This is a genomic window from Pseudomonas sp. 3MAES_34.3B (assembly GCF_058145875.1).
On record NZ_CM176960.1, the window covers coordinates 4,154,360 to 4,211,058 of the forward strand.

Annotated in this window: 52 protein-coding genes, 1 tRNA gene and 1 pseudogene (2 of these 54 running past the window's edge); 26 read left to right on the plus strand and 28 right to left on the minus strand. The window is 60.3% G+C overall.

The genetic code is table 11. The annotated features are described in order from the left end of the window. Positions 1-584: the 3' portion of an NACHT domain-containing antiphage protein EruA gene (gene eruA, locus AC3Z8Y_RS18440; protein WP_490087041.1), read on the plus strand. 3,430 nt of this gene lie to the left of the window's left edge; 584 of the gene's 4,014 nt are visible here — the last part of the coding sequence; its start codon lies off the left edge, out of view; it ends in the stop codon at positions 582-584. A gap of 313 nt (positions 585-897) precedes the next feature. Here eruA and AC3Z8Y_RS18445 read toward each other — a convergent pair whose 3' ends face one another. After that, on the minus strand, positions 898-1,143 hold the full coding sequence (locus AC3Z8Y_RS18445) for a helix-turn-helix domain-containing protein (protein WP_490087042.1): 246 nt from the start codon (positions 1,141-1,143) through the stop codon (positions 898-900). 136 nt (positions 1,144-1,279) lie between these two features. On the opposite strand from AC3Z8Y_RS18445, the gene AC3Z8Y_RS18450 reads away from it, so the two are divergent. From AC3Z8Y_RS18450 to AC3Z8Y_RS18465, 4 genes are all read left to right on the plus strand, one after another. Beyond that, positions 1,280-2,173 (plus strand): hypothetical protein, encoded by an 894-nt coding sequence (locus tag AC3Z8Y_RS18450; RefSeq protein WP_490087043.1) that lies wholly within the window; start codon positions 1,280-1,282, stop codon positions 2,171-2,173. 16 nt (positions 2,174-2,189) lie between these two features. Next, a complete protein-coding gene (locus AC3Z8Y_RS18455) occupies positions 2,190-2,642 on the plus strand; it encodes a hypothetical protein (RefSeq protein ID WP_490087044.1) in 453 nt (150 codons plus the stop codon). A 19-nt stretch (positions 2,643-2,661) separates the two neighbouring features. After that, on the plus strand, positions 2,662-3,276 hold the full coding sequence (locus AC3Z8Y_RS18460; RefSeq protein ID WP_490087045.1) for a hypothetical protein: 615 nt from the start codon (positions 2,662-2,664) through the stop codon (positions 3,274-3,276). Positions 3,277-3,783: 507 nt separating this feature from the next. Further along, positions 3,784-4,101 (plus strand): hypothetical protein, encoded by a 318-nt coding sequence (locus AC3Z8Y_RS18465; RefSeq protein WP_490087046.1) that lies wholly within the window; start codon positions 3,784-3,786, stop codon positions 4,099-4,101. 300 nt (positions 4,102-4,401) lie between these two features. On the opposite strand, the gene AC3Z8Y_RS18470 is transcribed toward AC3Z8Y_RS18465, so the two are convergent. Continuing rightward, complete coding sequence (locus AC3Z8Y_RS18470; RefSeq protein WP_490090037.1) at positions 4,402-4,641, minus strand: AbrB/MazE/SpoVT family DNA-binding domain-containing protein; 240 nt, start codon at positions 4,639-4,641, stop codon at positions 4,402-4,404. A gap of 3,105 nt (positions 4,642-7,746) precedes the next feature. Between AC3Z8Y_RS18470 and AC3Z8Y_RS18475 the strand changes: the two genes are divergently transcribed. The 3 genes and pseudogenes from AC3Z8Y_RS18475 to AC3Z8Y_RS18485 all read left to right on the plus strand — a co-directional run bounded on the left by AC3Z8Y_RS18475 (position 7,747) and on the right by AC3Z8Y_RS18485 (position 10,452). Continuing rightward, positions 7,747-8,676 carry a type IIL restriction-modification enzyme MmeI gene (locus AC3Z8Y_RS18475; protein WP_490087047.1) on the plus strand — a complete coding sequence of 310 codons (930 nt, stop codon included), beginning with the start codon at positions 7,747-7,749 and terminating at the stop codon, positions 8,674-8,676. After that, positions 8,669-9,420: pseudogene (locus AC3Z8Y_RS18480) on the plus strand (DNA methyltransferase); the annotation flags it as partial. The gene AC3Z8Y_RS18475 and the pseudogene AC3Z8Y_RS18480, both read left to right, overlap by 8 nt. A 177-nt stretch (positions 9,421-9,597) precedes the next feature. Then, positions 9,598-10,452, plus strand: coding sequence for a type IIL restriction-modification enzyme MmeI (locus AC3Z8Y_RS18485; RefSeq protein ID WP_490090038.1), 855 nt, complete (start codon positions 9,598-9,600; stop codon positions 10,450-10,452). Positions 10,453-11,321: 869 nt separating this feature from the next. Here the strand turns inward: AC3Z8Y_RS18485 and AC3Z8Y_RS18490 are convergent. From AC3Z8Y_RS18490 to dapA, 5 genes are all read right to left on the minus strand, one after another. Then, positions 11,322-11,411, minus strand: a tRNA-Ser gene (locus AC3Z8Y_RS18490). A 93-nt stretch (positions 11,412-11,504) separates the two neighbouring features. Then, positions 11,505-12,215: a phosphoribosylaminoimidazolesuccinocarboxamide synthase gene (gene purC, locus AC3Z8Y_RS18495; protein WP_181111464.1), complete on the minus strand. Its 711-nt coding sequence runs from the start codon at positions 12,213-12,215 to the stop codon at positions 11,505-11,507. 30 nt (positions 12,216-12,245) lie between these two features. Continuing rightward, positions 12,246-13,004, minus strand: a complete 759-nt coding sequence (locus AC3Z8Y_RS18500; protein ID WP_490087048.1) for an MBL fold metallo-hydrolase — start codon at positions 13,002-13,004, stop codon at positions 12,246-12,248. Position 13,005: 1 nt separating this feature from the next. Continuing rightward, a complete protein-coding gene (gene bamC / locus AC3Z8Y_RS18505; RefSeq protein WP_490087049.1) occupies positions 13,006-14,121 on the minus strand; it encodes an NlpB/DapX family lipoprotein in 1,116 nt (371 codons plus the stop codon). A gap of 17 nt (positions 14,122-14,138) precedes the next feature. Further along, positions 14,139-15,017: a 4-hydroxy-tetrahydrodipicolinate synthase gene (dapA, locus tag AC3Z8Y_RS18510; RefSeq protein WP_490087050.1), complete on the minus strand. Its 879-nt coding sequence runs from the start codon at positions 15,015-15,017 to the stop codon at positions 14,139-14,141. Positions 15,018-15,264: 247 nt separating this feature from the next. Between dapA and AC3Z8Y_RS18515 the strand changes: the two genes are divergently transcribed. Together AC3Z8Y_RS18515 and AC3Z8Y_RS18520 are read left to right on the plus strand one after the other, a co-directional pair. Beyond that, positions 15,265-15,825: a glycine cleavage system transcriptional repressor gene (locus tag AC3Z8Y_RS18515; RefSeq protein WP_490087051.1), complete on the plus strand. Its 561-nt coding sequence runs from the start codon at positions 15,265-15,267 to the stop codon at positions 15,823-15,825. A 10-nt stretch (positions 15,826-15,835) separates the two neighbouring features. Further along, on the plus strand, positions 15,836-16,300 hold the full coding sequence (locus AC3Z8Y_RS18520; RefSeq protein WP_490087052.1) for a peroxiredoxin: 465 nt from the start codon (positions 15,836-15,838) through the stop codon (positions 16,298-16,300). A gap of 36 nt (positions 16,301-16,336) precedes the next feature. Here the strand turns inward: AC3Z8Y_RS18520 and AC3Z8Y_RS18525 are convergent, their stop codons facing one another. Both AC3Z8Y_RS18525 and AC3Z8Y_RS18530 read right to left on the minus strand, forming a co-directional pair. Further along, positions 16,337-17,407, minus strand: coding sequence for an AI-2E family transporter (locus AC3Z8Y_RS18525; RefSeq protein WP_181111459.1), 1,071 nt, complete (start codon positions 17,405-17,407; stop codon positions 16,337-16,339). A gap of 21 nt (positions 17,408-17,428) precedes the next feature. Further along, positions 17,429-17,668 (minus strand): sulfurtransferase TusA family protein, encoded by a 240-nt coding sequence (locus AC3Z8Y_RS18530; RefSeq protein ID WP_490087053.1) that lies wholly within the window; start codon positions 17,666-17,668, stop codon positions 17,429-17,431. Between the two features lie 181 nt (positions 17,669-17,849). Here AC3Z8Y_RS18530 and AC3Z8Y_RS18535 point away from each other — a divergent pair, with 181 nt between their 5' ends. Both AC3Z8Y_RS18535 and AC3Z8Y_RS18540 read left to right on the plus strand, forming a co-directional pair. Continuing rightward, a complete protein-coding gene (locus AC3Z8Y_RS18535) occupies positions 17,850-19,283 on the plus strand; it encodes a M48 family metalloprotease (protein WP_490087054.1) in 1,434 nt (477 codons plus the stop codon). 84 nt (positions 19,284-19,367) lie between these two features. Further along, a complete protein-coding gene (locus tag AC3Z8Y_RS18540; protein ID WP_490087055.1) occupies positions 19,368-19,892 on the plus strand; it encodes a DUF4174 domain-containing protein in 525 nt (174 codons plus the stop codon). Here the strand turns inward: AC3Z8Y_RS18540 and AC3Z8Y_RS18545 are convergent. Then, positions 19,889-21,091 carry an aspartate aminotransferase family protein gene (locus AC3Z8Y_RS18545; protein WP_490087056.1) on the minus strand — a complete coding sequence of 401 codons (1,203 nt, stop codon included), beginning with the start codon at positions 21,089-21,091 and terminating at the stop codon, positions 19,889-19,891. The genes AC3Z8Y_RS18540 and AC3Z8Y_RS18545 overlap by 4 nt on opposite strands. Positions 21,092-21,188: 97 nt before the next feature. On the opposite strand from AC3Z8Y_RS18545, the gene AC3Z8Y_RS18550 reads away from it, so the two are divergent. The 6 genes from AC3Z8Y_RS18550 to AC3Z8Y_RS18575 all read left to right on the plus strand — a co-directional run bounded on the left by AC3Z8Y_RS18550 (position 21,189) and on the right by AC3Z8Y_RS18575 (position 28,523). Beyond that, positions 21,189-22,100, plus strand: coding sequence for a LysR family transcriptional regulator (locus AC3Z8Y_RS18550; RefSeq protein WP_490087057.1), 912 nt, complete (start codon positions 21,189-21,191; stop codon positions 22,098-22,100). 77 nt (positions 22,101-22,177) lie between these two features. Then, on the plus strand, positions 22,178-23,599 hold the full coding sequence (locus tag AC3Z8Y_RS18555) for a mechanosensitive ion channel domain-containing protein (protein WP_490087058.1): 1,422 nt from the start codon (positions 22,178-22,180) through the stop codon (positions 23,597-23,599). Between the two features lie 87 nt (positions 23,600-23,686). Next, positions 23,687-23,908, plus strand: coding sequence for a hypothetical protein (locus AC3Z8Y_RS18560; protein WP_490087059.1), 222 nt, complete (start codon positions 23,687-23,689; stop codon positions 23,906-23,908). Between the two features lie 118 nt (positions 23,909-24,026). Then, positions 24,027-27,152, plus strand: a complete 3,126-nt coding sequence (locus AC3Z8Y_RS18565) for a transglycosylase domain-containing protein (RefSeq protein WP_490087060.1) — start codon at positions 24,027-24,029, stop codon at positions 27,150-27,152. 54 nt (positions 27,153-27,206) lie between these two features. After that, entirely contained in the window at positions 27,207-27,743 is a 537-nt protein-coding gene (locus AC3Z8Y_RS18570; protein WP_490087061.1) for a PadR family transcriptional regulator, read from the plus strand. Between the two features lie 3 nt (positions 27,744-27,746). Beyond that, positions 27,747-28,523, plus strand: coding sequence for a siderophore-interacting protein (locus AC3Z8Y_RS18575; RefSeq protein WP_490087062.1), 777 nt, complete (start codon positions 27,747-27,749; stop codon positions 28,521-28,523). On the opposite strand, the gene AC3Z8Y_RS18580 is transcribed toward AC3Z8Y_RS18575, so the two are convergent. Continuing rightward, positions 28,477-29,142, minus strand: a complete 666-nt coding sequence (locus AC3Z8Y_RS18580; RefSeq protein WP_490087063.1) for a Pr6Pr family membrane protein — start codon at positions 29,140-29,142, stop codon at positions 28,477-28,479. The two genes, AC3Z8Y_RS18575 and AC3Z8Y_RS18580, sit on opposite strands and share 47 nt — an antisense overlap. A 148-nt stretch (positions 29,143-29,290) precedes the next feature. Here AC3Z8Y_RS18580 and AC3Z8Y_RS18585 point away from each other — a divergent pair, with 148 nt between their 5' ends. Both AC3Z8Y_RS18585 and AC3Z8Y_RS18590 read left to right on the plus strand, forming a co-directional pair. Then, the gene (locus AC3Z8Y_RS18585; RefSeq protein ID WP_490087064.1) at positions 29,291-30,655 is read left to right on the plus strand and encodes a carbohydrate porin; all 1,365 of its coding nucleotides are present in this window, start codon (positions 29,291-29,293) and stop codon (positions 30,653-30,655) included. Positions 30,656-30,747: 92 nt separating this feature from the next. Continuing rightward, the gene (locus AC3Z8Y_RS18590) at positions 30,748-33,144 is read left to right on the plus strand and encodes a glucose/quinate/shikimate family membrane-bound PQQ-dependent dehydrogenase (RefSeq protein WP_490087065.1); all 2,397 of its coding nucleotides are present in this window, start codon (positions 30,748-30,750) and stop codon (positions 33,142-33,144) included. Between the two features lie 97 nt (positions 33,145-33,241). Here the strand turns inward: AC3Z8Y_RS18590 and AC3Z8Y_RS18595 are convergent, their stop codons facing one another. From AC3Z8Y_RS18595 to AC3Z8Y_RS18610, 4 genes are read right to left on the minus strand one after another with little or no spacing between them, the layout of a single operon-like run. Further along, entirely contained in the window at positions 33,242-33,667 is a 426-nt protein-coding gene (locus tag AC3Z8Y_RS18595) for a group I truncated hemoglobin (RefSeq protein ID WP_490087066.1), read from the minus strand. Beyond that, positions 33,667-34,521, minus strand: coding sequence for a DUF3034 family protein (locus AC3Z8Y_RS18600; RefSeq protein WP_490090039.1), 855 nt, complete (start codon positions 34,519-34,521; stop codon positions 33,667-33,669). Before AC3Z8Y_RS18600 ends, AC3Z8Y_RS18595 begins: the two co-directional genes overlap by 1 nt. 14 nt (positions 34,522-34,535) lie before the next feature. After that, positions 34,536-36,893, minus strand: a complete 2,358-nt coding sequence (locus AC3Z8Y_RS18605) for a putative bifunctional diguanylate cyclase/phosphodiesterase (RefSeq protein ID WP_490087067.1) — start codon at positions 36,891-36,893, stop codon at positions 34,536-34,538. Next, positions 36,877-37,563 (minus strand): methylamine utilization protein, encoded by a 687-nt coding sequence (locus tag AC3Z8Y_RS18610; protein WP_490087068.1) that lies wholly within the window; start codon positions 37,561-37,563, stop codon positions 36,877-36,879. Before AC3Z8Y_RS18610 ends, AC3Z8Y_RS18605 begins: the two co-directional genes overlap by 17 nt. Positions 37,564-37,794: 231 nt before the next feature. Here AC3Z8Y_RS18610 and lon point away from each other — a divergent pair, with 231 nt between their 5' ends. The 4 genes from lon (at position 37,795) to cmoB (ending at position 42,566) form a co-directional block, all read left to right on the plus strand. Beyond that, the gene (gene lon, locus AC3Z8Y_RS18615) at positions 37,795-40,227 is read left to right on the plus strand and encodes an endopeptidase La (RefSeq protein WP_490087069.1); all 2,433 of its coding nucleotides are present in this window, start codon (positions 37,795-37,797) and stop codon (positions 40,225-40,227) included. A gap of 71 nt (positions 40,228-40,298) precedes the next feature. After that, positions 40,299-40,703, plus strand: a complete 405-nt coding sequence (locus tag AC3Z8Y_RS18620) for a protease inhibitor I42 family protein (protein WP_490087070.1) — start codon at positions 40,299-40,301, stop codon at positions 40,701-40,703. A 160-nt stretch (positions 40,704-40,863) separates the two neighbouring features. Beyond that, positions 40,864-41,607: a carboxy-S-adenosyl-L-methionine synthase CmoA gene (gene cmoA, locus AC3Z8Y_RS18625; RefSeq protein WP_490087071.1), complete on the plus strand. Its 744-nt coding sequence runs from the start codon at positions 40,864-40,866 to the stop codon at positions 41,605-41,607. Further along, positions 41,604-42,566, plus strand: coding sequence for a tRNA 5-methoxyuridine(34)/uridine 5-oxyacetic acid(34) synthase CmoB (cmoB, locus tag AC3Z8Y_RS18630; protein WP_490087072.1), 963 nt, complete (start codon positions 41,604-41,606; stop codon positions 42,564-42,566). Before cmoA ends, cmoB begins: the two co-directional genes overlap by 4 nt. Here the strand turns inward: cmoB and AC3Z8Y_RS18635 are convergent. Further along, positions 42,563-43,039, minus strand: coding sequence for a hypothetical protein (locus AC3Z8Y_RS18635; protein WP_490087073.1), 477 nt, complete (start codon positions 43,037-43,039; stop codon positions 42,563-42,565). The genes cmoB and AC3Z8Y_RS18635 overlap by 4 nt on opposite strands. 222 nt (positions 43,040-43,261) lie before the next feature. Between AC3Z8Y_RS18635 and nadE the strand changes: the two genes are divergently transcribed. Continuing rightward, positions 43,262-44,092, plus strand: a complete 831-nt coding sequence (gene nadE / locus AC3Z8Y_RS18640) for an NAD(+) synthase (protein ID WP_490087074.1) — start codon at positions 43,262-43,264, stop codon at positions 44,090-44,092. Between the two features lie 45 nt (positions 44,093-44,137). Here nadE and pdxJ read toward each other — a convergent pair whose 3' ends face one another. The 11 genes from pdxJ to rpoE all read right to left on the minus strand — a co-directional run bounded on the left by pdxJ (position 44,138) and on the right by rpoE (position 54,368). Beyond that, a complete protein-coding gene (gene pdxJ / locus AC3Z8Y_RS18645) occupies positions 44,138-44,890 on the minus strand; it encodes a pyridoxine 5'-phosphate synthase (RefSeq protein WP_490087075.1) in 753 nt (250 codons plus the stop codon). Between the two features lie 75 nt (positions 44,891-44,965). After that, the gene (recO, locus tag AC3Z8Y_RS18650) at positions 44,966-45,649 is read right to left on the minus strand and encodes a DNA repair protein RecO (protein WP_490087076.1); all 684 of its coding nucleotides are present in this window, start codon (positions 45,647-45,649) and stop codon (positions 44,966-44,968) included. Positions 45,650-45,664: 15 nt separating this feature from the next. Next, complete coding sequence (gene era / locus AC3Z8Y_RS18655) at positions 45,665-46,567, minus strand: GTPase Era (RefSeq protein ID WP_181111436.1); 903 nt, start codon at positions 46,565-46,567, stop codon at positions 45,665-45,667. Continuing rightward, a complete protein-coding gene (gene rnc / locus AC3Z8Y_RS18660) occupies positions 46,560-47,252 on the minus strand; it encodes a ribonuclease III (protein WP_490087077.1) in 693 nt (230 codons plus the stop codon). Before rnc ends, era begins: the two co-directional genes overlap by 8 nt. After that, entirely contained in the window at positions 47,249-47,626 is a 378-nt protein-coding gene (locus tag AC3Z8Y_RS18665; RefSeq protein ID WP_490087078.1) for a DUF4845 domain-containing protein, read from the minus strand. Before AC3Z8Y_RS18665 ends, rnc begins: the two co-directional genes overlap by 4 nt. Before the next feature lie 66 nt (positions 47,627-47,692). After that, positions 47,693-48,550, minus strand: coding sequence for a signal peptidase I (gene lepB, locus AC3Z8Y_RS18670; RefSeq protein ID WP_490087079.1), 858 nt, complete (start codon positions 48,548-48,550; stop codon positions 47,693-47,695). Between the two features lie 9 nt (positions 48,551-48,559). After that, on the minus strand, positions 48,560-50,356 hold the full coding sequence (lepA, locus tag AC3Z8Y_RS18675; protein ID WP_490087080.1) for a translation elongation factor 4: 1,797 nt from the start codon (positions 50,354-50,356) through the stop codon (positions 48,560-48,562). Positions 50,357-50,529: 173 nt separating this feature from the next. Continuing rightward, positions 50,530-51,960: a DegQ family serine endoprotease gene (locus AC3Z8Y_RS18680; protein WP_490090040.1), complete on the minus strand. Its 1,431-nt coding sequence runs from the start codon at positions 51,958-51,960 to the stop codon at positions 50,530-50,532. Between the two features lie 260 nt (positions 51,961-52,220). Beyond that, positions 52,221-53,168: a MucB/RseB C-terminal domain-containing protein gene (locus AC3Z8Y_RS18685; RefSeq protein ID WP_490087081.1), complete on the minus strand. Its 948-nt coding sequence runs from the start codon at positions 53,166-53,168 to the stop codon at positions 52,221-52,223. Positions 53,169-53,176: 8 nt separating this feature from the next. Beyond that, complete coding sequence (locus AC3Z8Y_RS18690; protein WP_490087082.1) at positions 53,177-53,755, minus strand: sigma-E factor negative regulatory protein; 579 nt, start codon at positions 53,753-53,755, stop codon at positions 53,177-53,179. A gap of 31 nt (positions 53,756-53,786) precedes the next feature. Then, on the minus strand, positions 53,787-54,368 hold the full coding sequence (gene rpoE / locus AC3Z8Y_RS18695; protein WP_003252049.1) for an RNA polymerase sigma factor RpoE/AlgU: 582 nt from the start codon (positions 54,366-54,368) through the stop codon (positions 53,787-53,789). Positions 54,369-54,881: 513 nt separating this feature from the next. On the opposite strand from rpoE, the gene nadB reads away from it, so the two are divergent. After that, the gene (gene nadB, locus AC3Z8Y_RS18700; RefSeq protein ID WP_490087083.1) at positions 54,882-56,498 is read left to right on the plus strand and encodes an L-aspartate oxidase; all 1,617 of its coding nucleotides are present in this window, start codon (positions 54,882-54,884) and stop codon (positions 56,496-56,498) included. Here nadB and AC3Z8Y_RS18705 read toward each other — a convergent pair. Beyond that, on the minus strand, positions 56,489-56,699 hold the 3' portion of the coding sequence (locus AC3Z8Y_RS18705) for a protein YgfX (protein ID WP_490087084.1). 257 nt of this gene lie beyond the right edge of the window; only the last 211 of its 468 coding nucleotides appear in the window; its start codon lies off the right edge, out of view; it ends in the stop codon at positions 56,489-56,491. The genes nadB and AC3Z8Y_RS18705 overlap by 10 nt on opposite strands.

Here is a 56,699-nt window from a genome sequence, read left to right on the forward strand (position 1 = left end):
AACCGCCAACGCCACAGGAAATCGTCGATCGACTGGATCGCGACATGGTGGTCAATGTTGAAGGTTTGCGTCAACTCGTCCTCCAAGAGCTTCAAGATTTTCAGAAAGCAATAAGTGGTGGTGAATTTAACTCCGCCGATCGTTTTTACGACAATGGTAAGCACTTGAACGAAGTACGAGCTACCGCGATCATTGCTGAACGTCTCAGTCTAACACTCAAGCCTCAGGGCATTGCGATTACGCCAGAACATCAGCTAAAAAGTGCTAACCGCAGCGATTTCACGGCGACAAAATTGATTGGCGGTACAAGACGGTTGCTTGTGACTGAGGTAAAAGGTCAGTGGCATAGAGAGTTATACACTGCCGCGGCGGCGCAACTATATGCGCGCTACTCCATCCACCCCGATGCTGAACACCAAGGCATTTATCTTGTGATCTGGTTTGGCCAGGATGTGAACGTCGCAGGAATTAAAAACCGAAATATCAACACCGCTCAGGAGCTGAAAAACAGCATCGAGAAAACGATGCCGCCAGAGCTAGCTGGGCTGATCGATGTATTTGTTCTAGACGTTTCTAAGGCCTAATGAAGGATCGCATCTAAGGTTGGACGCAGCAGGCCTAGAAGAGGCCAAATATTGCGCTCCGAATCCCCCTAGATTTGTAGCCAGGTGGAATGACCGCTTCTGGCCGATCTCTGCCTGTCGCCAACGTCCGCTTTGGGTCGATAGCGGTCGGTCATAGTGGACGCCACCGCTCAATGCCGGCCATTTGCTAGCAAAGGGTTCTATTACCTAGCCTTGCCGGCCGAAATGCCTTCCGTAGGGTGAATCTGCATATTGCTCAACATTCCCCGGTACGTGCATTCACCCAAGGATTCAGAGGCGAGCGTTGATGCATTCACAAGCCAACATCGAGCAGAAGGTCTGATGGCTTGCAGCCTAATGCGGCTGCGATCCTCACGACGTTTAGAAAGGTTACGTTGCGCTCCCCCCTTTCGATCTTTCCCATATGAGATCGGTCGACTGTCGCCAAGTCTGCCAAGGCCTCCTGAGAAAGGGCAAGCGCCTTCCGACGCGCACGCACCGCTGCTCCCAGCATTGGGAGGGCGCCGTACGTGTCGGATTCTGCCGAGATTCTTGCCATCCCGCGAATCTCGCCCGTATGATGGCTTTATGACCACGGTATTTACGACCCATTTTTACCTACAGCTCATTAGGCTTGCCCGTTAAGGAACGGGCCCTGATCCGTGGCCGGGCTGGGGCAACCGAAGGAATACAGTATGAAAGCGAATGGCAAAGCCAGAAATCTTGCCATCGGGATCGGACTCGCATGTGCGGTGCTTGCCGGATGCTCAGACAGCGACGACGCGCCCAAAAAGTCTGAAAAGGCGGCACCGCTCGTTCAGCCATCGGCAACCAAGGTGCCCCCTGCTCAAGCCGAAAAAAACGGCCCGCTGAGCCGAGAATTCCCACCAGTTGCCGCGGGTGATCTGTCCGCTTACCAGGACATCCTGACTCCAGTCGCACCAATGCGGTACTACACAGCCTTGAGGAATTGGGATGAGACACCCGAGGAGATTGTTGACTCTGTCACGGACAGAATCTCGCCCGACGTGACCTCGGAAAACCCAGAGCTATACAAAAGCGGCCACGGTTACCGAGAGGCTCAGGACGCCTTCAAAAAGCATGACCTGGCGGAGCAGGTGTTAAAGCTCGTCCAAGCTGAGGGAGCGAGCGTTCAGGGAAATCGGTTGGTCATACTGGCAACGCGAAGCCAACTGGATTCGTATGATTTCTCTACGAAAACATTCAAGGTTTCCAACTGTCTATTTTCAGATAAAGAAGATTATACAGATGACGAAATGCGCTCACCGCAAAGCATGCAACGCGCAGCCAAACCCCGATGCTATCTTCAATCTGCACTTCCTAATTACTACGTAGGAATCATAGGCGGGTCTAAAGCATCCTTTGCTGTAGATGACGAAAATCTAGCGCGGAAATTGGAAGCCGCACGTGAGTCCTCCCACTTGGTTGTTTACGGCCACGTCCAAAGCGTGCAACGAGAACGCCTTGGCGGCCGTCTTTTTCTCAAGCGGTATGTAATGATCTCACCACAAAAGGTCGATGTCGTTGACAACAAGACCGGTGCCGTTTTGCTTTCGAAGACGATTTGATATGAAGCGAACGAGAATGGAACGCAAGACAGTACTGGCAATTTCAATGCGCAGCATTGCTTTGTTTATGGTCATTTCAAGCCTGCTCACTGGCTGCGCTTTAACGTCCGGCCCAGAAAAGGACTGCGAGTCAAACTTCAAAACAGAAGGCAGCATATTTACTGGAAAGCGATTTTCCACTTCTTCATCGTTGTCCGGGGTAAGACCAAAGAGCGCATATCATAGCCTTTATAACATCCTTGTTGCGGACGGATATTACATCGAAAACGCAGATGAAAAGAATCAAACCATATCTGCATATCAAAATGTCAACTTCAGCAACAAGCACGCCCCCTTGAACGCGATCATTCAGCAGCAAAAAACAGGCAGCGATGTGCAGTTAATCTTTGTAGCCTCCGCTGGTATCTACACGCCTGAATTAGGCGCAAAACGAGAGTTTTGCCGAATCATAAGTAGGATTGGAAATTAATCAGAGTTAGGTGTTAACAATGAAATTATCTGTGAGCCTATTTGAAGTACTGACTGCCGACCACACGAGCACAGTACACAGCACTGGGAACGGCATAGATACTACGCACAAAAAAGAAGGATGGATTAAAAATATAAAAACCCAGCAGGTGAGGCAGGTCAAACTCGAAAATAGCGAAGTGCCTTTAATAGCCGGATCAAAAATAGGACTGGCCTTTCTGTTTGATGAGCAGATAATTGCATTCAAGCGTGGGCGTGAAATTCCGACTGAAATTGTTGGCAGGAATATTAAATGGAGCCCTATAGTCCTTGCCTTTCTCTTTAGTGTACCAATCATTGGGTATCTTGGAGCGATCCTGTGGGGTATTATTGGCTTGGCCCTCGGCTACAACGTCATGGGCCGGCGCTTCAATAAGCTCGCCATAAATAGGGTATGCGGCTTCGTTCTACTCTGCTACGGAGGCATAGCGTTCATGAGAGGAAGCGTCAGCAACATGGTTAACCTTCACATACTGTTTTCAGCAATATTGACCATGGCACTACTCTTCTTTAAATTCGTGATCGTACGCTCAGAAAACAGCCTTGCAGCCGAAGCCTCACGGAGGCTTGAGGAAGCTTGGGCCGAAGCAATCTAAAAATGGTCCTCGCCATCATTTGACTGAGTAGTCTAAGGCAATAGCTTGTTTACCCGCCCTCCCCTGGCCACTCTGTCTCGCATTGCGGATTGCCCTTCGGCATTTTAGATGGGATTACTTCCGCGAAGCAGCTCTCAAAGCGCGGTAACCCGCTACGCGGAAGCACGCCAGAGGGGAAAGTGTCTAAGGGGCGGCGACACGTGAATCCGGTTGGACCACCTATGGGGTAATTCCATGGGCGGCTTTCCCTCAGCCAGCCTGTGGGGGATAGTAACCGGCCAAGATAGCGTGAAGTGAGGGGCGTGGCCTACAGCCCTTATCGAAGATGAATTATACATAAGCTGAGAGGCTGGTGAATGATGCCATACCTACAAAAAGACGAAGCTATACTATTGAAACAGGAGGTATCTCGCGGATACCCGTTCTGGCCAAGGATGAGTTGTGCGCTGGCAATTCGCTTGAACGACTACATCAGGGGGGGAGTGGTGAATACTATGCCGATCTTGGATGAAAATCTTGCTACTAGAGGGGTCGCCGCTGGCCAAGCGTACTCCGACCAAGGCCGCTGAGCGATTCACCGGTCCTGTCCTGAGCCGGTTTTGGAAGAAACATTGGACTGCCCCGCAGTTCATTGGCTGCAATCTTGATAATCAATGGTGGGGCCCCTTCGCTCAAAAGCACGAATTGGTGCGAAAGGAAATCGAAAAGGCCCAGGCGCTAATAGATTGTGATGCTTCCCCGGAAAACCAGCGACGAGCAGAAGCCGCGCTGAGCCATGCAATTGTCTTGGGGGATATCAGAGAAAGAGGGACAGGCAAGAGGTGACCGGCGAATGGCTGATCTATTACGTTCACAACGGGCAGAATTACTATCTGGACTTGGGTTTCCACCACGAGACGGGAAGCAAGGATCATCCTGACCGTGCTGCCAAGGATGTCCAGCTGCTAAAACGTCTGAAGGATGCATGTGAATGGGAGTTTCCCTTTGCCTTCCTAGCCCGCTCTCGCCCCCCTGTTCCTGACTGCACCGCTTCGCCCCACGGGGCATAATGGTCCCGTGGGGGGCTAGAAAAATCTGAATCGTGACCGTAGCAAACAGCGCAGCGCGTTATATTCGGGCTGATCATTACGGAGCTACCCTCACAGTCGCGGTGGCAGCATTCATGGTTTCAATGCTCACCGGAGCGTCCGGCTTTCGAATAATCCCCTTTAGAGCTTTTACCGACTGCGTTGCGGCGATGATGACGTATTGTCCCCTCTCCATTTCGACAAACTCAACTCGATCACCTGGGCCTAGACCTAGCGCGACCCTCATTTGCCCGGGGATCATAAGGTGCCCTTCCGTTGTAGTCGTTGCTCCAGCCATTTCACTGTCTCTACTGTTCATGTCGTGCGAGTAATGTAGCCGCTCAACCGTTCGCCAAAGGTCAGCGTGGTCGAAGCTCTCTAATAGCATAGCCGTGTGTGTCCTGAGCACAGAAAAGGTATGACAGCCTGGGGGCCTGTAATCCCCAGAGGAACGCCAATATCACGGCATCGGCGTCGATCTGCGCTTCCATGAGCACAGTAAGTCCGAATGGACAGCATAGGAGGTAAAGGGCGTATGAAGTCTGTCGACGATGACGCTAGGCGTGTAGGTAAACCTCATCGTCTTACCCATGCGTCACGATACGTTGCAATCTGTTTTCGAACCGCTTAATGCCGTGGCGCAGGCCTACGCTGACCATTAATCCGCCTGATTGCCGGCATCCGTAGAAGACTCGGGCATAAAAAGGCTTAAGGGAAGGTTCTATGTCGCACGATAATCCTACGAATAAGGTGGTCGTTTCCACGTATTTTAGGTGGAAAATCGGCGCGCTTATGGCTGGGATCGGGGTTGGCCTTATCACTGGGATCTCCCGCGTAGCGGACTCCCCTCTGAGGAACCGCTATGCGCAAGTGACCAGTAGAAGACGGCTTAATAGCCGCTTCATCGACGGGCGGCTATCGATTGAAATGAAGCCAGAAATCCGGGGAGGCGCCTAGAAAACCGAGTGTGTAATAACATTACACCTTGCAGAAGCTGAACCGCCCTCAGCTCGGCATCCAAGTGCTTAGGCGCAGACAGAAGACCAGCAGGCGCCTGGAAAACCAAATGTGTAATCACATTACACCTTGCAGAAGCTGAACCGCCCTCAGCTCGGCATCCAAGTGCTTAGGCGCAGACAGAAGACCCGTAGGCGCCTGGAAAACCAAATGTGTAATCACATTACACCTTGCAGAAATTGAACCGCCCTCAGCTCGGCATCCAAGTGTTTAGGCGCAGACAGAAGACCCGCAGGCGCCTGGAAAACCAAATGTGTAATCACATTACACCTTGCAGAAATTGAACCGCCCTCAGCTCGGCATCCAAGTGTTTAGGCGCAGACAGAAGACCCGCAGGCGCCTGGAAAACCAAATGTGTAATCACATTACACCTTGCACAGGCTGAACCGCCATCAGCTCGGCATCCCAAGTGTTTAGACGGACACAGAAGACCCGCAGGCGCCTGGAAAATCAAATGTGTAATCACATTACACATTGCAGAGGCTGAATCGCCATCACGTCGGCATCCAAGTGTTTAATCTGATCACTGTCCTGCGCTGATCAGCAATCCTTTGTTTACTTTGAGGGCTGTGAACATAAATTCACTATGGGGCCAGCAACTTCCCTCGCCGCGAAGTATACTTCCATAAGGCTCCCGCAGCCTTGTAAGGCTCAGCATAGCTGGGTTGCTACTGGGTTGCTGCTGGAGTTCCGAAGGCCCAATAAACCCGGTTGGCAGCCGGTGCCACAGCTGCTGAGATAGCAGGAGGATCACGTGCAACTCGGGAAGTTTATGATCAGGGCCCCAACTTCAGTATGACCACGGAACCGCCTTCGCTCTCGGGAAATGAGCATTGCCGGTAGCGAAAACTGCGTCTAATAACTTAAGATGATGCTCATGCAGGTCATTTCCCAACACAAATTCCACCAATCGACTAGTCATACCATTCCGACGTCGGAATCGGCGTAACAATTAGCTAGCAAATATTCTGGATTTGGCATTCATCTATTTATCACTAAGATCATTACAACCACTCATGATATTATAATCATATGAACAGAGAACTTGAGATAGACCTATGCAATCACTACCGACACCTTCTTAACGTCGGACACAATGCAACGCTTTTTGGGTTTGAATGCGGTAACGGATGGTACATAATACTCGACGCCCTTTTCGAGAGAATGGCCAACCATACTTCTGTGACAGACTCCCCGCAGATTTTCGTCACCCAGGTGAAAGAAAAGTATGGCAGCTTGCGCGTGTATTATTCCGGAATCGATCCTATCATAGATGCGTACATTGATCTTGCAGAGTCACTTTCCGAACGGACATGCGAGGTATGCGGGTGTCCAGGCAAGCTGATCACCGACTCGAATAGATGGATAAAAACGAGATGTGAAAATCATGGCGGAGTAGTACCCACCGGACTGCTGCCCTAACTCAATAACGACCATATATCTATACATAATTTTATATTGATATAGATCCAATACTGTCATGCGGATCCTCTGACTATAACGCAGCCCCACTGGAACCTTTCAGCGAAGCTGCTCACATGGCCTCTGCACCCCAGTGCACATTATTGCACCAGGGCGCCGGACCGCAGGCATTCGAGAATAGTAAATTGTCGCTTGGCCGAACATCCCGCAATATGAAAAATGCAGCTAGCTTAATCGACCAGGACTGACAAATCCGCTATTTGGTAGAGATCAGAACCACTTCTTAAAAAACCCCTTAACCAGCGATGCAGCCGCCTCGAAGATCTTTGGTGCGGATTCTATCAGCTTATCTACCACCTTGTCCTTAACTTGGCCCCAAGCATCACCTGCAAAGTCTTTGATACTATTCTCCAGTCTTAACTGGCGCAGTAAGGTTCGGGCAAGCTATCTACCGAAGTCCACCGTTAAGGGCGATAGTGCCGGATACTGTTATCAGCGATCGCCGCCAAGGTCAAAATCTTCGCGCCTTACCAAAGCTCTGATCCTGAGCCTACAAGGCCTCGGTCGCTTAGGAACGCCTGCAATCCGGAGCGCATATGCGAGGAATAGGCCAACCGGCAGTGCGCAAAACTGATCGAGCGCGGCTGCCGGAGGGAGGCGACAGGTAACGTATCCCACCGCGCACCTGGGGGTGTAAGCGATGACAGCCAAGCGCACCGCGGCCTACGGCTCTATCGAAAGGCGAAGATCTCTGCCAACTAGCGTGAAATTTGACTCGTTCAGTAATGCTGGCAGAATACGATAACTGCGAAAAAAGCAGTGCTGAAGTGATAAAATCTACATGATTTCTTAATTGGTGCTGGCTTACCAGCGAAAACTTGCAATAGTGACTAGTGCAGCATGGAGTAGAAATGCCTTTATCGTGGAATGAAATCAGGGATAGAGCTGTAGCATTTGTTCGCGAGTGGGAAGGCGAATCTTCAGAAAATGCCGAGGCCAAAAGTTTTTGGGATGCTTTTTTTTGGTATTCGGTATCAGTCGGCGAAGAATAGCCTCGTTTGAAGCTCATATCATGAAAGCCAGCGGAAAACCGGGATTTATAGATTTGTTCTGGCCGGGAATGCTCGTCGCGGAACATAAATCACGGGGAAAAAGTCTAGATACCGCTTATTCTCAAGCGACCGATTATTTCCCAGGGCTCAGTGATAAGGAGCTTCCGCGTTACATAATTGTATCGGACTTTGCACGCTTTAGAATTCGCAATCTCGACACTGACGAAGAGACTGAATTCAACCTGGAAGATCTGCCAAAGAACCTCTCCTTATTTGGATTTATTGCTGGTTATGAAACACGTATTTACAAAGAGCAGGACCCTGTAAACGTCACCGCTGCCCAACGGCTAGCACATCTTCATGACGCACTTAAGAAGGTGGGCTATGAAGGGCACGAGTTAGAAGTTTATCTAGTTAGGCTTCTGTTCTGCTTATTTGCGGATGATACCGGCATTTTTATGCCTCGTAGTGCCTTTGAAGATTTTATACGCACCCGGACGTCAGTGGATGGATCGGATCTTGGTCCACGTTTACATCAGTTATTCCAGACACTAAACACTGCGCCTGAAAAGCGTTTAAAAAATCTTGACGAGCAAGTTTCGCAGTTCCCTTACGTCAATGGCAAACTTTTCGAGGAGGCGCTACAACAGGCGAGCTTTGACAAGGCTATGCGTGAGACGCTACTAGAATGCTGTGATCTTGACTGGGGTGCGATAAGCCCAGCCATTTTTGGTTCCCTATTCCAAGGAATCATGGATGCGAAGGTCAGGCGCAATCTTGGCGCGCACTACACCAGTGAGAAAAACATTCTCAAGATGATCGGCCCCTTTGTTCATGGATGAGTTATGGGCAGAATTTGAGCGTATCAAGGCCCACCCTGCTAAATTAAGGGCTTTTCATGATCGAATTGGGACTATAAATATTCTAGACCCCAGTTGTGGTTGCGGTAATTTTCTGGTCGTTAGTTATCGCGAGCTGCGATTGCTAGAGCTGGAAGTGATAAAGCGCCTCTACAGTAAGGAGCTGCAACAACTGTCTCTCGACGCCATTGATCAATACGTCAAGGTCGACGTCCATCAATTTCACGGAATTGAGATCGAAGAATGGCCAGCCCAAATTGCGCGTGTGGCATTGTGGCTAATGGACCATCAGATGAACCTCCTGGTCGGCAAGACGTTTGGACATACGATCGTCCGCATACCATTAGTAAAGTCAGCAAACATTAAGTTTGGCAATGCACTTACCATAGATTGGGAGAGTGTCCTTCCCGCTTCTTTGTGCAATTTCGTCGTGGGCAATCCCCCTTTCGTCGGGCATCACCTTCAGTCAGAAACGCAAAAAGCCGAGATGCGTGCTTGCTACGGTGCAGAGGCAAAGTCTGCTGGCGTTATGGATTTTGTGTCTGCATGGTATTGCAAGGCTGCGGATTACATCCGCGACTCACGCGTGAAGGTAGCCTTCGTCTCGACTAACTCCATCACTCAGGGCGAGCAAGTCGGCATTATGTGGCGCAGCCTTCTCGCCAAAGCCCCTCGATTCATTTTGCTCACCGTACGTTCAAATGGCGTAATGAGGCCGGAGGGATAGCAGCCGTATATTGCGTCATCATCGGGTTTGCTGCGTACAAGCCTCCACGTTGCCACCTTTACGATTACGAGCGACCTGATTCCGAGCCGGCTCATAAAGAGGTAAGCCAAATCAACGCTTATCTTGTCGACGCACCTTGGATTCTGCTAGAAAACAAAAGCCGGAATCTCTTTGGTATGCCAGAGATGAAGTATGGATCAAAGCCCACCGACAATGGGCATCTCCTGTTCAGTGATGAGGAAAAGATTGAATTCTTGAAGCTAGAGCCTGGTGCTGAGAAGTATGTAAAACCGCTCATGTGCTGCCATGAGTATTTATACAACAAAAAGCGTTGGGTGCTTTGGCTGGTAAATGCAGACCCTTCTGAGCTGAAGAAGCTAACCGAAGTCAAATCTAGAATTGCGGCTGTTGACCGCTTTCGCAAGGCAAGCAAGGCTGCGACGACCCGAGCGTACCCTTACCCTTCGCTTTTCCGGCAAATTACTCAACCGAAATCTCGATACATCTTGATCCCGGGCCACTCGTCTGAGAACCGCGCCTTTATCCCCTTTGGATTTTTTGAAGAGGATCACATCCTAAATAACAGCTGCTTTGCCCTGCCAACCGATCAGCCCCATCACTTCGGCATCATTCAATCGACCATGCATATGGCGTGGGTGCGAACAGTATGTGGTCGTATCAAAAGCGACTATCGGTATTCTAAGGATATTGTTTATAACAATTTTCCTTGGCCGATGGATGCTACCCCCAAGCAGTTGGAGGCGATTTCTGTAGCCACTCAAGCAGTATTAGATGCACGAGCAGAATTTCCAGAGGCTGCACCCGCCGCCCTTTATGACCCAATGACAATGCCGGAAGTTCTAATTAAGGCACATCAGGTTCTTGATCGAGCAGTAGATGCAGCATATGTATCTAGCGGCGGCAAGAAAAGTTGGGCGTCTGACGCAGAGCGTGTAGCATTCCTTTTCAGTCTGTATCAAAGGTTTACTAGTCAGCTACCACTAGAACCACAGAAAAAAAACCGCACCTAACCAGTCAAAAAGATCGACTTCCTCATTTCCCGATTCTGCTTGAAGGTGAAGGGGACGTCGATCGACATACCAATCCGTTCTAATAAGGTAAACACTTTTTAAAGGAGCAGATTACAAGGCTCTACCTGTCCAAATATTATAAGCGCTCTGGGTCAACATTCCAAAATCCCAAGCATTGTGGCGATCGCCTCTGCTTTAAGGGCGTGTCAAGGATGGAAGGAGGCCTATAACGCGATGGGCAGCGACCCAAACCGGTTCCAGCTCTTCCTGAGCCAGCTCCTAAAAATGTGCCCAAACCGCACGGCGTGCGATCCTCACTTTGGAAATTCGACCGATCATTTTGCACCGGCCCGTAAAAGGATGTGTACAGACTCAAACCTAACTCGGCTTGCCACGCTGTTAGAGCTTCTGTTCACAGACGCAAAGCTTGAAGGTAGGCTGAAGGGAGCCCCGTAAGTCCTCGCGGGCTGCGGGACGTGGCGATGCCATCGGAGCCAGGTAAGCGGCTAAACCGCGCTAGCGAAGTTTACATGCCGTACAGGGAAATCTTTTGTGGGTGCCGCGGCGATCCGAGGCGGGAAGCAGTTACATACAGGACCACGCGGCCTAGAGCGACCGGCGGGCATGCATGCTGCCAAGGGCGACAGGAAGTTGGGACCTCCGCGGTACTTATATGCCGGCATCGATGCAGAGCAATCCCTCAAGCAGGGCGTGACAGCCGTAACCGAGCATTTCAAAATCGTCAAAATCACTGAAATAAAAACGCCCAGCTCGAAAGCTGGGCGTTTTTTGAGGGATCAGTGAGGGATCAGAGCTGATCCCGCTCTTTGACACCTAAGGGCTTATAACCTATAAACCCTTGATTTATATGGCGGAGAGATAGGGATTTGAACCCTAGGTACTGTTGCCAGTACAACGGATTTCGAATCCGTCCCGTTCGACCACTCCGGCATCTCTCCAGTGGCGCGCATGATAGCAGCAGTTTCGCTTGAGGCGAAGCCCCTTGTGTAAAAAAAACCGCGTGCTATCAGGCGCTTGCGTGAGCGCTGCGCTTACAGCGGCACACCCAGGCGTTTGGCGACTTCTTCATAGGCTTCGATCACGTCACCGAGGCCCTGGCGGAAGCGGTCCTTGTCCATCTTCTTGCGGGTTTCCTTGTCCCACAGGCGGCAGCCGTCGGGGCTGAACTCGTCGCCCAGCACGATCTGGCCGTGGAACACGCCGAATTCCAGCTTGAAGTCCACCAGCAGCAGGCCGGCGTCGTCGAAGAGCTTGTTCAGCACTTCGTTCACCTTGAGCGACAGCTGCTTCATGGTTGCCAGTTGCTCGGCGGTGCCCCAGCCGAACGCGACCACGTGGGATTCGTTGATGAACGGGTCGCCCATGGCGTCGTTCTTCAGGAACAGTTCGAAGGTAGACGGCACCAGCTGCTTGCCCTCCTCCACGCCCAGGCGCTTGACCAGGCTGCCGGCGGCGTAGTTACGCACTACACATTCCACCGGGATCATGTCGAGCTTTTTCACCAGGCATTCGTTGTCGCCCAGCAAGCGGTCGAACTGGGTGGGTACACCGGCTTCTTCCAGCTTTTGCATGATGAAGGCGTTGAACTTGTTGTTCACCATGCCCTTGCGGTCCAGCTGTTCGATGCGCTTGCCGTCGAACGCCGACGTGTCGTTGCGGAACAGGAGGATCAGGCGGTCGGCGTCGTCGGTCTTGTAAACCGATTTGGCCTTGCCGCGGTAGAGTTCTTCGCGCTTTTCCATGAGGGGCTCCGCTAACTGTAAGTGGGCTGGCTAGGCTATGGCGCGCCAGTCCAGCCCTGATGCCTGATCCGCCAGCTGCAGCCAGGCCGAGTCGCACCCCAACGTGTCGACGAAGCATTGCCTGGCGCGTTCCGGCAGGTTGTTCTTCTGGCTGAGGTGGGCGAGCACGAGGTGCTGCAAGCCTTGCCATCCCAGTTCCGCCACCAGGTTCGCGGCCTGGTGGTTGTTCAAATGTCCACGGTCCCCACCCACCCGCTGTTTCAGGTAGTAGGGATAAGGCCCGCCTGCAAGCAGGTCGCGGCAGTGGTTGGACTCGATCATCAACGCATCGAGGCCGCTGTAGTGGTTCATCACCTTCGGGCACCACGAGCCCAGGTCGGTGAGCAGGCCGAAGCGCCGCTTGCCGTCGCTGAACACGTACTGCGTGGGCTCGCGAGCATCGTGGGCCACGCCGACAACACGCACATGCAGGTCGCCGATATCGAACGCATCGCCACAATGCACGGCGCGGGCCGAAACAACCGGCTTGCGCAGCCCGCTGCGGGTGCCTTCGCTGAGGTACACCGGCACATTGTAGCGCCGCGACAGCAGCTCTACCCCGTGCACGTGGTCGGCATGTTCGTGGGTGACCAATACTGCCTTCAGCTGAGCGGGGTGTACGCCGAGCAACGCCATGCGCCGCTCGGTTTCACGCAGCGAAAAGCCACAGTCGACCAGCACCAGCGTCTTGCCACTGGAGACGAGCGTGCCATTCCCTTGGCTTCCGCTTCCGAGAACGGCGAAGCGCACGTTAGCCCAGGTTGTCCTGAATCACACTCAACACGCGGCGGGCTACATCAGCCGGGGCCACGGTGTTGATGTTCTTCTCGACGGTGACTTGCACAGCCTCGCCTACCTTGCTCAGGCGGATCTGATAGCGATCGGCGCGGGCTTCGAGTTCTTCCTTGGTGGGCTCGTGACCGAACAGCCGGCCGAAGAAGCCAGGCTTGTTGTCGTCGGCGCGGCCACCCTTCTCGGCCAGGTTGATGTAGTACAGACCAAGGCTGCGGTTGATGTCCTCGACGCGCCATTGCCCGCCCTGCTCCAACGCACGGCCAACGCTCGACCAGGCGCGGTCCAGGTCGGCGCCCACGGTGAGCACCGGGTTGCCGCTGCCGTCTTCGGTCATGGCGACCTGGCTTGGGGCGTCGAAGTCGCGAGCGGCCAGCAAGGACACCGAACCGCCCTTCTCGGCGCCGCGGGTGAGGCTGGAGAGCATTTCGTCAACCAGGGTGGCATCCACGCCGCTGGTGGTGCGCGCAGGGAAAGCGACGTCTTCGGTGCTGCCGGCAGGGCGTTGGGCGCTTACCACGTAGATTTCACTGGTATTGCGCTGCACGCCGGGCTCGACACGCACTTGCAGGCGGATGTCGCCGTTTACGTCCGAGCCGCCACGCAGGCGTTGGCCCAGGTCGCTGCTCAGGCTGTCGAACGGCTGCCACGCCGTGGTGAACTCGCCGGTTTGTACGCTTTCCTGGTCGATACGGAAGCCGTTGTCCTCGAAGAACTGCCGGGCCACTGGCCAGGCCTCGGCCGGTGGGCGCTGCGCCAGGATCCAGCGGCTGGCGGCGCTTTTCTGCAGGGTGAAGTCCCCGCTTTCGGCGACCACGGACAGCGGCTGCGGGCGCGGCACGTCGTAATCGTTGAGCGCGGTGTCGTCCGCCACGTTACGTGGAATGGGCAACAGGGGATCGAGCCGCTTGCTGGTGGCCACGCCTTCCGGCAGGTTCATCGGTGCGGTGCGACGGGCTTCGAGGTAGTCGTTGCCACGGTCGCGGAAATAACCGTGTTCACCCCAGAGCCAACCACAGCCACTGGTACTCGAAATAATGACAGCAAGGGCGGAAAGACCAGCCAAGCGCTTCATGCGTTGTACTTCCTCACTCAAACCAGAACGCCGGACTGGCGCAGGGCCTGCCGCAGCGGCTCGTGACAGGGTTCACTCAACCAGGTGAGCGGCAGGCGGATGCCTTCGGCCATCAGGCCCATTTCATGTAGCGCGAACTTCACCGGGATCGGGTTGGCCTCGAGGAAGAGATTCTTGTGCAGCGGCATCAGTTGTTCGTTCAGCGCGCGGGCCGTGGCGGCGTCACCCTTGAGGGCGGCGGCGCAGAGGTCGGCCATCTGGCGCGGCGCCACGTTGGCGGTTACCGAAATATTGCCCTTGCCGCCCAGCAGGATGAGCTCCACGGCGGTGGGATCGTCACCGGACAGCAGGATGAAATCCTGGCTCATGCGGTCGAGGATGTCCTTGGCGCGTTGCAGGTCGCCAGTGGCTTCCTTGATGCCGATGATGTTCGGCACCTTCGACAGCCGCGCCACCGTATCGGCCTGCATGTCGCACGCGGTGCGGCCTGGCACGTTGTAAAGGATTTGCGGGATGGCCACGGCCTTGGCGATATGGCTGAAGTGCTGGAACAAGCCTTCCTGGGTTGGCTTGTTGTAGTACGGCGTGACCAGCAGGCAGGCGTCGGCCCCGGCATTCTTGGCGTTGGTGGTCAGCTCTACCGCTTCGCGAGTGGAGTTGGCGCCCGTGCCGGCGATAACCGGGATGCGCTTGTTGACCTGGTCCACGACCCGGCGGATAACCTCGATGTGCTCTTGTACGTCGAGGGTGGCCGATTCACCGGTGGTGCCGACGGCGACGATGGCATCGGTGCCGTTTTCGAGGTGGAAATCCACCAGCTTGCTGAGAGCGTCCCAGTCGAGATCGCCCTTGGCATCCATCGGGGTGACCAACGCCACCATGCTGCCCGCGTACATGCAACCGCTCCTGCCGGAAAAAGAGAGCGGTAATGGTACTGGCGCCACCGACCTTGCACAAGCGACGGCTCGGTTTCGAGCATTCCCACGGGCGGCGCTTTTCGCTACCCTTGACCCTTTGATCGACATGGGCGGGCGCCCTTGCCATGATCGCCCCGCCGGGCGGCCATTGCCGGCTCGTCTGCGGCGCCGGCCTTGCGTGCGGCTCCCCGCCTGTCTCGACCGCTCATCGCTTTAGGAAGGCTGCATGTCCACCCCACCCGTTCGCGAACAATTTCTCGTCCTCAGCGCCATGGGCCGCAATCCCATGGAGCTGACCAATGTGCTTTGCCGTGCCAGCCACGACAGCCGCTGCTCGGTGGTGACTTCCCGCCTCACCCGCCACGGCGAGTACAGCGCGCTGGTATTGCAGGTGGCTGGCAACTGGGATGCACTGGCCCGTTTCGAAGGCCTGCTGCCCGGCCTGGCCAAGCGCCACGACCTGCACGTGGATGTTGTGCGCAGTTCCACGCTCGAAAGCCGCCCGCAGGCGCTGCCCTATGTGGCGTACGTGAGCTCGGTGTACCGTTCTGACATCATCAACGAGCTGTGTCAGTTCTTCATCGATAACAACGTGGAGCTGGAAAACCTCACCTGCGACACGTACCAGGCGCCGCAAACCGGCGGCATGATGCTCAACGCCACGTTCACGGTTACCCTCCCCGCCGGCGTACAGATCAGCTGGCTGCGCGATCAGTTCCTGGACTTCGCCGATGCCTTGAACCTGGACGCGCTCATCGAACCGTGGCGCCCTCAGAACCCTGCGTAAGGAACGTTTCATGGCCGTAGCCCTCGACCAGCCGGTGCCGGATTTCAGCGCACAGGCCACTTCCGGTCATACCGTTTCCCTGTCCGAGCTGCATGGGCGCAAGGTGGTGCTGTACTTCTACCCCAAGGACAGTACCCCCGGCTGCACCACCCAAGGCCAGGGTTTCCGCGACCTGCACGAGCAGTTCGAAGCCGCGGGCACCACGGTGTTCGGCATCTCCCGCGATGGGCTGAAATCCCACGAGAACTTCAAGGCCAAGCAGGGCTTTACCTTCGAGCTGATCAGCGACAAGGACGAAACCCTGTGCCAGCTGTTCGATGTGATCAAGCTGAAAAAGCTGTACGGAAAGGAATACCTGGGCGTAGACCGCAGCACCTTCCTGATCGATGAGCAGGGCGTGCTGCGCCGCGAATGGCGTGGGGTGAAAGTGCCCGGTCATGTGGCCGAAGTACTCGAGGCCGCCAAGAACGTGTAGGAGCCGGCGTGAGCCGGCGAACATTCCAGGGCTACGCTACAACAACGGCGCCACGCCGCCCTGGTTGCGCGGCCACGCCTCGAGCACGGCTTTCACCAAGGTGGCCAGGGGTATGGCGAAGAAGATCCCCCAGAAGCCCCACAGCCCGCCAAACAGCAGCACCGCGCAAATGATCGCCACGGGGTGCAGGTTCACCGCTTCGGCGAACAGCAATGGCACCAGTACGTTGCCGTCCAGGGCCTGGATAATGCCGTACACCACCATCAGGTAGATGAACTGGTCGCCCCAGCCCCACTGGAACAGCGCGATCATCGCCACCGGGACGGTTACCACCACCGCACCCACGTACGGCACCACCACGGAAATACCCACCAATAGCGCCAGCAGCGCGGCGTAATTGAGGCCCAGGGCGACGAAACCGATGTAGGTCGCCACGCCACAGATCACGATCTCGATGACCTTGCCGCGAATGTAATTGGCGATCTGCCGGTTCATTTCCTGGGTCACGCGGGTGAGCAATGCGCGCTCTCGGGGCAGGTAGCCGTTGATCCAGCGGCCGATCAGCTCACGGTCCTTGAGAAAGAAGAACACCAGGATCGGCACCAGCACGCAGTAGATCATCAGGTTGACCAGGAACGGCACGCTGGACAGCGACAAGGTAAGCGCCCACTGGCCGAACTTGCCGATCTGGCCGCGGGCAGCTTCGATGGCCGCCAGTACTTGTTCATCGGTAACCACCTGCGGGTAGCGCTCGGGCAGCAGCAACAGCAGCGATTGCCACTTGCCGAGCATGCCGGGCAGCTCGTTGAACAGGGTGATGATCTGATGCCAGAGCAACGGCACCAGCACCAGCACGATCACCGCCAACAGCCCCATGAACAGGGTGAACACCAGCCCCACCGCCATGGCCGGTGGCATGCGCCAGCGTTCCAACTGCGCAACCAGGCCATGCATCAGGAACGACAGCACCATCGCCGCCAGCACGGGCGCGAGCATGCCGCCCACCGTGAGCACCACGGTGAACGCGAGCACCAGCAGCAATACCAGTACAACCGCTTCTTCATCCGAAAAGTAGCGCTGGGTCCAGTCCCTGAACAGCTTGTACATGCAGAATCCTTGGGCCGAAGGTCAGATCTTCTGTAGCCAGTAAGTGTAGGTCCCCGCCTGTGCCGATTCACTCAACAGGGCGTTGCCGGACAGCTTCGCGAAGGTACGGAAATCCCGCTGCGAGCCGGCATCGGTGGCCACCACCTTGAGCACCCCGCCCGCCGGCAAACCATTGAGGGCCAACTTGGCCTTGAGCAAGGGAAGCGGACAATTCAGACCGCTGGCGTCTACCTCGGCGTCACACTTTATTTCATCAACCATCGAAACCCTCACAAAATCGGTGTAGTGCAGTGTTCATTCAGCCAAAGTGCCGCAGGGGAAGGGTACAGGAACTGCCTGGAGGGTTTCATGCCACGGTTTAAGCCGTTTGCCTGGCCTCGCGCCCTTGTCGCTCACCCCTTGCCATGGATACAGTACCCTTTTGCCGCCCAGAGTTTCGTGCATGACCCTTCTGCGCCCTACGCTGTTGGCCCTGGCCTGCCTTCTCGCCGTTCCCGCCCTGGGTGACGACCTTCCTTCCCTCGGCGACGCCAGCTCGGCGATCGTGTCTCCTGAACAGGAGCACGACCTTGGCCGCGCCTGGCTGAGCATGCTGCGCTCGCAGGTAAAGCAACTCCCGGATGCTCAGCTCAAGGACTTCGTTGAAACCAGCGTTTACCGCTTGGCCGAAACCAGCCAGGTGCAGGACCGGCGGCTGGAATTCATCATCATCGACAGCAAGGAACTCAACGCCTTCGCCGCGCCGGGCGGCATCGTTGGGGTGAACGGCGGGTTGTTCCTGGGCGCCGAAACCGAAGGCGAATATGCCGGGGTGCTGGCCCACGAACTCGCTCACTTGTCTCAGCGGCACTTTGCGCGCGGGCTGGAAGAACAACAGCGGATACAGCTGCCGATGATGGCGGCGTTGCTGGCAGGCGTGGTGATGGCGGCGGCGGGGGCCGGCGATGCGGGCATGGCGACGATATTCGGCAGCCAGGCGGCGGCGATCCAGAGCCAGCGTGGCTTCTCGCGGCAAAACGAGGCAGAAGCCGACCGTATCGGTATTCTCAACCTGCAAAAAGCCGGCTACGACCCGCGAAACATGCCCAACATGTTCGAGCGCCTGGCGCGGCAGTACCAGTTTGACGGCAAGCCGCCGGAATTCCTGCTGACCCACCCGGTGACCGAATCCCGTATCGCCGACACCCGCAACCGCGCCGAGCAGGCGCCCAAGGGCGGCAAGGAAGACAGCCAGCTGTACCAATTGATGCGCGCGCGGGTGCAACTGATGTACGAGGAAACTCCAGGCCTTGCCGCCAAGCGATTCCGTGCCCAGCTGGATGAAAACCCCAAGAACGACGTGGCCCGCTACGGCCTGGCCATTGCCCAGGTGAAGGCCGGCCAGCTCAACGAGGCCCGGGAAAACCTCAAGCCGCTGCTCACCAGCGCGCCTAACGACCTCACCTACAACCTGGCCGAAATCGACCTGGATATCACCAACAACCGCTTGCCCGATGCCCAGCAACGGGTGGATCGGATGCTCACCCTGTTCCCGGCCAGTTACCCCCTCAACCAGGCACGCATCGACCTGCTGCTCAAGCAAGGCCGAACCGCAGACGCTGAAAAGGGTCTGGATGCACTGCTCAAGGCACGGCCGGAAGACCCGGACGTGTGGTACATGGTCGCGGAAACCCGCGGCCAGAACGGCAACATCATTGGCCTGCATCAGGCACGCGCCGAGTACTTCGCGCTGATCGGCGACTTCCAGCAGGCTATCCAGCAGCTGGACTTCGCCAAGCGCAGGGCTGGCGACAACTTCCCGCTGGCGTCGCGCATCGACGCCCGGCAGAAGGAAATGATGGAGCAGGAGCGCGCGGTGAAAGAAATGATGCGTTAGGCCGCGCCAGCATAATTTGGTCGCCCGGCTGGCCGTTTCGCCAGCTTGAGCGATGCTTAAGGGATACTGACGAAGGAGACCCGCATGCTCATCCGCACCCTCGCGCTCACCGCCCTGTTCGCCGCCAGCCCGCTATACGCGGCCGACGGCGACTCGCCGCTGGCCCAGGACCGCGGCAAAGCCAGGCCCTTGCTCATTTATTCCAAAAGCGGAAGTGATCAGGCGCTGGTCAATGAAAGCACCGCCGTACAAGACCCCGGCCTGAAACAGCGCGACGTGGTGGTGTACAAGGTAGTTGGGCTGGCCGGCGAGCGAAACGGCAAGCCGCTGGAAACCCAGGCCACCATGGCGTTGATCCGTGAGCTGAACCTGGGCGCGGGCACCAAGGCCAAAGTGGTACTGGTGGGCAAGGACGGCGAGAAAAAACTGGAGAGTACCGACCCGCTCCCGCTGGACAAGATTTTCTCCACCATCGACCAGATGCCGATGGCCGAGAAGGAAGCCGCCGCCGCGGCGGCGCCCGCCGAACCTGCCCCGGATGCCGGTAAAGCCAAGGGCAAGCCTGGCAAGGCAACCGCCGCCAAGCCCGCCGCCGACCTCGAAGATTAAACCGCCTGCGCTACCATTGCCGGCAGGCTGGCTGGGCTGAGCAGCGCTACCAGGTGCTCGACAATCTGGCGTGCCTCGTTGTCCTTCAGTGTAAGCGCCGGCAACAGGCGCACAACATTGCCCCGCGTTACATTCAGCAGCAGCCCGCCTTCAGCCGCCTGGCTGGCCAGTTTGCCAGTGGCCTCGGTCAGCTCGATACCGATCATCAAGCCCTTGCCGCGCACCTCACGCACACCAGGATGCCCGGCAAGCCGATCCGTCAACGCTTTTAGCAGCCATGCACCCTGCCGCTGGGCATTAGCCAGCAACTGCTGCTCTTCAATAATGTCCAGCACCTCGCAAGCCACCCGGCACGCCAGCGGGTTGCCGCCAAAGGTACTGCCATGGCTGCCCGGGGTGAGCAAACGTGCCGTCCGCGCGCGGGCCAGGCAGGCGCCGATGGGGATGCCGTTGGCCAGCCCTTTGGCCAGGGTGACCACATCCGGCAGCACGCCCTCCTCGGCATAGGCGAACCAGTGCCCCGTGCGGCCCACGCCGGTTTGCACCTCGTCGAGCATCATCAGCCACCCCTGGCGATCGCATAGCGCCCGCACCGCCCGCAGGTAGCTTGCCGGTGCTGGCCGCACGCCGCCCTCCCCTTGCACCGGTTCAAGTAACACTGCAACCACGTCGGCCCCGTGCTGACGAGCGATGGCCTCCAACGCGGGTACGTCGCCGAACGGCACCCGCAGGAAATCCTCGTCATAAGCACCGAAACCCAGCCGTACGCCAGCCCCATCACTGGCGGCCAGCGTGGCCAGGGTGCGGCCGTGGAATGCCCCTTCCATGACCACGATAAGCGGCCGCTGCACGCCTTTGTACCAGCCTGCCAGCCGGGCAAGCTTGAGCGCGGTTTCGTTGGCTTCAGCGCCAGAGTTGTTGAAGAACGCCGCATCCAGCCCGCTCAACATGGTGAGTTTCGCAGCCAATCGATGCTGCCAGTCGATGGCGTAGTGGTTGGAGGTATGGAGCAGCAGGCCGGCCTGGTCGCGTATCGCCGCCACCACCCTGGGGTGGCAGTGGCCTACGCTGGTGACCGCCACGCCGCCCATTGCATCGAGGTATCGGTTGCCGGAAGCATCCCAGAGCGTACTGCCCTCGCCACGCACAAAGCTCAGCGGCAGAGGTTTATAGGTGTTCATCAGGGCTGTGGCGGTCATGGTTCGGGCTCCTTTCCGTGAAGAACACCAGTATCGTTAGCCACCTCAACTGGATAAACTGCAGCACGCTTCAATCATTAAAAAGCTGGGATTGATAATGGACGTACTGCAGGCCATGGCGGTGTATGTGCGGGTAGTGGAGGACGGCAGCATGACCGCCGCCGCCCAGGCCTGCGGCTTGTCAACCACGATGGTGGGCAACCACCTCCGCGCCCTTGAGCAGCGGCTTGGGGTGAGCCTGTTACAGCGCACCACACGGCGACAGCGGCTCACTGAATTTGGTACCCAGTACTACCAGCGTTGCGTGGAGGTGCTGGGCCTGGTGGATGCCGCCGAGCGCCTGGCCGAGCAAGCCCAGGCCGAGCCCGCCGGCCGGCTGCGGATTACCGCCCCGCTGACCTTCGGCGTAGAGCGGCTTTCCCCCGCATTGGCCGAATACCACCGCCGCTACCCCAAGGTGCGGCTGGACGTGGTACTCAGCAATCAGCGCCTGGACCTGCTGGAGAATGGCTTTGACCTGGCGTTCCGCCTTGGCAACCCAGACCCGGCCAATGGCGTGATTGCCCGGCCGTTGGAGGATTACACCCTCACCATGTGCGCAGCGCCGGGCTACCTGGATGCCCACGGCGTGCCCCTGCAGCCGCTGGACCTGCAACGCCACGAGTGCCTCGCGTTCGCCTACCCCGCAGGGGACGACTGGCGCTCTGTGGAAAAGGAATGGCGGCTTGAGGGGCCGGAGGGGGAAATGGTGGTGCCGGTCAGTGGGCCGCTGACCATGAACAGTTCATCGGCGATGCACCAGGCGGCGCTGGCCGGCATGGGCATTGTGATGATGCCTGATGCCCTGGTGGCCGAGGACCTGGCCGAAGGGCGGCTGGTGGCCTTGCTGCAGGAGTGGCGCCTGCCCTCCCGGCCAATGAACCTGATGTACGCCAGCGACCGGTATCGGCTACCGAAAATCCGCAGCTTCGTGGAGTTTTCTCTCGCCCGCTGGGCACGGCCGTATTAAAGCGCACAAAGCCTGTAGCCGTGCCAGCCGCAAACGCCGTAAGCTCCTGCCGCTGCCCTTTCGTGGAATGCCTGATCATGCCCGACCTGCCCAGCCAGCCCCTGCTGTGGGGCTTTGCCCTGCTGATTGCCGACCTGTTGCTGTGGCAATGGGCGCCTTTCGCCCACCAGGCTGGCCGGGTAGGCGTGCGGGTGGCACTGTTTCTGGGCTACAGCGCCGTGATCATGGCCGCTGGTATCAGCCCGCTGCAGCCGCCGCCCTGGCCTGACAACACGTTGTGGAACCTCGCCGCCACCGGCCTTGCGATCATCTGGTGGCTGTATGGCGCCCGTACCCTGGGCGAGGTGCTGGGGCTGATTCTTACCCGGCGTATCGGCCACAGCGGCCGCCTGCTGCGCGATGTGCTGGGCGCCGTGGTGTTTCTTATCGCGGTGGTGGCGGCGGCGGGCTACGTGCTGCAACTGCCGGTCAAAGGCCTTCTGGCTACGTCCGGTGCCGTCGCGATCATCGTGGGCCTTGCGCTGCAAAGCACCCTTAGCGACGTGTTTTCCGGGATCGTGCTCAACACCACCAAGCCTTACCAAGTGGATGACTGGGTGGCCATCGACGGTACCGAAGGCAAGGTGACCGACATCGACTGGCGCGCCACGCACCTGCTCACCACCGCCGGCGCTACCGCCGTGGTGCCGAACTCGGTGGCCGCCAAGGCGCGCATTGTCAATTACAGCCGCCCCGCTGGGCGCCATGGGGTCACTATTACCGTGAGCGTGCCCAATCAGGTGCGGCCGGGCCGAGTGCTGGAGGCCTTGGAGCGGGCACTTCGCGGCAGCCATGCGCTATTGCCCGATCCACCCCCCAGGGCGCTGGTAAAAGAGGCCGGTGAAGACTCCACCGAATACACCGCCAGCGGGTTCGTGGCCAACCTCGTCAGCAAAGGCGAAGTACGCAACCAGCTGTTCGACCTGGCCCACCGCCACCTGGAAGCGGCGGGCGTGACCAGCCACGACAGCGGCCCGGCGAGCACCCGCAAACGCGCCCTGCTCGATGAGGTGAAAGTGTTCCGAGCGCTCGCCTCCAGCGAGAAGGACCGCCTCGCCGACGCCTTGCAGGCCCGTGACGTGCCTGCCGGGCAGGTGATCCTGGACGTGGGCGAAGTACCGTCCAACCTGTTCATCATCGGTGCCGGCGTGGTGAGCGCGGCCATCGCGAACGGCGACACCTTCATCGAAGCGGGCCGCATGGGCCCGGGCGAAGTGATGGGCGAACAGAGCGTGCTTGACGATACCCCTTCGCAGGCCCGTTTCACCGCGCTTACGTCTTGCACCCTCTACAGCGTCGACAAGGCCCTCACGCGTGAATGCGTAGCCGCCCGCGCAGAAGTGGGTAAGGCCCTGCAGAAGCTGCAGGCGGTACGGCGCCAGAGCAGCCAGTCTCTGCTGTTGCAACGCCCCGCGCCAGTGCGCAAGGGTGGCTTTCTGGGGTGGCTGCAGCGGCATTGAACGCGCCGGCAGGGAGCAGGAACTCCCGCATTCGCCGGATTTCCAACCTGTACCACCGGCCTGTAGGGATACCAGGGAGACCATGCCATGCCGGACACCTGTGCCTGCCCCAAATGCAAGGCATTCGCTACGCCCTCCTTCCAACGCAACGGCTACGCCTTTTGTAGCCAAGCTTGCGCGGACCGGCACCCAGACAAACAACCCTGCCCACGCTCGGATTGCCACTGCGAGCAGGCGGTATTCGAGGAAGACGAGCGCAACGGCGGGCACCTGGCAAGCGCCGGTAAATTCCCCACGGCATTTCCCTGACCAGCCGTCGGCAAGCGGCTCGCCGGGCTTACAACGCAGCGCCAGAAAGCTCCAGCAAGCGCTCTAGCGTCTAAGCTGGAAGCAGTGAGACAGAATTCTCGTCACCAGGCTAAGCACTATGGGCGCTCTGTGGCACAACGATCCCGGCAAGACCAAGGCGACCGTCGATAGCCCGGACCCCGCTCAGCCGCCCGCCCCTCCAAAACGTTACGGCCGCCGCGTGGCACTGCTGTTGCTGCTGGGCGCAGCCGTGGCGGTGGGCCTGGCGGCCCGCTCGGAAATGCAAAGTTCGCGCGTGCAGGCCCATCTGCTGTCCCGCTGGGCGGCCGACCTCACCTATACACCGGGCGAGGGCCCGAGCGACAGCATCGTCTACCCCTCGGCGGGGCCCTTCGACAAGCGCCTGGGCTACAGCGATATCGGCGCGTTCGTGACCCGCCTGCTGCAACGTAACTACGCCGTGGAGCGGCAAATGCAGTTCTCGCCCGCGCTCAGCCGCTACGCCGGTCATGGCTTGTTCATTCCCTACGCCGAAAAGCCTCAGGCAGGGTTGCTGATCAATGATTGCACCGCTGGCGAGTTCTATCGTTTCCGCTACCCGCAGCAGCTGTATGAAACCTTCGAGGAAATTCCGCCCCTTGCCGTAAGCAGCCTGCTGTTCATCGAGAACCGCCGCCTGCTCGATGCCAATCAGCCCCAGCAAAACCCGGCAGTCGACTGGCCGCGGTTCGCCAAGGCTGCCTGGAGCCAGGTCGCCCGCACGCTGGGCCTGCCCGGCCAGTCGGCGGGCGGCAGCACACTGGCCACGCAGTTGGAGAAATACCGCCATTCCCCGGACGGGCTTACTGCCTCCGGCCCTGAAAAGCTGCGGCAGATGCTGGCCGCCAGTGTGCGGGCGTATCAGGAAGGCCCGAACACCTTGCCCGCGCGCCAGCGCATCGTGCGTGATTACCTCAACAGTGTGCCGCTTTCCGCTGTGCCAGGGCATGGCGAGGTCCACGGCCTCGCAGAGGGGTTGCGGGTGTGGTACGGCGCCGACTTCAAGCAGGTGAACGCAGCCCTGAGTAGCCAGGACACCAGCGCCAAAGCCTTGTCCGATCGTGGCCTTGCACTGCGCCAGGTGCTCTCGCTGATGATTGCCCAGCGGCGCCCGTCGCACTTTTTGAGCCGCGGGCATGATGAGCTGGATGAGCTCACCGACGCCCATGTACGCCTGCTCGCCGGCCAGAACGTAATCCCGCCCGAGTTGGCCAAAGCCGCACTGGCGAGCCGCCTGCATTGGCGCGATTGGGCCAAGGAACCTACTTGGGAGCCCTACGCAAATGACAAGGGCGTAAGCGTGGCGCGCAGCCGCCTGGCCGGTTTGCTGAACGTGCCACTGTACGACCTGGACCGCCTCGACCTGTCTGCCACTACCAGCCTGAATGCCAAGTTGCAAAGCGAGGCCACCGAGTACCTCAAGCACTTGGCCGACCCCGCATTCGCGCAGGGTATCGGCGTGATCGGCGAGCGCCTGCTCACGCCTGCCAGCACCAGGGAAGTGAAGTACAGCTTCACCTTGTTCGAGAACACGCCGGATGGCGCGCATGTGCGGGTGCAAACCGACAACACCGACCAGCCCTTCGATATCAACGAAGGCAGCAAGCTGGAGCTGGGCTCCACCGCCAAGCTGCGGGTGCTCACCAGCTACCTTGAGATCATCAACGAGTTGCACGATCAATATGCCGGCCAAAGCCCCTCGGCGCTGCGCAAGGTCGCGGTAGAGCCGCAGGATCACCTCACCCGCTGGGCCCTCGATTACCTGCTCGAGCACCGCGATACCAACCTCAAGGCCATGCTCGATGCGGCACTGGAGCGCAAGTATTCGGCAAACCCCGGGGAGCGGTTCTTCACCGGCGGCGGCTTGCACACCTTCCATAACTTCCGCCGCGAAGACGACGGCCGCAGCCCTAGCCTCAAGGAAGCGCTGCAAGAGTCCATCAACCTGCCGTTCGTGCGGCTGATGCGTGACTTGGTGCGCTACAGCATCTATCAGGCCCCGAGTAATAGCGCCGAACTGCTCAAGGACGACAACAACCCCGAGCGGCAGACCTACCTGGCCCGGTTCGCCGACCGCGAAGGCACCGAGTACCTGCGCAGGTTTTGGCGCAAATATGAAGGCAAGGCCACCAATGACCGCTTCGAGACCTTCCTCGACAGCTTGAGGGTGACCCCCGTGCGCCTGGCGGCGGTGCACCGTTACCTTTACCCCAACGCCCAATTGCCGGAGTTCACCCGCTTCGTGCGCAAGCACTGGGACAAAACCCCGCTCACCGATACGCGGCTGGAACAGATGTACCAGAGCTACGGCCCCGGCGCTTACGACCTGCCTGATCAGGGTTACATTGCCCGGGTACACCCCTTGGACCTCTGGCTGCTGGGCTACCTGATGCAACACCCGGATGCCCAATGGAGCGAGGTGGTCGAGGCCAGCCGCTTCGAGCGGCAGGAAGTGTACGGCTGGCTGTTCAAGAGCCGACACAAGGGCGCGCGCGACAGCCGCATCCGCACCATGATCGAAATTGAAGCGTTCCTGGACATTCACCGCCGCTGGCAGCGCCTGGGCTACCCGTTCGACCACCTGGTGCCGTCGCTGGCGACCGCGCTGGGCGGCTCCGGCGACCGCCCCGCCTCGCTGGCCGAGCTGATGGGGGTGATCCTCAACGACGGCGTGCGAATGCCCACGGTGCGTATCGACAACCTGCTGTTCGCCCAAGGCACGCCTTACGAAACATCCCTGATTACCCGCACCGATGGCGGCGAACGGCTGCTGTCGAGCGAAGTGGCCAGCGCCATGCGCGAAGCCCTGGCGCAGGTGGTGGATGCCGGTACCGCCCGGCGCGTGGCGGGCAGCTTCACCCACCCCGACGGCAGCCCGCTGGCCATGGGTGGCAAAACCGGCACCGGGGACAACCGGATCGAAAGTTTCGGCAGCGGCGGCCGCTTGCTGGGCTCTCGCTCGCTCAACCGCACGGCCACCTTCGTGTTCTACCTGGGCGAGCACCACTTCGGCACGCTCACGGCGTTCGTACCCGGGCGCGCCTCCGCCAACTTCACCTTCACCTCCGCCTTGCCGGTACAGGTATTGAAGGGCATGGCGCCATTCCTGAACACCTATCTGCAAGGCGGCGGCGGCGAAGGGGCGTGTATTGCCCGGCCGCGCCCACTGACGTCCATGGCGACGGGCGGTGAGATACATCTGTAGACGTTTCTTAAGATATATCTTAGTCTTGCTCCCGTACCCAACGAGAGCATAGACATGAGACATAACCTTCCCCCCCACGACGGCTTCGAGCGAGGCCGCGGCCGTGAGCGCGGTGGCCGTGGTGGCCGTGTATTCGCCCCCGGCGACCTGAAGTTGCTGCTGTTGGCAATGGTTGCCGAACAGCCCTGCCACGGCTACGACCTGATCCGCCGCATCGAAACAATGTTCGATGACGCCTACAGCCCCAGCCCTGGCGTGATTTACCCAACCCTCACCTTCCTTGAAGAAAGTGACCTGATTGTCAGTGCCAGCGAAGGCAGCAAAAAGCTGTTCAGCGCAACCGACGCCGGGCGCGCGCACCTGACAGAACAGGCCGTGGCACTGGACGGCATCCGCACCCGCATTGACGTGAGCAAGCGCGCGCTGCGTGGCCAGGACCGCCCACCGGCGATTCAAGAGGCGGTCAATAACCTGCGTCATGCCTTGCAACTTCATCATGGCCGCTGGAGCGAGGCAGAAATCGCCCGCGTGCGCGACCTGCTCAATTCCACTGCCCGCGCCATCGCCGATGGCCCCACTCAACAGGACTGACCCATGACCAAAGGCCCCGATTCGGCTGTTCGCCGCGTGATGCACGAGATCAAGCGCCGCAAGCTGGAGGTGTTGCGCGTGACCGACCTCACCCCCCGCATGCGCCGTATTACGGTAGGCGGGCCGGAGCTGGCCGGCTTTTTGAGCCTAGGCAGCGACGACCACATCAAGCTGATGTTCCCGCGCAATGCCGAGGAAGAAGCCGCGCTGCACACCATGGTGCTGGGGCGTGACAACGAAGGGCCGAAGCCGGCCATGCGCGATTACACCCCGCGCCGTATCGACCTGGAAAAAGGCGAGCTGGACATCGACTTCGTGATCCACGGCGACGGGCCAGCGTCCACCTGGGCCGAGGCGGCCGAACCTGGCCACACGCTCTACATCGGTGGGCCACGGAGCTCGTTGATCGTGGAGGATGTGTTCGACAGCTACCTGCTGATCGGCGACGAAACCGCGCTACCCGCCATCGGCCGCCGGCTGGAAGAACTGCCGGCCAACCGCCAGGTATTGGCCGTTATCGAAATCGAAGACGAGCAGGAGCGGCAGCCGTTGCTGGAGCGCCCGGGCATCGAGGTGATCTGGGTGCCGCGGCACACGCAAAACCTCGAAGCCGTGGTTGCGGGGCTTACCCTTCCCGGGGGCGAACTCTATGCGTGGATTGGTACCGAAGCCGCCCTCTCCCGCCGGCTGCGGCGGATCTTGCTGGACCATTTCAAGCTGAGCGAGGACGCCATCAAGGCCGCGGGTTACTGGCGGCGCGACGAGGACGTACCTGCCTGAGCCCGAGGTAGCGGTCCAGCGCCACCAGCGCCAGGCCGCCCCCGCAATAGCCGGCCAGCAGGCCCAGCGCATTGACGAGGGTGCGGGCAAAACCCAGTTCGGTCACATCCAGGAACGGGTAGGGCCACACCCCGATGCTCGCGCCTCGCAACAGCGTGAAGCCATACCAGCCCAAGGGATACAGCGCCCAGGCCAGCACATGCGCCGGGCGCAAATGCCCCTTGGGCACGCGCCACCACCAGAAGCCCAACATCGCCAGCGGCATGATGTTGTGCAGCACCTCATTGGCCAGCCATTGCGGACCTTGCGGGTTCCAGTACTGGCGCAACAGCAGGTTGTAAGCGATCCCTACCAGCAACATGCTGATTACCGCACACCCGGCCACCGCCGGCCGGCGCAGGCACCGCGCGGCCCATGTGCTGCGCGGCCAGGCTGCGGCGCTGAGCACGCTGGCCGCGAAGGTGTTGCTTAGCACAGTGAAATAACTGAAAACGTTGATCAGCCCACCTACCAGGCTGGCCCCCAGCTGCCAACGTACTTCCAGCGCCAGATACAGCTGCAATGCCAGTGCCGCCCAGGCAATCGCGGCCATCAGCTTCAGCCCCTTCTCCCCTCGCATCAGCAGCCGCTCCGTATTGTTACGAAGCGGACAAAACTGTGTCTTTGCAGCGGCGCTTTGCCGCAGGCGGAGATATCTATATCCTCCCGGCGCCTCAGGCTGAACCCGTTCAGCTTGCACGATAAAACCATTAGAAAGATTGCCTTCAATGCCTGCTTATACTTCCCGCCGCGACGGCGGTACCCTGCTTTGCGTAGCCACGGCCACGGCCATCACGGCCTGTGCCTTGGCCGGCCCGGCCTTCTCGGCGGACATGTTCGACGCTGATTCGCCCTATATGTTCGGTGACTGGAACGGCCAGCGCAGCGACCTCGCTCGCCGCGGCTACGACTTCAAGCTCGATTACGTGGGCGAAGCCGGCGCCAACCTGCACGGCGGCTATGATCACGACCACGTTGCCCGCTACAGCGACCAGATCGGCCTCGGCGCCCACCTGGACCTGCAGAAGATCCTCGGCTGGCACGGCGCGGACTTCCAGGTCACGGTAACCGATCGCAATGGCGATAACATCAGCAACGACCGCATCAACGACCCGCGCGTGGGTGGGTTCACCTCGGCGCAGGAAGTATGGGGCCGCGGGCAGATCTGGCGATTGACCCAGCTGTGGTACCGGCAAACCTTCCTGGACGACAAGCTGGACATCAAGGTGGGCCGCTTCGGCGAAGGTGAAGACTTCAACAGCTTCCCGTGCGACTTCCAGAACCTGGCGTTCTGCGGCTCCCAGGTGGGCAACTGGGCTGGCAGCATCTGGTACAACTGGCCGGTAAGCCAGTGGGCGATGCGGGTGAAATACCACATCACTGCGGAGCTGTACGCGCAGGTGGGTGCCTTCGAGCAGAACCCGTCCAACCTTGAAAACGACAATGGCTTCAAGCTCAGCGGCAGCGGCACAGAAGGCGCGCTGATCCCTGTGGAGCTGGTGTGGACGCCCAAGGTGCAAGGCCTGCCGGGGGAATACCGTATCGGTTATTACTACAGCAGCGCCGATGCCACCGATGTTTACAAAGACAGCAACGGCAATGCCGCCGCGCTGAGTGGTAATTCATACCGCAGCGCATCGAGCAAACATGGGATGTGGTTGGGCGCTCGCCAGCAACTGACCAGCCTGGCCAGTGACGGCTCTCGTGGCCTGAGCGTGTTCGCCAACCTTACCCTGCATGACAAGAAAACCAACGCCATCGACAACTATGTGCAGGCCGGCGTTGTTTACAAAGGCCTGCTTGACGCCCGGCCGGCGGACGACATTGGCCTGGGCCTGGCGCGTATCCACGTGAACCCGGCGTACCGTCACAACGCCGAAGCGGTGAACGCCGCCAACGACGTGTCCAGCTACGACGACCCTGCCTACCTGCCGGTGCAGCGCACCGAGTACAGCGCGGAATTGAACTACGGCATTCATGTGGCCAACTGGCTGACCTTGCGCCCGAACGTTCAATACATCCGTCACCCGGGTGGAGTATCTCAACTAGACGACGCGCTGATCGGCGGCCTCAAGGTACAGGCGTCGTTCTAAACCAATATTTAGCGAACTAACCGAAGGGAAACCAACCTACAAGCCTGTAGGAAATTTCTCGACATATTTTCAACGACTGGAGATTTTCAAGTATGAGCACTGACGGTGCCAAGAGCGGTCGGCGCATCCTGCCTACCCTGCTCGGCCTGCTCTTCCTGCTGATGGGGCTGGCCTTGCTGGTCGGCGGCATCAAGCTGGTGGCGGCCCACGGGTCTTTGTATTACCTCATCGCCGGTATCGGCGTGCTGCTCACGGGCTTATTGCTGATTGCACACAAGCGCGCGGCACTGGCCCTCTATGCCGTGGTGCTGTTTGGCAGCACCCTCTGGGCACTCTGGGAAGTGGGCCTGGACTGGTGGCAACTGGTGCCACGCCTGGCCTTGTGGTTCGCGCTGGGCATCGTGATGCTGCTGCCGTGGTTCCGTCTGCCACTCACCCGTGGCGTGCGTTACCCGCTGGGCACCAATGGCCTGGCCGTTGCCGTTGTGCTCGCCGGGCTGTGCGCACTGGCCAGCCAGTTCACCAACCCTGGTGAAATCAAGGGCGAGCTGGGCCGCGATACCGCAGGCACCACCAGCACCGCACCGGCCATGGCCGACGGCGACTGGGCCTCGTATGGCCGCAGTGCCTTCGGTGACCGTTACTCGCCACTGAACCAGATCAACACCGAGAACGTGTCGAAGCTGGAGCCAGCCTGGACCTTCCGTACCGGCGACATCCCGGGCGCGGGCGACCCGGGCGAAACCACGGCGGAAAACACCCCGCTGAAGGTGAACGGCATGCTGTACGTGTGCACGCCGCACAGCCAGGTGATTGCACTGGACCCGGACACCGGCAAGGAAATCTGGCGCTTCGACCCGAAAATCAGCACCCAGGGCGCTGACAACTTCAAGGGTTGGGCTCACATGACCTGCCGCGGCGTGGCCTATCACGACGACGCTGCTTATGCTGCCGCCGACGCGCAAGCCAGCCCTGCCGTGGCCACCTCCTGCCCCAAGCGGATCTTCGTGCCTACCGCCGATACCCGCCTGATCGCGCTGAACGCCGACACCGGCAAGATGTGTGAAGACTTCGGCAATAAGGGCGCGATCGACCTTACCGCCAACATCGGTACCTTCGCACCAGGCGGCTACTACTCCACTTCGCCACCTGCGGTCACCAAGGACCTGGTGGTGATTGGGGGCCACGTGACCGACAACGTGTCCACCGACGAGCCTTCGGGCGTGGTACGCGCGTTCGACGTACATGACGGCCACCTGGTGTGGAACTGGGACAGCGGCAACCCCGAAAAAACCACGCCGATCGGCCCGGGTGAGCACTACACCCGCAACTCGCCGAACATGTGGTCGCTGATGTCGGTGGACGAAAAACTGGGCATGCTCTACCTGCCCATGGGCAACCAGATGCCTGACCAGTGGGGCGGCAACCGCACCCCTGAAAGCGAGAAATACAGCGCCGGCGTGACCGCGCTGGACATCGCCACCGGCCAGGTGCGCTGGACCTTCCAGTTCACCCACCACGACCTGTGGGACATGGACGTAGGCGGCCAACCCAGCCTGATCGACATCAAGACCGCAGACGGCATGAAGCCTGCCGTGATGGCCTCGACCAAGCAGGGCAGTATCTACGTGCTGGACCGCAGCAATGGCCAGCCGATCGTGCCGGTCAACGAAACCCCGGTGCCGCAAGGCGCGGTGGAAGGCGACCACACCTCGCCAACCCAACCGATGTCCGAGCTCAACTTCATGCCCCCAACCCTTCGCGAGAAGGACATGTGGGGCGTGACGCCGTTCGACCAGATGCTCTGCCGGATGGACTTCCGTTCGCTGCGCTACGAAGGGATCTACACCCCGCCGTCGCTGCAGGGCTCGATCGTTTACCCGGGCAACTTCGGGGTGTTCGACTGGGGTGGTATCTCGGTAGACCCGGTTCGCCAGATCGCCTTCGTGAACCCGGACTACATGGCCTTCAAATCGCGCCTGGTGCCTAGCAGCGATGTGGAAGGCGGCCCAGCCCGCAAGAGCGAAACCGAAGGCGTGCAGCCGAACAAGGGCGCGCCGTATGGCGTGATCCTGGAAGCCTTCCTGTCCAAGGCAGGCCTGCCTTGCCAGGCACCGGCCTGGGGTTATGTGGCAGCGGTGGACCTCACCACCCACAAAACCATCTGGAAGCACAAGAACGGCACCGTGCGCGACAACTCGCCGGTACCGCTGCCACTGAGCATGGGTGTACCTAGCTTGGGCGGCACCTTCATGACCGCCGGTGGCGTAGGCTTCCTGAGCGGCACCCTGGACCAGTACCTGCGTGCCTACAACATGAACAACGGCAAGCAACTGTGGGAAGCCCGCCTGCCTGCCGGCGCGCAAACCACGCCGATGACCTACACCGGCAAGGATGGCCGCCAGTACGTGCTGGTGGTCGCCGGTGGCCACGGCTCGCTGGGCACCAAGCAAGGCGACTACGTGATGGCGTTCGCGCTGCCGAAGTGATGCATTGGTGATGTAACAAAACGGCGCCCTGAGGGGCGCCGTTTTTGTTGGAGCGCGGTGACGGCTCGGGTGCAGTCCAGCACTGTAAGATCCAGGGTTATTTCCCGATCACCTCGCCGCGCTCGGCCGCTAGCCTGGCCAGCAAGCGGTTTTGCACCCTCACCGGTACGCCCTGGGCTTCCATGGCATCGCTCAGGTTCTCTACCAAGGCATTGAATTCCGCGGGGTCGATACGCTGGCCCTTGTGGGCTTCGGCCATGGTGTCGCCGGTGTAGGTACAAGGCCCGCCGGCTTCGACGCAGAACTTCTCCACCAGCTTGTTGCGCAGCCGCTCGGGGTCGACGTTGCGGAAGTGCTGCACAATGCGCGGGTCGCGGGCCACATTGAGCAACATGCCTTCGACGATACGGGTGATGCCGGGCTTGCCGCCCAGGGCCTGATACAGGCTGTCGTCGTGGGCGGGGCGCTGAGCGCAAGCAGAAAGCGCCAGCACAAAGGCGAACGGGAGCAAGGCCAGGCGCATCAGAACGCTCCTTGTACAGACAGGTAAGTGCCGTTCTGGTTATCCAGCGTGGCGATCTCGCCGAGGCGAGCGTAGGCCAGCACCACCGACACATGCTTGCTGGGGAACCAGCCCACGAACAGGTCGGCCCAGTCGCTCTCCCCCCCGAACGATAGGTTGTCGGGCTTTTCGCGGTACTCCATACCCACTGCCCAGCGGGGGTTAAACAGCACCGCTACCGAGCCTTCCTTCAACAGGCTGCGGCTGTCCCGGCGGTCGCCACCGAAGCCCAGCAGGCCCAGTTCATTGGCGCGGCTGTAGCGCACGCCGGCGTTTACCAGCAGGTTGTAACCAAAGGCACCTCCCAGGAACAGCCGGCTGGCGGCGAGGTAGCCTTCCACGTCTTCGTCGCGCCGCGCGCCCACCAGGCTGGGGATGAGGAAATCCTTCTGATGCTTGTACTCAAGCCCCAGCGACACCTGAGGCAGGCGGTCGTAGATCAGGTCGCCGAACAGGCGCACCTTGGCGCCCAGCACGTCCTGGCTGAGGGTGTTCTCAGGCAGGCCCAGCTTATGCACCAGGCTGCCGAGGTCGAAGCGATTACGCGCGACGGACAATTCGATCCGGTTGCCATACCCCACGGCGGCGCCAGCCACATCCAGGCGATATTCGGGTAACTGCACCCGCGTGGCGAACACGGTCGCCCCTACCTGCCCGGCTTCGCCGTAGCCAGCGATCACCGCCCAGGGCGTGATACCACCCCCTGCGGCGCCATCGATACTGCTGGCACCACCGGTGGCCAGCAATCGGCCCTGGCGGGCACTCTCGTCCGCCAGCACGGGGGCGGAGGCAACCAGCATCAGCCAGCACAGCATGTGTGTAAGGCGCATCAACCAACAACCTCAGTAGCAGGTGAATAAGCAGCCTGGCGTACCCAGGCTTCAAACGGCCCGGCCGCAAGGGGCCGGCTGATCAGGTAACCTTGAGCGGTATCGCAGTGCCAGCGCTCGAGCAGGCGCAGGCTGCGCTCATGTTCAACGCCCTCGGCCACCACGCGCAGGCCCAGGTTATGGCTCATTTCGATGGTCGACCGCACGATCACCGCGTCTTCGCTGGTTTCATCCAGGTCGCGCACAAAGGATTGGTCGATCTTCAGTTCCTGCACCGGCAGGCGCTTGAGGTGCGCCAGGGATGAATAGCCGGTACCAAAGTCGTCCACCGACAGGCTGATACCGCAGCCCCGTAAACGGTGCAGCACAGCCAGCGCCGCTTCAGGCTCACGCATGACCGCGCTTTCGGTGATCTCGAACGTGAGCTGATGAGCGGGCACGCCATGGGTAGCAAGCAAACGGGGCACGCGGTCGGCGAGGTCCGTGCCCAACAGGTCCTCAGCCGACACGTTTACCGACAGCTCCACCACGAAACCTCGATCGTTCCACTCCGCCAGCTGGCGGATGCTCTCGGCAATCACCCAACGCGTAAGGCTCTGGATGCTCCCGGTACGTTCGGCGAGCGGGATGAACTCACCGGGCGAAACCATTCCGAACAGAGGATGCTGCCAGCGCAGCAAGGCTTCGGCCTGGCGCACCTGGCCCAGGCGCAGGTCCAGCTTGGGTTGGTAATGCAGCGCCAACTGGCCGTTGTGCGCAGCACCGCGCAAGTCGCGGATCAGGCTCACCTCGCGCTGGTGCACCAAGTCTCGACCGTGCTCGTACAGCTGTAAGCGCCCTGGCAGCGCCAGCGCGTCGTTTCGAGCGATGGATGCGCGCGATACCAGCACATCCACCTGCTGCCCATCACCGGGGAATACCGCAATGCCGATGCTGGCTTCCAGGGCAAAATCGTGACCTTCAAGCCGCCGCGGCTTGAGCAACATCTGCTGCAGACGGTCGGCGACCGCCACGGCCCGCTGGGCATCGACGCCTTCGAGGACCAACAGGTACTCGCCGCCGATCAAATGCGCCAGCGTGTCGCCGGGCCGTAATATGGGTTCCAAGGTAGGGCCCACGCTGCGCAGCAGGCTCTCGGCGAAGTCGTTCCCGGCGTTGCTCACCAGGGTGGGGAAGTTGTCGAGGGCAACGCTGAGCACCGCCGCAGGGCGTTCCGCCGCGATGGCGCTACCGAGCCGCTCCATGGCCAAGGCGCGGTTGGGCAAGCCGGTGAGGTGATCATGCAGGGCATTGTGCGCCAGCCGCTGCTCGCGCTCGGCGATACCGGCCTGCATCATGTTGATCGCGCTGGCCAGGGTGCCGAATTCATCGCTGCGCCGAAGCTGCACGCGTACTTGATAATCCCCCTGGCCAATCCGTTCGGCGGCATCGGCCAGGGTACGCACGGGGCGGGAAATGGTACGCGCCAGCACCAGCGCACCCAACAGCGAGGCCAGTACTGCCGCCACCGCGATCATCATGATGTCGTGGTCCAGCGGGGCGAATGCCCGCAAGGCATCGTCGAGCGGGCTTTGCAGCAGGGCGATCACCCGCTCGGGCGAGCTTTCCCCGCCGGCCAGTTCCAGCCGCTGTTCGAGGAACCGCTGGCCACCGTGCTGCCCCACATTCACCAGCACCGGTGGGTGCTCGCTGAGCAACCACTGCACCAGGCCGGCCCGCATCGCCGGGGGTTGAGTGGTAATCAGCTCGCCTACCTGCCCGGCGTTCACTGCCAGAAACGACACCTGCAGGTTGCTCAACGCGTGAAGCTCCTGGGCAAAGCTGTCGTCCATGGTGAAGCCCATTACCACGCGGGCGATCGGCAAGGGGGCCGATACCACGGCGTCTACCAGCAGTACCGGCAGGCCACCCCAGGCCACGATCACCATGTTCTGGTTGCGCTTGCGTGCGTCGCGCAGGGCCTGGTCGTAGGGGAACGGTGCCCCCTCCATGAAGGTGGCGTGGGTGCTGGCCATGACCTTTCCGTCCATGCCCAGCAGTACGGCATCACTGGCGCCGATGCGCCCGCCATGGTTGAGGAGCGCCGAGCGAATGGTGGCCGAATCCGCGCTGGCAATGGCGTCGCGCAGGCCAAAATCAGCGGCAAGCAATTGCACGCCGTCGCGCAGGCGGCGGCCTCGCATGTCCAGCAGGCGCTCGAACACCCGCCCGCCCACTTCCAGCTGTTGGGTCGCCTGGGTGCGCACGGCATCGCCGGTGGCCAGCTTGACGGCGAGCGTCAACGCGGCAATCACCACCAGCAGCAGCAACACGAGCACGCTGCTGATGCGCCATTGGACGCTACTTCTGGTTTTCACGCAGCGCCTTGCCGAAGGCATCGCCGAACGGGCTGGTGGGGGCTACAGGCGTGTCGTTTTCCGACGCTTCTACCGCCAGTGTGTAGGCCTTGGCTGCCGGGGCCGCGCCGAGCGTGAGCGTACCAGCGGCCTTGGGCTGCATGTCCTGCACCTTGGGGTGCCAGAGGGTCACGCTGTAGGTGCCCTCCGCGAGGTGGGTGAACGTCACCTTGCCCTGCCCGTCCGTCACGCCAAACCAGGGGTCGGGCGTGACATAAACGTAACCGAGCATCCAGTCGTGAATATTGCAGCCCAGCACCACCACGCCCGGCTGGTCGAACACTACCGGCGCGGTGGGCGTACCTTCATACAGGCGCAGTTCGAAGCGCTTGCTGGACGAAAACGAATACACCTGATGGCGGATATCGTCGCTGTTGGGGAAGGTCACGGCCGTTCCCGTGCGCACAGCCAGTACATGAGGGAAGAACATTTTGTCGCGTTGGTCCATGTTCGCCCGTAAAGGCGCGCCGGTACTGGCACCGGCCGACGGGCTGGCGAGGCTTACCACTGCGTCCGCCAGCGGCACCCCCTCGCCATCGCTGACGCTCAGGCTCAGGTCAGCAGCCAGCGCAGCGGGTGCCAACGCAGCGGTCAGCACGAGCAAGGCGAAACTGCGGAGCAATGGAAGCATCGTACACACTCGTTCGGATCACAGAGGGGCTGCGCCGAACGCTCTGGAGCGGGCTGCCTGATGGATACATGGGCAACATACAACAAAATTGCCACTAAATGGCCATCACACAGTGTGCGCGCAGGCCTTGTGCATGAGTTATCGGCCGTAAGTGCGAATCCTTCAGTGGCCCATTGAAACCCGCGGGTGTGCGCCCCATCTAAGCGTCATAGCCATTTCCGCAGGTGCCTCATGAGCGACCAGGATTCCGTTACGGACCGCCCCAACGCTTCTAACGAACCCTCCGCAGGGCCGGAGCAGGTGGAGCACTCCACAACCTCCAGCACCGAGCTGGTATTGCCGGGCCAGAACCTGCCTGACAAGGTCTACGTGATCCCGATCCATAACAGGCCCTTCTTCCCGGCGCAGGTGCTGCCGGTGATCGTGAACGAAGAGCCCTGGGCCGAGACCCTGGACCTGGTAGCCAAAACGCCGCACCACTCGCTGGCGTTGTTCTACATGGAAACGCCTGCCGAAGACCCGCGCCACCTGGACACGTCCGCCCTGCCCCTCTACGGCACCTTGGTGAAGATCCACCATGCCAGCCGCGAAGACGGCAAGCTGCAGTTCGTAGCCCAGGGCCTTTCACGTGTGCGCATTCGCACCTGGCTCAAGCATCACCGCCCTCCTTACCTGGTGGAAGTGGAATACCCGCTGCAGCCGGCCGAGCCTACCGACGAAATCAAGGCCTACGGCATGGCGCTGATCAACGCCATCAAAGAGCTGCTGCCGCTCAACCCGCTGTACAGCGAAGAGCTGAAGAACTACCTCAACCGCTTCAGCCCGAACGATCCGTCTCCGCTGACTGACTTCGCCGCGGCGCTGACGTCCGCCACTGGTGCCGAGCTGCAACAGGTGCTGGACTGTGTGCCGATGCTGCGGCGCATGGAGCGGGTGTTGCCGATGCTGCGCAAGGAAGTGGAAGTGGCGCGGCTGCAGAAGGAAATTTCCGCGGAGGTGAACCGGCAGATTGGCGAGCATCAGCGGCAGTTCTTCCTCAAGGAACAGCTCAAGGTCATCCAGCAGGAGCTGGGGCTGACCAAGGACGACCGCAGCGCGGACCTTGAACAGTTCGAGCAGCGCCTCGAAGGCAAGACCCTGCCCGCCGCTGCGCGCAAGCGTATCGATGAAGAGATGGGCAAGCTGGCGATTCTGGAAACCGGCTCGCCCGAATACGCCGTGACCCGCAACTACCTGGATTGGGCCACCGCCTTGCCGTGGGGCGTGTACGGCAAGGACCGCCTGGAGCTCAAGCACGCGCGCAAGGTGCTTGATGCGCACCATGCCGGCCTTGGCGACATCAAGAACCGCATTCTGGAATTCCTCGCGGTAGGTGCCTACAAAGGGGAAATCAGCGGCTCGATCGTGCTGCTGGTGGGCCCACCGGGCGTGGGCAAGACCAGCATCGGCAAGTCCATCGCAGAATCCCTCGGTAGGCCGTTCTTCCGCTTCAGCGTGGGCGGCATGCGCGACGAAGCCGAGATCAAGGGCCACCGCCGCACCTATATAGGCGCCCAGCCCGGCAAGCTGGTGCAGGCCCTAAAGGAAGTGGAGGTGATGAACCCAGTCATCATGCTCGATGAAATCGACAAGATGGGCCAAAGTTACCAGGGCGACCCGGCGTCTGCCCTGCTGGAAACCCTGGACCCGGAACAGAACGTGGATTTCCTCGACCACTACCTGGACCTGCGCCTGGACCTGTCCAAGGTGCTGTTCGTGTGCACGGCAAACACGCTGGACTCGATCCCCGGCCCGCTGCTCGACCGCATGGAAGTCATACGCCTGTCGGGCTACATCACCGAAGAAAAACTGGCCATCGCTCGCAAGCACCTGTGGCCCAAGCAGCTCGAAAAGGCCGGCGTCGCCAAGGCCAACCTCAGCATCAGCGACAGCGCGCTGCGCATGGTAATCGAAGGCTATGCCCGCGAAGCCGGTGTGCGGCAGCTGGAGAAACAGCTGGGCAAGGTAGTACGCAAGGCGGTGGTGCGGTTGCTAGAAGACCCCGGCGCCGTGATCAAGGTAGGCCCCAAGGAGCTGGAAACCTACCTGGGCATGCCGGTGTTCCGCAGCGAGCAGTTGCTTTCCGGCGTTGGCGTGATCACGGGCCTTGCCTGGACCAGCATGGGTGGCGCCACGCTGCCTATCGAAGCCACCCGCATCCATAGCCTTACCCGTGGCTTCAAGCTTACCGGGCAGTTGGGTGAGGTGATGAAAGAATCCGCAGAAATTGCCTACAGCTACATCACCGCGAACCTCAAACAGTTTGGCGGCGAGCCTACGTACTTCAACGAAGCGTTCGTGCACTTGCACGTGCCGGAAGGCGCCACCCCGAAAGATGGCCCGAGCGCAGGCGTAACCATGGCCAGCGCGCTGCTGTCCCTGGCACGCAACCAACCGCCGAAAAAAGGCGTGGCGATGACCGGCGAGCTCACGCTTACCGGCCACGTGCTGCCTATTGGCGGTGTGCGCGAGAAGGTGATCGCAGCGCGCCGGCAGAAGCTCACCGAGCTGATTTTGCCCGAAGCCAACCGGGGCAACTTCCAGGAGCTGCCCGATTACCTCAAGGAAGGGCTTACCGTTCACTTCGCGAAACGATTCTCCGACGTGGCCAAGGTGCTGTTCTAAGTTAACGCCTGACTCGTGTTGCCCGCCTGCGCTATGCTGGCGGGCATCGCCCTCGCCAGGATGCTCCGACGATGCCCTTGTTGCGTATTTTCGCTGTTGCCAGCCTTGCCCTTCTTACTGCCTGCACCGGCCGCCACGCGCCAGACGCCTCTGTTGCCTTCGAGCTGAACAAGCAGCAGCAGTGCCCCATCACGTTGGCCCAGGGCCAGCTGTTGATCGTTACCCTCCCCAGCAACCCCACCACCGGCTACCGCTGGCTGCTGCAAAACCCCGCACAGTCCGTATTGCGCAGCCTTGGCCCGGAGGTGTACACCAACGCTGAAGACGCCGGTATCGTGGGCGCAGCCGGGCAATCGGTATGGCGCTACCGCGCGCAAGGCCCGGGGCAAGGGCACCTGTTGATGGTGCTGCAGCAGCCCTGGGCGCCCGAGGTGAAGCCCGTGCAATCCTTTGATTGCGATATCACCGTTTTGTAGCGGCAAGCTTCGAGCAGCAAGCGGCAAGCCTTAAGCTGCAAGCAAGAGCAAGAGCGAGAGCAAGAGCGGCCGTCGTGATAACGGCCTTCGCTTGTAGCTTGTAGCTTGCCGCTCGAAGCTCGTAAAATCCCGGCCTTTCCCGCCACGCCCGCAGAATCCCGTGTCTGACCTTCCTGATCGTCTTTTCGCCCAACCCCTGGCCCAGGTACCCGACTTCGTTTTCAATGAAGACGTGGTGCGGGTGTTCCCGGACATGATCAAGCGCTCGGTACCTGGCTACCCGGCGATTGTCGAGAACCTGGGGGTACTGGCCGCGCGCTTCGCCCAGCCTAATACCTGCCTGTACGACCTGGGCGCCTCGCTGGGCGCGGTAACTCAGGCCCTGCGCCGGCACGTGCGCAAGGATGGCTGCCATGTGGTGGCAATCGATAACTCCGCAGCCATGGTTCAGCGCTGCCGTGAATACCTGCAAGGGCAGGATTCGATGTTCCAGGAATTGCTGCCCGTTCAGGTACTGGAAACCGATATTCTCGGTTTCGACTTTCAGCCTGCCTCGGTGGTGGCGATGAACTTCACCTTGCAATTCATTCCACCCGGCCAACGCCTGGAGGTGCTGTCGCGCATCCGCCAGGCCATCGTACCGGGGGGTGCCTTGCTGCTTTCGGAAAAGCTGCGCTTCGAGGATGAACAGGCCCACGATCTGCTCACTGAGCTACATGTGGACTTCAAGCGTGCCAACGGCTACAGCGAACTGGAAATTGCCCAGAAGCGCAGCGCGATCGAACATGTGATGAAGCCCGACAGCTTCGAAGAGCACCGTGCGCGCTTGCTGGCTGCAGGCTTCAGCAAAGTGGTGCCTTGGTTCCAATGCCTTAACTTCGCTTCGATGATCGCCTTGCCATGATTGACCTCTCTCCCCTCGCCCGCCGCCTGGCGGGCTCACCCTTGGCCGAATGGGCCAATGGCCTGCAGGCCGACCTCGACACGCGCATGGAAAAAGGCCACGGCGACCTTGAGCGCTGGCAAAAGGCGCTTGCGGCCTTGCCCGAGCTCACCGCCAGCGCGGTGGACCTCGCCGGCAGCGTGACCTTGGGCGGCGACTGCGATGGCGCTACCCGGCAACGCCTTCAGGACGCGCTGATGGGCCTTTCCCCATGGCGCAAGGGGCCGTTCAACCTGTTTGGCGTACACGTGGACACCGAGTGGCGCTCGGATTGGAAATGGGCCCGTGTGGCGCCTCATCTGGACCTGAACGGCAAGCGGGTGCTGGATGTAGGCTGCGGTAACGGCTATTACCAGTGGCGGATGCTCGGTGCCGGCGCCGAAAGCGTGATCGGTATCGACCCGAACTGGCTGTTCTTCTGCCAGTTCCAGGCCCTGAGCCACTACTTGCCTGGCCTGCCTGCCTGGCACCTGCCACTGGCGCTGGAAGACCTGCCGCCCAACCTTCAGGGCTTCGACACGGTGTTCTCCATGGGCGTGCTGTACCACCGCCGCTCACCCGTCGACCACTTGTTCGCCCTGAAAGACTGCCTGGTGAAAGGCGGCGAACTGGTGCTCGAAACCCTCGTGGTACGTGGCGACGAACAGCAGGTGCTGGTGCCCGAGGATCGCTACGCACAAATGCGTAACGTGTGGTTCCTGCCCTCGGTGGCGGCCTTGGAGCTGTGGGTTCGCCGTGCCGGCTTCCGCGACGTGAAGTGCGTGGATGTGAGCTATACCACCCCGGACGAGCAGCGCAGCACCGACTGGATGCGCTACCAGTCCTTGGAACACTTCCTCGACCCGGAAGACCACAGCAAAACCGTGGAAGGCTTGCCTGCGCCCATGCGGGCGGTGATAACGGCGCGCAAGTCAGGTTAAATCATCAATTTACCAACGGTCGCTTCCGCTCCGACCACGACGTAAGCGATTTGGTATTCCACGGCACGGATCAAAGCCTTGCGTGCCTCAACCAAAGTGTCTTTCTTGGCATCGTCTACGGCGAGCAACCCTTCGGTGCCCTGATTCTCATATGCACTTTGCAGCCTGGCTTGCTCTTTCAGGTCCGCATGGATATTGCCGCTGGCTGCCTGGGGCCGCTCCTTCTGGGCTGCAATGTTCTGCTCGTAAACCTCTCTGGATAACTGCAGGCAGGCCCGTACCAGCCCATCCGCATGATCTTTCAGGTTCTGTAAGTGTTCAGTAAGCCCCTCTACACCCTTCAGCTCGGCGACAGCCTTATCGCTTTCCTTGCGCAGCTTGCTGTGTTCCACGACATTCACGTGACCGTCTTGCCATACTTCACTGAGCAATTTGGACAAGCTCTCATCGGTTACTTTTAATTCAAGACTCATGCCTACTCCTTGACTGTGTCGCTACGGTGATTCTTACGTCTAAAGCTATCGGTAGTCTGGCATAGCGATAGCTGGCAGAACTGATAGGTACCAATGCGTCATCATCCAATTCGCGCCTTGATCTTCTGGCGCATCGGGCGATTTCCCACGGATCAAGGTAAGCTCCTACCGTGTCTATAGTTCTTTGCCAGCCTTGCTGGCGTTCACAGGAGATCGAACCCGATGAGCAACCGCCAGGCCGAAATCGCCGCTGCGCTGAATGTCATTCCCCCGTTTGCCGATGAGGCTGCGCTGGCCGCAGAGGTAGAACGGCGCAAGGCATTCATCAAGCAAACCCTGCGTAATGCCGGCCTCAAGGTGTTGGTACTGGGCATCAGTGGCGGCGTGGACTCCAGCACGGCAGGCCGTCTGGCTCAGTTGGCAGTAGAAGAGCTAAGGGAAGAGACCGGCGACACCGGTTATCGCTTTATCGCAGTGCGCCTGCCCTACGGCCAGCAGCATGACGAGGATGACGCAGCGGCCGCGATGAAATTCGTGAAGGCCGACGAAGAAGTCACAGTGAACATTGCCGAGGCCGTCAAAGGCCTGGACGCCGAACTGGACGCTGTCTCTACGCTGACCGACGCCCGTCGTGACTTCGTACGCGGCAACACCAAGGCCCGCATGCGCATGGTGGCTCAGTATGCGATCGCCAACGCCAACGACGGATTGGTGATCGGTACTGACCATGCCGCCGAAGCGGTGATGGGCTTTTTCACCAAGTTCGGAGACGGCGCTTGTGACCTCACTCCGCTGGAGGGGTTGGTAAAGGGCCAGGTTCGCGAAATCGCAAAATACCTGGGTGCGGCGGAAAAACTGTACCTGAAGGTCCCGACTGCCGACCTGGAAGAACTCACCCCAGGCAAGCCGGACGAAGATGCCCACGGGGTCACCTACAAGGAGATCGACGCGTTCCTCCAAGGGCAACCGGTACGCGATGAGGCCTATCAGACCATCGTTCGCACCTACGACAAGACTGCTCACAAACGCCGCCAGCCCTACGCGCCCGAGTAAGGCCACTCAAGGAGCGCTGCCTACGCGGCGCTCCTTTTTCAGGGATCAGCAGCGGGCACGCTCCGCAGCGTCCACGATCAGCGCTTTCATCTCCGCGACCGCAGCCGGGAAGCCCACGAACAACGCATGTGCGACCAGGGCGTGGCCGATGTTCAGCTCGTTGATGCCGCAGATGGCCGCGATAGGCTCCACGTTGTGGTAGTGCAGGCCATGGCCGGCATTCACGATCAGGCCCAAGTGGCGCCCTTGGGCGACGCCGTCGGCAATGCGTTGCAACTCGATGGCGGCTTCTTCCGGCGTATGGGCATCGGCATAGCGCCCAGTGTGCAACTCGATCGCCGGTGCCCCTACCCTGGCGCAAGCTTCAATCTGCGCCGGGTCTGCGTCGATAAACAGTGAAACCTCACTTCCTACTGCGCTAAGCCGCTCTACGGCCGCCTTGATTCGGGCTTCTTGCCCAGCCACGTCCAGGCCACCTTCGGTGGTAAGCTCCTGACGGGTTTCAGGCACCAGGCACACGTGAGCAGGACGCAGCTTTTCCGCGAATTCGAGCATAGCCTCGGTCACACCCATCTCGAAGTTCATGCGGGTTTGCAGCACCTCCTTGAGCAGCAATACGTCGCGCTCCTGAATGTGCCGCCGGTCTTCGCGCAGGTGCACGGTAATGCCATCGGCGCCTGCTTGCTCGGCATCGAGCGCGGCCTTGACCGGGTCCGGGTAGCGAGTGCCCCGCGCCTGGCGCAGCGTGGCGACGTGATCGATGTTCACGCCCAGAAGAATGCGGTTGCTGGTGGTCACGGAAAAGCTCCCTGGCAGTAGATCAGCCAAGGATACGTGGCGGCAGGGTATTGTAGGAAGCGAATCGCAAGCGCCTCACGGCCGGCGGAACAGTTCCCGGCTCATCAGCGGTTTGCCGCCGAGGTGGGCGGCCAGGGCCTGGCGCATGAGGCGCTTGGCAGCGAGCAACGCCCCTGCGGCGCTCCAGTCCGCTGTCGCCATGGCCAGAAGGTCTGCTCCGTGGAATAACCCCGGGGCAAAGCTGAACACTCGCTCCAGGCCTTCGTCCACACTGAGCCGATACAGGCCGTCACTTACCACCGGGCTACCATTGCTGTCGGTGTTCAGCGCAAAGGCATAGCCCAGTTCGTCCAGCAAACGCCATTCGAAAGCACGCAGCAGCGGCTCAAGCGGTCGCCCTTGCGCCAGTGCCTCGAGAGTGAGGGCGTAGTGGTCGTAGAGCGCCGGGTGTGGGGCTTCGAAGGGCAGCAGGCGCACCAACAGCTCGTTCAGGTACAGGCCGCTGAACAACGCTTCGCCGACAAGCCATGGGCTGGTGCCGGCGCTTTCGAGCCGCCCTACGCTACGCAGCTCGCCCTTGCCACGAAACTCCACCACAAGCGGTACGAAGGGCCGGGCCAGGCTGCCTGCCTTGCCCCTGGCGCCGCGCAACACGCCACGCAGCCGCCCGCCCGGGGTAAGGAAGTCCACTAATGCGCTGGTTTCCCTGTACGGCCGGGCGTGCAGTACGTAGGCCGGTTGCGGCAGCGTGCCGCTCATGGGCGTGCTCGCAGGTCAGACGTCGCCGTAGCCGAGGGAACGCAGGGCGCGCTCGTCATCGGACCAGCCGCCCTTCACTTTCACCCACAGGTTGAGCATTACCTTGGCGTCGAACATCTGCTCCATGTCCTTGCGCGCTTCCATGCCGATGCGTTTGATGCGCTCGCCCTTGTCGCCGATGATGATCTTCTTCTGGCCGTCGCGCTCTACCAGGATCAAGGCATGGATGTGCAAGGTAGCGCCCTGCTGCTTGAACTCCTCGATCTCGACGGTGATCTGGTAGGGAAGCTCGGCGCCCAGCTGGCGCATGATCTTCTCGCGCACCAGTTCAGCGGCGAGGAAGCGGCTGCTGCGATCGGTAATCTGGTCTTCGGGGAAGAAATGGTCGTTCTCAGGCAGGTAATTGCCGATCAGTGCCTCGAGGGTGTCGAGGTTATGCCCCTGCTGCGCCGAGATCGGCACCACTTCGGCCTTGGGCAGCTGCTTTTGCAGCCATTCCAGGTGCGGAATGAGCGCGGCCTTGTCTTCCAGCCGGTCGGTCTTGTTGATCGCCAGGATCACCGGGCCTTCGACGTACTGCACGCGCTCGAGGACCATCTGATCCTCGTCGGTCCAGCGAGTGCGGTCCACCACGAAGATCACCACATCCACGTCCTTGAGGGCGGCGGAGGCGGTTTTGTTCATGTAGCGGTTGAGCGCCTTGTCGTTATCCTTGTGCATGCCGGGGGTGTCGACATAGATCGCCTGCACATGGCCTTCGGTCTTGATACCCAGCATGGTGTGCCGCGTGGTTTGCGGCTTGCGCGAGGTGATCGCCAGCTTTTGGCCGAGAATATGGTTGATCAGCGTGGATTTGCCGACGTTGGGCCGGCCGACGATGGCCACGTAGCCGCAACGGGTTGCCGGAATATCAGTCATTGCCATTCTCCACGCCGAGTGCGATCAGGGCGGCCGCGGCGGCGACCTGTTCGGCGATACGCCGACTCACGCCCTGACCCCGGCTTTTTTCATTGAGCAAAGCCACTTCGCATTCCACGAAGAAGGTACGGCAATGCGGTTCACCCTGAATGTCGACCACTTCGTATCGCGGCAATTCACAGGCACGGGACTGCAAGAACTCCTGCAGCCGGGTTTTCGGGTCCTTGTTGGTGTCGACCAGGGTAAGGCTTTCGAACTCGTTCGTAAGCCAGGCCAGCACGCGCTCGCGTGCGGTGTCCATGTCGGCATCCAGATAGATGGCCCCGATCAACGCCTCCAGGGCGTCGGCCAGTATGGATTCACGGCGGAAGCCACCGCTTTTCAGCTCACCCGAGCCCAGTCGCAGGTATTCGCCCAGGTCGAAGCCCCGGGCCAGTACCGCCAGGGTTTCGCCCTTGACGAGGCGGGCGCGCAAGCGGGACAGCTGGCCTTCCCGGGCCTGGGGGAATCGGTCGTACAGGGATTCGCCGGCGACGAAGTTGAGGATCGCATCACCCAGGAACTCGAGCCGTTCATTGTTGCGACCCGCGAAACTGCGGTGCGTCAGCGCCAGCAGCATCAGGTCCTTGTCCTTGAAGGTGTAGCCGAGCTGGCGCTCGAGACGATTGAGAGGCGACTGGCTCACGGCACACGCACGCTGGCTTGGTGATCGAAGCTCACTACCAGGTCGATGTTGCCCAGCAGGTGCTCGCGCCGCTCGTAAGCCAACCGGGCAAGAAGCCCGCCCTGCTGTTCAGTGATGTTCAACGCTTTTTTCAAATCCAGATCCCGGATGTTATTGACCTGCAAACTGCGGCCCACATAGTCGAAATATTCATCGGCGTCCCCGACCTTCACTGTCGGATCGGTGGCAGCCTTGTCCATCGCTTTCCTGATGGCCCAGTAATCCATGTAGTGCGGGCCTACCCGCAAGCCAGCGATGGTCACGAGGCTCACCGCTACCAGCAGCACCAGGCCGCCAACCAACGATAGCCCCTGCTGGGAGCGTAATGCATTCATGCTAGACCCTCGCCCGACGATTGCCCGGAAAGGCTGCCAGGCGCCTGGCAGCTTTCTGCCCAGGGGTTACTTGATGAGCCCGACCCGATCCAGCGTGGGCAGGTGGCGCATCTTCGGTTCCGGCCAGCTCATCCAGACCGCGAAGGCCTTGCCGACGATGTTGTGGTCCGGAACCATGCCAAGCAGGTCCTTGGGAATACGCGGGTCGTCCCAATAACGGCTGTCGTTGGAGTTGTCCCGGTTGTCGCCCATCATGAAGTAGTGATCAGCCGGTACGGTCCACTGCCCGCCGGGGAGCATACGGTAGGTCGCCATCTGCTGATGGATCAAGTGCTCCACGTTGCCGATGCGCTCTTTGTATACCCCGACTTCGCCCAGGTGCGGGTCGAAAGTGGTGCCCACCATCTGTTCGTCCACCAGGGCGTCGTTGACATAGAGGTGCTTGTCCGGCGTGTAGCGGATGGTGTCACCCGGCACGCCGATCACGCGCTTGATGTAATTGACGGAAGGATCGCTTGGGTAGCGGAACACCATCACATCGCCCCGTTGCGGATCGCCGATCGGGATCACCTTGGTGTCTAGCACGGGCAGGCGAATGCCATACGAGAATTTGTTCACCAGGATGAAATCGCCCACTTCCAGCGTGGGCTTCATCGACCCCGAGGGGATCTGGAAGGGCTCGACCAGGAACGAGCGCAGCACCAGGACGATGAACAGCACCGGGAAGAAGGACTTGCCGTACTCGATCAGCAGCGGCTCCTTGTTCAGTTGATCCAGCACGGCGGGCTCGGGTTGAGCCACGCTGCCCTGGTAATTCGCAATGGCAGTGCGCCGCCGCGGTGCGTAGATAACGAGGTCGAGCAGACCCAGCAGGCCACACACGGCCACGAGGATAACCAACAACAGCGGGAAGTTAAGAGACATAGGACCTGATTATTCCAACCTGAGCACGGCGAGGAAGGCTTCTTGTGGAATTTCCACGTTACCGACCTGTTTCATACGCTTTTTACCGGCCTTCTGCTTTTCAAGCAGCTTGCGCTTACGGCTCACGTCACCACCGTAGCATTTGGCCAGAACGTTTTTCCGAAGCGCCTTGACGGTAGTTCGGGCAATGATCTGGCCGCCGATGGCTGCCTGGATCGCTACGTCGAACATCTGCCGAGGGATCAGCTCTTTCATTTTTTCGGTCAACGCGCGGCCCTTGTAGTGGGCGTTGTCGCGGTGAACGATCAGTGCCAGCGCATCGACCTTGTCGCCGTTGATCAACACGTCCAGTTTCACCAGGTTTGCCGACTGGTAACGAGCGAAGTGGTAATCGAGCGATGCATAGCCACGGCTGGTGGACTTGAGGCGGTCGAAGAAGTCCAGCACCACCTCGTTCATCGGCAGGTCGTACCGCACCTGCACCTGGCTGCCAAGGAATTGCATGTCACGCTGCACACCACGCTTTTCAATGCAAAGCGTGATGACGTTACCCAGGTGCTCCTGAGGCACCAGAATGGTGGCTTCGACGATCGGCTCGCGGAAGTCCTCTACCGACGACACATCTGGAAGCTTGGACGGGTTGTCGATGTAGATCGTCTCGCCGGTCTTCATCTTCACTTCGTAGATCACGCTCGGCGCGGTGGTGATCAGGTCCAGGTCGTATTCGCGCTCCAGGCGCTCCTGGATAATCTCCATGTGCAGCATGCCGAGGAACCCGCAACGGAAACCGAAGCCCAGGGCGTCGGAACTCTCGGGCTGGTATTGCAGCGACGAGTCGTTGAGGGTCAGCTTTTGCAGGGCTTCGCGGAAGTCTTCGAAATCGTCCGAGGTAGTCGGGAACAGCCCGGCGTACACCTGGGGCTGGATCCGCTTGAACCCGGGGAGCACTTCCACATCCGGCGTGGTGGACAGCGTAAGGGTGTCACCCACGGGCGCGCCATGAATGTCCTTGATGCTGCCGATGATGAAGCCCACTTCGCCGGCCTTGAGGTCCGCCGTTGGGGTGTGTTTGGGGGTAAATACGCCCACGCTGTCCACCAGGTGGGTTTTACCCGTGGACTTGACGAGGATCTTGTCGCCCTTCTTCACCCGGCCGTGACGTACCCGCACCAGCGAGACCACACCCAGGTAGTTGTCGAACCAGGAGTCGATAATCAGGGCCTGCAACGGCGCCTCGATATTGCCCTCGGGCGCCGGAATGGTTTGCACCAGGCGCTCGAGCACTTCGTCCACGCCCATGCCGCTCTTGGCGCTGCAGGCCACGGCGTCGGTGGCGTCGATGCCGATGATTTTCTCGATCTCGTCCTTCACCCGGTCCGGATCGGCTTGGGGAAGGTCCATCTTGTTGAGCACGGGCATCACTTCCAGCCCCTGCTCGATGGCGGTGTAGCAGTTGGCAACGGATTGCGCCTCGACACCCTGGCCGGCGTCCACTACCAGCAATGCGCCTTCGCATGCAGCCAGGGACCGGCTGACTTCATAGGTGAAGTCGACGTGGCCGGGGGTATCGATGAAATTGAGCTGGTAGGTTTTACCATCCTTCGCGTTGTAGTGAAGGGTGACGCTGTGGGCCTTGATGGTGATGCCGCGCTCACGCTCCAGGTCCATCGAATCGAGGACCTGCGCTTCCATCTCGCGATCGGCGAGGCCGCCGCACATCTGAATGAACCGATCGGCCAGGGTCGACTTGCCGTGGTCGATGTGGGCGATGATGGAGAAATTGCGGATATGACTCAAATCACTCACGGATCAGCACTCAAAAAGGCCTTGGGCCGGACGCCCGACAAAAAATAGCCGGGCATTGTACCTGATGCCGTGGCCTATGAGGCAACCTTCGATGGCTGGCATGTTCGCGGGCCGACGCTCTTCTGGGGGAGAGCCCTGCAGCAGCAGGCAAAGCCCGCGAACATCTCAAGCCATTACTCGGCCAGCTTGAAGGTAATGAAGCTCGCACGGCCCTGGCGCAGCACGCGCATGGACACCGAGCGGTTCTTCGGCAAGCCCTTGGCCACGTCGGTGAACTGCTTGGCGGAGGTGATCGCCTGGTTGTTCAGGTGAGTAATCACATCGCCAGGCTGCAGGCCGATCATCGCCGCAGGGCCGTCCTGCACGTCCTTGATCAGCACACCACCTTTGAGGTCGGCGGCTTTTTTCTGCTCGTCGGTGAGGTCAGCCACGGCCACGCCCAGGCGGTTGCTGCTGCGCTCGGGCTGGCCGTCGGCGTCGGTGGCCGCTTCCATGTCCTCATCCTCAGGCAGCGCGCCCACGGTGAGGTCCAGGTTCTGCCGCTTGCCGTCGCGAATGATCTCCAGCGAAGCTTTGGCACCCGCTTTCAGCCCGCCAACCAAGTGCGGCAGGTCTGCCGACATGATGATCGGCTGGCCGTTCATGCTCAGGATCACATCGCCTACCTGCAGGCCACCCTTGGCGGCAGGACCGTCCTGCATCACCTGGGCAACCAGCGCGCCGGCCGGCTTATCAAGGCCGAACGACTCGGCAAGGTCCTTGTTCACTTCCTGGATAACCACACCCAGCCAGCCGCGGCTGACCTTGCCGTCTTTCTTCAGCTGATTGGAAACATCCAGGGCAACGTCGATCGGGATGGCGAACGACAGGCCCATGAAGCCACCGGAGCGGGTGAAGATCTGCGAGTTGATCCCAACCACTTCACCGTTCATGTTGAACAATGGCCCGCCGGAGTTGCCCGGGTTGATGGCAACGTCGGTCTGGATGAACGGCACATAGGAGTCGTTCGGCAGCGTGCGGCCCTTGGCGCTCACGATGCCTTTGGTAACGGAATGGTCGAAGCCGAAGGGCGAACCGATGGCCAGTACCCACTCACCTACCTTGAGCTTGTCCGAGTCGCCCAGCTTCACCGTGGGCAGGTTCTTGCCGTCGATTTTGAGCAGGGCCACGTCAGTACGGGTGTCAGTGCCTACCAGCTTGGCCTTGAGCTCGCTGCGGTCGGACAGCCGCACCACGATCTCGTCCGCGTCGGCGATTACGTGATTGTTGGTCATCACATAGCCATCAGGCGAAATGATGAACCCCGAACCCAGGGATTGCGCTTCGCGCTGGCGATCGCCACGCGGGGAGCGCGGGCTGTTGCGCGGCATGTTGCGCTCGAAGAACTCGCGGAACATCGGCGGCAGGCCCTGAAGATCGGGCATCTGGCTGTCGGCCACGCCGCGGTCGGGCAACTTCTGCGTGGTGCTGATGTTGACCACCGCCGGGGAGGCCTGCTCCACCAGGGTTGTGAAATCGGGCAGCGCCTCGGCATGGGCAGTAACGACCTGCCCCAGCATCAGTACCGCCGCGAACAGCGAAAGGCAGGATTTCAAGCGTGGTATGGACATACGGCTCCCGTACATTACGAGCATGGTTAAGCGAAGGGGCAAGCTGGCCCCAGAGGGCGATACATCACGACCGGCCGGTGCGCTTGAGCGCAACTCCTCGACCAGCCGCACATGGTGGCAACGACCTATAAGAAAAACCGGGTCGCTTTGCAATAACATCGGTAGATCTTTCATGTTGCATTTTTATACATGAACCGGATTTCATCACACTTCAAGCTTGATGCGGGCGCAAGGAACCACCTGCAGGCTTGAATTCAGGGCTTTTTATCCTCGGCCTGGGCACGCATCGAAAGCGCTACCCGTTCGGCCGTACCCATGGGAATTTCACCCACTACGGTCACCATCACATCGCCCCGGTCACTGGCAATACGGCGCGACACCGCCGCAGTGGGGCCCAACTGGGTGCGCCCATCCGTGGCCTGAGGCGAGCTGGCAGGCTCGATAAACACCGAGAAACGCGCCAGGCCGTCGGCGAACAGCATGCGGTCTACCGGGGCGCCCTCGGGGCTTTGATAGTGTGAGGCGTCAATCCGCTCGAACCCCGCCGGGACCCATTCGGCATGCCAAGGCACAGCGCCAGGTGCCGCCGCTACGGTTTCTGCTGGTAGCGGGTGGCAATCTGTGGTGGGCTTCAGATCGGTATCCGAAGGAACATCCGTCACAAACCGGGTGTACTGCAGGCGCTCAAGCAACTGACCGCTTGCGCCCAGAAGCAACGATTTGACAGGCAACCCGGTTTCGCGGTCGAGGTGCAATTCCAGAGCATATCGGTCGCGGTCTTTCGGGGTGACGGTAATGACCACAGCCGGGCGACCGGCCACGCGAGAGTCCCCGGCGACCTTGAGGTCATACCAGGACATAAGCTTGAGAGCATCGTAGGTGCGGGTGTTGGCGACCGGGCCGTTCGATACAGCTTCGGCGGCGATGCTGGCGCAGCGCTGGCGGCCATCTTCGCGGAAGGCTTCCTGCACCAGACCATCGAGTTGAAAAACCCGCTCGACAACATGGCCACCGGTAGCCCGGTGCCAGATTGCATGAGTGGAAAAGCTGCCGCTGCGTTCGTAGACAAAGGTGCCTTGAAAGCTGCGTTGCTGCTCGGCCCGATCTACGCGATCGAGCCATTGCGAGGCGTCAGCGGCGGCCAACGCCGGAAGGGAAAACCAACTGCCGCACAACAGTGCGGCCAGTGGGAGGACGCGCATGTTCCTCCTTAGCGGTTTTCCATGCTCGCCGAGCGGGCGAACGGCAGTGCGCCTTCAGCACCCTTGCCTGCGGAATCCTGAGCGTGCTGGCGTACATAGCCCGGCAGCTTTTCATCCTGCCAGCCAGCCTGGTTCTCCAGGGCCGGGGCCTTTACCGCTTCGCTGCTCTCGGTGTAACCGGCCAGCACCGCTGGGCCTTGGGCCTGTGGCGCTACCAAGGCAGGCTGCGGCGCTTGCTGGGCTACCTGGGCACCGGCGATTTCGTTCTGGTTATACAGACGCACACCCGCCAGCACCGCAAGCGTTACCGAGGCCGCTACTGCAAGGCGACCCAGGCTGCGCCATGGGCGAGGCGTGGAGCGAGCAGGTGCCGCTTCGTCAGCCAACGCGGCAGACACCGCCGAGGCGAGGTCCAGGCGTGGGTTGAGCAGTTCCTTGTGCATGGCTGCCCGGGCGACCTGATAACGCGACCAGGTAGCACGTGCTTCGCTGTCTTCCACAGCGCTCAATACACGGCGTAATTCAAGTTCGTCCGCTTCGTTATCCATCACCGCGGACAGCGATTCCTGCAGGGCTTCACGACTCATTGCGGTTCCTCTCTTGGCTGTCGCCGCTGTCTCAGGTTTCCTGCAGCAACGGCTGCAGGGCTTTATCTATGGCTTCGCGGGCACGGAATATCCGCGACCTCACGGTACCCACCGGACACTGCATCACACTCGCAATGTCTTCATAACTCAGACCATCGAACTCACGCAGGGTCAACGCCGTGCGCAGGTCTTCCGGCAATTGCTGGATGGTCCGGTGGACAGTGCCCTCGATCTCATCCCTTAACAGCGAGCGTTCCGGCGATTCGAGGTCTTTGAGGCCATGATCGCCATCGTAGAACTCAGCGTCTTCGGAGCTGACATCGCTATCCGGTGGCCGTCGTCCTCGGGACACCAGATAATTTTTCGCCGTGTTAATGGCGATGCGGTACAGCCATGTATAAAAGGCGCTGTCTCCGCGGAAATTTCCCAAGGCCCGGTACGCCTTGATGAAGGCCTCCTGGGCCACGTCCTGTGCTTCATGGGTGTCGTGCACGAAACGCACGATCAGCCCGAGAATCTTGTGCTGGTACTTGAGCACCAGCAGATCGAACGCTCGCCTGTCGCCGCGCTGAACGCGCTCGACCAGCTGTTGATCTTCTTCCTGGGTTAGCATGAACACTCCTCGTTGTGCTCCAAGGAGCGCTGCAAGAGCCATCGTTCAGGCTTGCAACCATAGACTCGGGCTTTGTGCAAAAGTTCTCCCCTCCACGCAAGTTTCCTGCCCGTAAATTCGGGTACAGGAAAAAACGCACCAGGCTTGCCTGCTGCGTAGACAATCGGACATCCGGCCACTGACGAAACAGCCACGCGAAGGTGGTGCTCCGGCGTACCCTGTAGTTTGGCAACCACCTATGGATTGTGCCCCAAATAGGAAAGTTCCCATTGCCGGATAGCCAATTTCCTACAAAAAAGGGTGCGAGGTCCATAGCAGCATACGCCCTCCGGGACATTGGCGTGGCCCTGCTCGAGCGGCGCTGGTATAAATACTGGCCCACCGCTGCGCTCTGTAGTTCCATTTTGCCACATCTGGAGCCCGGATCACCTCCGCCGTTCCTCTTCGATGGCGCAATTACACGCCCAGCCAACAAGAAAGCGGCCGCCGCAGCCGCAGGAGACACTCCGTCACATGAGTCAGCATTTGCAACATGACGTACTAGTCATCGGCAGCGGCGCGGCTGGCTTGAGCCTCGCGCTCAACTTGCCCGCGCATTTACGCATCGCCGTGTTGAGCAAAGGGGAACTGTCCAACGGCTCTACGTACTGGGCTCAGGGCGGCGTGGCTGCGGTGCTGGACGATGCCGATACCGTAGACTCGCATGTGCGCGACACGCTGGATGCCGGTGGCGGGCTGTGTGACGAGGCGGCGGTGCGCTTTACGGTGGAGCACAGCCGTGAAGCGATCCAGTGGCTGATCGACCAGGGCGTGCCGTTTACGCGTGACGATACCGCTTCGGTGGAGGACGGCCAGTTCGAATTTCACCTTACCCGGGAAGGTGGCCATAGCCACCGCCGCATCATCCACGCAGCCGATGCCACCGGCGCGGCGATCTTCAATACGCTGCTGGCCCAGGCCCGGCAACGCCCCAACATTGAACTGCTGCAGCAGCGCGTAGCCGTGGACCTGATCACCGAGCGGCGCCTGGGGCGAGATGGCGACCGTTGCCTGGGCGCCTATGTGCTGGACCGCAAAACAGGCGAAGTCGATACGTTCGCTGCCCGCTTCACCGTGCTCGCCACGGGCGGCGCCGCCAAAGTGTACCTGTATACCAGCAACCCGGATGGCGCCTGCGGCGATGGGATTGCCATGGCCTGGCGAGCTGGCTGCCGGGTCGCGAACCTGGAGTTCAACCAATTCCACCCTACCTGCCTTTATCACCCACAGGCCAAGAGCTTTCTGGTGACCGAGGCGCTGCGTGGCGAGGGGGCGGTCCTCAAGCTGCCGAACGGCGAGCGCTTCATGCCCCGCTTCGATCCTCGGGAAGAACTGGCCCCGCGCGATATCGTGGCCCGCGCCATCGACCACGAGATGAAGCGGCTAGGGGCCGATTGCGTGTATCTGGACATCAGCCACAAACCCGCCGAGTTCGTGCGCACCCATTTCCCCACTGTTTATGAGCGCTGCCTGGCGTTTGGCATCGACATCACCAAGCAAGCCATCCCGGTGGTGCCCGCAGCGCATTACACCTGTGGTGGCGTAATGATCGACAGCCACGGCCGTACCGATGTACCCGGCCTTTATGCCATCGGCGAAACCACCTTTACCGGGCTTCACGGTGCCAACCGCATGGCGAGTAATTCGCTGCTGGAGTGCTTCGTATACGGCCGCTCGGCGGCGCAGCATATTCAATCCCTGCTCGAAACGGTTCCGGCGCCGGAGGCACTGCCCACCTGGGATGCCACTCAGGTAACCGATTCGGACGAAGACGTGGTGATCGCCCACAACTGGGATGAGTTGCGCCGTTTCATGTGGGACTACGTGGGCATTGTGCGCACCACCAAGCGCCTGCAGCGCGCCCAGCACCGCGTGCGGCTGCTGCTCGATGAGATTGATGAGTTCTACAGCAACTACCGAGTAAGCAGAGATTTGATCGAACTGAGGAACCTGGCCCAGGTGGCCGAGCTGATGATCAGGTCAGCCATGCAACGCAAGGAGTCCCGCGGGCTGCACTACACGCTGGATTATCCGCAGATGCTGGCCGAGGCGAAGGATACGGTGCTGGACCCCGCCGCTACTCAGGGCTGACGACCGGTAGATGGCGCGGCAAATCGGTTGCGGCTCAAACGCAACCGAAGCCGCAAGCGCCGATGGGTTTCGGCATCCAGTGCATCGGCGGGAATGCAGGCGGCGCGGGCGAACCATTGGCCTGGCTGGCGATAGCGCACCACTACCAAGGCCGGTAATGCGACGCTGTCATGCATAAGCTGTACGGAATGCCAACCAGCC

Coding starts and splice junctions, on each gene's coding strand:
- AC3Z8Y_RS18445 (WP_490087042.1), bottom strand. CDS start 1,143: ATGGCAAGAATCTCGGCAGAATCCGACACGTACGGCGCCCTCCCAATG.
- AC3Z8Y_RS18450 (WP_490087043.1), top strand. CDS start 1,280: ATGAAAGCGAATGGCAAAGCCAGAAATCTTGCCATCGGGATCGGACTC.
- AC3Z8Y_RS18455 (WP_490087044.1), top strand. CDS start 2,190: ATGGAACGCAAGACAGTACTGGCAATTTCAATGCGCAGCATTGCTTTG.
- AC3Z8Y_RS18460 (WP_490087045.1), top strand. CDS start 2,662: ATGAAATTATCTGTGAGCCTATTTGAAGTACTGACTGCCGACCACACG.
- AC3Z8Y_RS18465 (WP_490087046.1), top strand. CDS start 3,784: ATGAAAATCTTGCTACTAGAGGGGTCGCCGCTGGCCAAGCGTACTCCG.
- AC3Z8Y_RS18470 (WP_490090037.1), bottom strand. CDS start 4,641: ATGGCTGGAGCAACGACTACAACGGAAGGGCACCTTATGATCCCCGGG.
- AC3Z8Y_RS18485 (WP_490090038.1), top strand. CDS start 9,598: ATGCCAGAGATGAAGTATGGATCAAAGCCCACCGACAATGGGCATCTC.
- purC (WP_181111464.1), bottom strand. CDS start 12,215: ATGGAAAAGCGCGAAGAACTCTACCGCGGCAAGGCCAAATCGGTTTAC.
- bamC (WP_490087049.1), bottom strand. CDS start 14,121: ATGAAGCGCTTGGCTGGTCTTTCCGCCCTTGCTGTCATTATTTCGAGT.
- dapA (WP_490087050.1), bottom strand. CDS start 15,017: ATGTACGCGGGCAGCATGGTGGCGTTGGTCACCCCGATGGATGCCAAG.
- AC3Z8Y_RS18515 (WP_490087051.1), top strand. CDS start 15,265: ATGTCCACCCCACCCGTTCGCGAACAATTTCTCGTCCTCAGCGCCATG.
- AC3Z8Y_RS18520 (WP_490087052.1), top strand. CDS start 15,836: ATGGCCGTAGCCCTCGACCAGCCGGTGCCGGATTTCAGCGCACAGGCC.
- AC3Z8Y_RS18525 (WP_181111459.1), bottom strand. CDS start 17,407: ATGTACAAGCTGTTCAGGGACTGGACCCAGCGCTACTTTTCGGATGAA.
- AC3Z8Y_RS18530 (WP_490087053.1), bottom strand. CDS start 17,668: ATGGTTGATGAAATAAAGTGTGACGCCGAGGTAGACGCCAGCGGTCTG.
- AC3Z8Y_RS18535 (WP_490087054.1), top strand. CDS start 17,850: ATGACCCTTCTGCGCCCTACGCTGTTGGCCCTGGCCTGCCTTCTCGCC.
- AC3Z8Y_RS18540 (WP_490087055.1), top strand. CDS start 19,368: ATGCTCATCCGCACCCTCGCGCTCACCGCCCTGTTCGCCGCCAGCCCG.
- AC3Z8Y_RS18545 (WP_490087056.1), bottom strand. CDS start 21,091: ATGACCGCCACAGCCCTGATGAACACCTATAAACCTCTGCCGCTGAGC.
- AC3Z8Y_RS18550 (WP_490087057.1), top strand. CDS start 21,189: ATGGACGTACTGCAGGCCATGGCGGTGTATGTGCGGGTAGTGGAGGAC.
- AC3Z8Y_RS18555 (WP_490087058.1), top strand. CDS start 22,178: ATGCCCGACCTGCCCAGCCAGCCCCTGCTGTGGGGCTTTGCCCTGCTG.
- AC3Z8Y_RS18560 (WP_490087059.1), top strand. CDS start 23,687: ATGCCGGACACCTGTGCCTGCCCCAAATGCAAGGCATTCGCTACGCCC.
- AC3Z8Y_RS18565 (WP_490087060.1), top strand. CDS start 24,027: ATGGGCGCTCTGTGGCACAACGATCCCGGCAAGACCAAGGCGACCGTC.
- AC3Z8Y_RS18570 (WP_490087061.1), top strand. CDS start 27,207: ATGAGACATAACCTTCCCCCCCACGACGGCTTCGAGCGAGGCCGCGGC.
- AC3Z8Y_RS18575 (WP_490087062.1), top strand. CDS start 27,747: ATGACCAAAGGCCCCGATTCGGCTGTTCGCCGCGTGATGCACGAGATC.
- AC3Z8Y_RS18580 (WP_490087063.1), bottom strand. CDS start 29,142: ATGCGAGGGGAGAAGGGGCTGAAGCTGATGGCCGCGATTGCCTGGGCG.
- AC3Z8Y_RS18585 (WP_490087064.1), top strand. CDS start 29,291: ATGCCTGCTTATACTTCCCGCCGCGACGGCGGTACCCTGCTTTGCGTA.
- AC3Z8Y_RS18590 (WP_490087065.1), top strand. CDS start 30,748: ATGAGCACTGACGGTGCCAAGAGCGGTCGGCGCATCCTGCCTACCCTG.
- AC3Z8Y_RS18595 (WP_490087066.1), bottom strand. CDS start 33,667: ATGCGCCTGGCCTTGCTCCCGTTCGCCTTTGTGCTGGCGCTTTCTGCT.
- AC3Z8Y_RS18600 (WP_490090039.1), bottom strand. CDS start 34,521: ATGCTGTGCTGGCTGATGCTGGTTGCCTCCGCCCCCGTGCTGGCGGAC.
- AC3Z8Y_RS18610 (WP_490087068.1), bottom strand. CDS start 37,563: ATGCTTCCATTGCTCCGCAGTTTCGCCTTGCTCGTGCTGACCGCTGCG.
- lon (WP_490087069.1), top strand. CDS start 37,795: ATGAGCGACCAGGATTCCGTTACGGACCGCCCCAACGCTTCTAACGAA.
- AC3Z8Y_RS18620 (WP_490087070.1), top strand. CDS start 40,299: ATGCCCTTGTTGCGTATTTTCGCTGTTGCCAGCCTTGCCCTTCTTACT.
- cmoB (WP_490087072.1), top strand. CDS start 41,604: ATGATTGACCTCTCTCCCCTCGCCCGCCGCCTGGCGGGCTCACCCTTG.
- AC3Z8Y_RS18635 (WP_490087073.1), bottom strand. CDS start 43,039: ATGAGTCTTGAATTAAAAGTAACCGATGAGAGCTTGTCCAAATTGCTC.
- nadE (WP_490087074.1), top strand. CDS start 43,262: ATGAGCAACCGCCAGGCCGAAATCGCCGCTGCGCTGAATGTCATTCCC.
- recO (WP_490087076.1), bottom strand. CDS start 45,649: ATGAGCGGCACGCTGCCGCAACCGGCCTACGTACTGCACGCCCGGCCG.
- era (WP_181111436.1), bottom strand. CDS start 46,567: ATGACTGATATTCCGGCAACCCGTTGCGGCTACGTGGCCATCGTCGGC.
- AC3Z8Y_RS18665 (WP_490087078.1), bottom strand. CDS start 47,626: ATGAATGCATTACGCTCCCAGCAGGGGCTATCGTTGGTTGGCGGCCTG.
- lepB (WP_490087079.1), bottom strand. CDS start 48,550: ATGTCTCTTAACTTCCCGCTGTTGTTGGTTATCCTCGTGGCCGTGTGT.
- AC3Z8Y_RS18685 (WP_490087081.1), bottom strand. CDS start 53,168: ATGCGCGTCCTCCCACTGGCCGCACTGTTGTGCGGCAGTTGGTTTTCC.
- AC3Z8Y_RS18690 (WP_490087082.1), bottom strand. CDS start 53,755: ATGAGTCGTGAAGCCCTGCAGGAATCGCTGTCCGCGGTGATGGATAAC.
- rpoE (WP_003252049.1), bottom strand. CDS start 54,368: ATGCTAACCCAGGAAGAAGATCAACAGCTGGTCGAGCGCGTTCAGCGC.
- nadB (WP_490087083.1), top strand. CDS start 54,882: ATGAGTCAGCATTTGCAACATGACGTACTAGTCATCGGCAGCGGCGCG.